At 66.8% G+C, this 57,671-nt stretch carries 48 protein-coding genes, 1 tRNA gene and 1 other RNA gene (2 of these 50 running past the window's edge); 26 read left to right on the forward strand and 24 right to left on the reverse strand.

Annotated features, from left to right (window positions below; genetic code table 11):
* Positions 1-1,465: the 5' portion of a glycerol-3-phosphate dehydrogenase gene (gene glpD / locus RIE31_04300; GenBank protein MEQ8639817.1), read on the reverse strand. It extends 188 nt beyond the left edge of the window; only the first 1,465 of its 1,653 coding nucleotides appear in the window; it begins with the start codon at positions 1,463-1,465; its stop codon lies off the left edge, out of view.
* A gap of 133 nt (positions 1,466-1,598) precedes the next feature.
* On the opposite strand from glpD, the gene glpK reads away from it, so the two are divergent.
* Together glpK and RIE31_04310 are read left to right on the forward strand one after the other, a co-directional pair.
* Positions 1,599-3,089, forward strand: coding sequence for a glycerol kinase GlpK (gene glpK, locus RIE31_04305; GenBank protein ID MEQ8639818.1), 1,491 nt, complete (start codon positions 1,599-1,601; stop codon positions 3,087-3,089).
* Positions 3,090-3,222: 133 nt separating this feature from the next.
* Positions 3,223-4,629, forward strand: coding sequence for a leucyl aminopeptidase family protein (locus RIE31_04310; protein ID MEQ8639819.1), 1,407 nt, complete (start codon positions 3,223-3,225; stop codon positions 4,627-4,629).
* Here the strand turns inward: RIE31_04310 and RIE31_04315 are convergent.
* The 6 genes from RIE31_04315 to RIE31_04340 all read right to left on the reverse strand — a co-directional run bounded on the left by RIE31_04315 (position 4,626) and on the right by RIE31_04340 (position 11,935).
* Positions 4,626-6,260: an ABC transporter ATP-binding protein gene (locus RIE31_04315; protein ID MEQ8639820.1), complete on the reverse strand. Its 1,635-nt coding sequence runs from the start codon at positions 6,258-6,260 to the stop codon at positions 4,626-4,628. The genes RIE31_04310 and RIE31_04315 overlap by 4 nt on opposite strands.
* A gap of 3 nt (positions 6,261-6,263) precedes the next feature.
* Positions 6,264-7,292 carry an ABC transporter permease gene (locus RIE31_04320; protein MEQ8639821.1) on the reverse strand — a complete coding sequence of 343 codons (1,029 nt, stop codon included), beginning with the start codon at positions 7,290-7,292 and terminating at the stop codon, positions 6,264-6,266.
* A gap of 10 nt (positions 7,293-7,302) precedes the next feature.
* Entirely contained in the window at positions 7,303-8,427 is a 1,125-nt protein-coding gene (locus tag RIE31_04325; GenBank protein MEQ8639822.1) for a microcin C ABC transporter permease YejB, read from the reverse strand.
* A 51-nt stretch (positions 8,428-8,478) separates the two neighbouring features.
* Positions 8,479-10,359, reverse strand: coding sequence for an extracellular solute-binding protein (locus RIE31_04330; protein ID MEQ8639823.1), 1,881 nt, complete (start codon positions 10,357-10,359; stop codon positions 8,479-8,481).
* A 100-nt stretch (positions 10,360-10,459) separates the two neighbouring features.
* On the reverse strand, positions 10,460-11,314 hold the full coding sequence (locus RIE31_04335) for an inositol monophosphatase family protein (protein MEQ8639824.1): 855 nt from the start codon (positions 11,312-11,314) through the stop codon (positions 10,460-10,462).
* Between the two features lie 60 nt (positions 11,315-11,374).
* Complete coding sequence (locus RIE31_04340) at positions 11,375-11,935, reverse strand: cytochrome c family protein (GenBank protein MEQ8639825.1); 561 nt, start codon at positions 11,933-11,935, stop codon at positions 11,375-11,377.
* Between the two features lie 270 nt (positions 11,936-12,205).
* Between RIE31_04340 and kdsB the strand changes: the two genes are divergently transcribed.
* A complete protein-coding gene (gene kdsB, locus RIE31_04345; protein MEQ8639826.1) occupies positions 12,206-13,027 on the forward strand; it encodes a 3-deoxy-manno-octulosonate cytidylyltransferase in 822 nt (273 codons plus the stop codon).
* A 48-nt stretch (positions 13,028-13,075) separates the two neighbouring features.
* Positions 13,076-13,945: a prephenate dehydratase gene (locus tag RIE31_04350; GenBank protein ID MEQ8639827.1), complete on the forward strand. Its 870-nt coding sequence runs from the start codon at positions 13,076-13,078 to the stop codon at positions 13,943-13,945.
* A 60-nt stretch (positions 13,946-14,005) separates the two neighbouring features.
* On the opposite strand, the gene nudC is transcribed toward RIE31_04350, so the two are convergent.
* A complete protein-coding gene (nudC, locus tag RIE31_04355; GenBank protein MEQ8639828.1) occupies positions 14,006-14,944 on the reverse strand; it encodes an NAD(+) diphosphatase in 939 nt (312 codons plus the stop codon).
* Positions 14,945-15,056: 112 nt separating this feature from the next.
* On the opposite strand from nudC, the gene RIE31_04360 reads away from it, so the two are divergent.
* The 6 genes from RIE31_04360 to RIE31_04385 all read left to right on the forward strand — a co-directional run bounded on the left by RIE31_04360 (position 15,057) and on the right by RIE31_04385 (position 21,209).
* The gene (locus RIE31_04360; GenBank protein ID MEQ8639829.1) at positions 15,057-16,337 is read left to right on the forward strand and encodes an MFS transporter; all 1,281 of its coding nucleotides are present in this window, start codon (positions 15,057-15,059) and stop codon (positions 16,335-16,337) included.
* A gap of 140 nt (positions 16,338-16,477) precedes the next feature.
* Positions 16,478-16,574, forward strand: an RNA gene (ffs, locus tag RIE31_04365) — signal recognition particle sRNA small type.
* A gap of 63 nt (positions 16,575-16,637) precedes the next feature.
* Positions 16,638-18,518, forward strand: coding sequence for a DNA polymerase III subunit gamma/tau (locus RIE31_04370; GenBank protein MEQ8639830.1), 1,881 nt, complete (start codon positions 16,638-16,640; stop codon positions 18,516-18,518).
* Positions 18,519-18,617: 99 nt separating this feature from the next.
* Positions 18,618-18,941: a YbaB/EbfC family nucleoid-associated protein gene (locus tag RIE31_04375; GenBank protein ID MEQ8639831.1), complete on the forward strand. Its 324-nt coding sequence runs from the start codon at positions 18,618-18,620 to the stop codon at positions 18,939-18,941.
* 16 nt (positions 18,942-18,957) lie between these two features.
* Entirely contained in the window at positions 18,958-19,578 is a 621-nt protein-coding gene (recR, locus tag RIE31_04380; protein ID MEQ8639832.1) for a recombination mediator RecR, read from the forward strand.
* A gap of 191 nt (positions 19,579-19,769) precedes the next feature.
* Positions 19,770-21,209, forward strand: coding sequence for a hypothetical protein (locus tag RIE31_04385; protein MEQ8639833.1), 1,440 nt, complete (start codon positions 19,770-19,772; stop codon positions 21,207-21,209).
* A 70-nt stretch (positions 21,210-21,279) separates the two neighbouring features.
* On the opposite strand, the gene rmuC is transcribed toward RIE31_04385, so the two are convergent.
* Complete coding sequence (gene rmuC, locus RIE31_04390) at positions 21,280-22,428, reverse strand: DNA recombination protein RmuC (protein MEQ8639834.1); 1,149 nt, start codon at positions 22,426-22,428, stop codon at positions 21,280-21,282.
* Positions 22,429-22,588: 160 nt separating this feature from the next.
* Between rmuC and def the strand changes: the two genes are divergently transcribed.
* From def to RIE31_04410, 4 genes are read left to right on the forward strand one after another with little or no spacing between them, the layout of a single operon-like run.
* Complete coding sequence (gene def / locus RIE31_04395; protein ID MEQ8639835.1) at positions 22,589-23,113, forward strand: peptide deformylase; 525 nt, start codon at positions 22,589-22,591, stop codon at positions 23,111-23,113.
* Positions 23,114-23,149: 36 nt separating this feature from the next.
* Positions 23,150-24,121, forward strand: a complete 972-nt coding sequence (gene fmt / locus RIE31_04400; protein MEQ8639836.1) for a methionyl-tRNA formyltransferase — start codon at positions 23,150-23,152, stop codon at positions 24,119-24,121.
* The gene (gene truA / locus RIE31_04405; GenBank protein ID MEQ8639837.1) at positions 24,121-24,909 is read left to right on the forward strand and encodes a tRNA pseudouridine(38-40) synthase TruA; all 789 of its coding nucleotides are present in this window, start codon (positions 24,121-24,123) and stop codon (positions 24,907-24,909) included. The genes fmt and truA overlap by 1 nt, the downstream gene beginning before the upstream one ends.
* A gap of 39 nt (positions 24,910-24,948) precedes the next feature.
* The gene (locus RIE31_04410; GenBank protein MEQ8639838.1) at positions 24,949-26,187 is read left to right on the forward strand and encodes a multidrug effflux MFS transporter; all 1,239 of its coding nucleotides are present in this window, start codon (positions 24,949-24,951) and stop codon (positions 26,185-26,187) included.
* On the opposite strand, the gene RIE31_04415 is transcribed toward RIE31_04410, so the two are convergent.
* The 4 genes from RIE31_04415 to RIE31_04430 form a co-directional block, all read right to left on the reverse strand.
* On the reverse strand, positions 26,169-26,741 hold the full coding sequence (locus RIE31_04415; GenBank protein MEQ8639839.1) for a hypothetical protein: 573 nt from the start codon (positions 26,739-26,741) through the stop codon (positions 26,169-26,171). The genes RIE31_04410 and RIE31_04415 overlap by 19 nt on opposite strands.
* Positions 26,738-27,982: a succinyl-diaminopimelate desuccinylase gene (dapE, locus tag RIE31_04420; protein MEQ8639840.1), complete on the reverse strand. Its 1,245-nt coding sequence runs from the start codon at positions 27,980-27,982 to the stop codon at positions 26,738-26,740. Before dapE ends, RIE31_04415 begins: the two co-directional genes overlap by 4 nt.
* The gene (dapD, locus tag RIE31_04425) at positions 27,982-28,857 is read right to left on the reverse strand and encodes a 2,3,4,5-tetrahydropyridine-2,6-dicarboxylate N-succinyltransferase (protein MEQ8639841.1); all 876 of its coding nucleotides are present in this window, start codon (positions 28,855-28,857) and stop codon (positions 27,982-27,984) included. Before dapD ends, dapE begins: the two co-directional genes overlap by 1 nt.
* Before the next feature lie 93 nt (positions 28,858-28,950).
* On the reverse strand, positions 28,951-29,643 hold the full coding sequence (locus tag RIE31_04430) for a pyrimidine 5'-nucleotidase (protein MEQ8639842.1): 693 nt from the start codon (positions 29,641-29,643) through the stop codon (positions 28,951-28,953).
* Between the two features lie 212 nt (positions 29,644-29,855).
* Here RIE31_04430 and RIE31_04435 point away from each other — a divergent pair, with 212 nt between their 5' ends.
* Genes RIE31_04435 through RIE31_04445 form a run of 3 tightly spaced genes read left to right on the forward strand, consistent with a single transcriptional unit; the run spans position 29,856 to position 34,683 of the window.
* Positions 29,856-31,568, forward strand: coding sequence for an EAL domain-containing protein (locus RIE31_04435; GenBank protein MEQ8639843.1), 1,713 nt, complete (start codon positions 29,856-29,858; stop codon positions 31,566-31,568).
* A 14-nt stretch (positions 31,569-31,582) separates the two neighbouring features.
* The gene (locus tag RIE31_04440; protein ID MEQ8639844.1) at positions 31,583-33,379 is read left to right on the forward strand and encodes a diguanylate cyclase; all 1,797 of its coding nucleotides are present in this window, start codon (positions 31,583-31,585) and stop codon (positions 33,377-33,379) included.
* The gene (locus RIE31_04445; protein MEQ8639845.1) at positions 33,376-34,683 is read left to right on the forward strand and encodes a DUF2336 domain-containing protein; all 1,308 of its coding nucleotides are present in this window, start codon (positions 33,376-33,378) and stop codon (positions 34,681-34,683) included. The genes RIE31_04440 and RIE31_04445 overlap by 4 nt, the downstream gene beginning before the upstream one ends.
* Here the strand turns inward: RIE31_04445 and argB are convergent, their stop codons facing one another.
* The 6 genes from argB to rpmH all read right to left on the reverse strand — a co-directional run bounded on the left by argB (position 34,684) and on the right by rpmH (position 38,976).
* Positions 34,684-35,568 carry an acetylglutamate kinase gene (argB, locus tag RIE31_04450; protein ID MEQ8639846.1) on the reverse strand — a complete coding sequence of 295 codons (885 nt, stop codon included), beginning with the start codon at positions 35,566-35,568 and terminating at the stop codon, positions 34,684-34,686. It abuts the gene before it with no gap.
* A gap of 114 nt (positions 35,569-35,682) precedes the next feature.
* The gene (gene yihA / locus RIE31_04455) at positions 35,683-36,375 is read right to left on the reverse strand and encodes a ribosome biogenesis GTP-binding protein YihA/YsxC (protein MEQ8639847.1); all 693 of its coding nucleotides are present in this window, start codon (positions 36,373-36,375) and stop codon (positions 35,683-35,685) included.
* A gap of 34 nt (positions 36,376-36,409) precedes the next feature.
* Entirely contained in the window at positions 36,410-38,140 is a 1,731-nt protein-coding gene (yidC, locus tag RIE31_04460; GenBank protein ID MEQ8639848.1) for a membrane protein insertase YidC, read from the reverse strand.
* Positions 38,137-38,457 carry a membrane protein insertion efficiency factor YidD gene (gene yidD / locus RIE31_04465; protein MEQ8639849.1) on the reverse strand — a complete coding sequence of 107 codons (321 nt, stop codon included), beginning with the start codon at positions 38,455-38,457 and terminating at the stop codon, positions 38,137-38,139. Before yidD ends, yidC begins: the two co-directional genes overlap by 4 nt.
* A complete protein-coding gene (rnpA, locus tag RIE31_04470; GenBank protein ID MEQ8639850.1) occupies positions 38,454-38,837 on the reverse strand; it encodes a ribonuclease P protein component in 384 nt (127 codons plus the stop codon). The genes yidD and rnpA overlap by 4 nt, the downstream gene beginning before the upstream one ends.
* Before the next feature lie 4 nt (positions 38,838-38,841).
* Positions 38,842-38,976 (reverse strand): 50S ribosomal protein L34, encoded by a 135-nt coding sequence (rpmH, locus tag RIE31_04475; protein ID MEQ8639851.1) that lies wholly within the window; start codon positions 38,974-38,976, stop codon positions 38,842-38,844.
* A 466-nt stretch (positions 38,977-39,442) separates the two neighbouring features.
* Here rpmH and RIE31_04480 point away from each other — a divergent pair, with 466 nt between their 5' ends.
* From RIE31_04480 to RIE31_04495, 4 genes are read left to right on the forward strand one after another with little or no spacing between them, the layout of a single operon-like run.
* Entirely contained in the window at positions 39,443-40,198 is a 756-nt protein-coding gene (locus tag RIE31_04480; GenBank protein ID MEQ8639852.1) for a VTT domain-containing protein, read from the forward strand.
* Positions 40,199-40,237: 39 nt separating this feature from the next.
* A complete protein-coding gene (locus RIE31_04485; GenBank protein ID MEQ8639853.1) occupies positions 40,238-41,665 on the forward strand; it encodes an FAD-dependent oxidoreductase in 1,428 nt (475 codons plus the stop codon).
* Positions 41,666-41,723: 58 nt separating this feature from the next.
* Positions 41,724-43,145, forward strand: a complete 1,422-nt coding sequence (locus RIE31_04490) for a HAMP domain-containing sensor histidine kinase (GenBank protein ID MEQ8639854.1) — start codon at positions 41,724-41,726, stop codon at positions 43,143-43,145.
* A 54-nt stretch (positions 43,146-43,199) separates the two neighbouring features.
* The gene (locus RIE31_04495) at positions 43,200-43,406 is read left to right on the forward strand and encodes a hypothetical protein (GenBank protein MEQ8639855.1); all 207 of its coding nucleotides are present in this window, start codon (positions 43,200-43,202) and stop codon (positions 43,404-43,406) included.
* Positions 43,407-43,433: 27 nt separating this feature from the next.
* Here the strand turns inward: RIE31_04495 and ggt are convergent, their stop codons facing one another.
* Together ggt and RIE31_04505 are read right to left on the reverse strand one after the other, a co-directional pair.
* Entirely contained in the window at positions 43,434-45,170 is a 1,737-nt protein-coding gene (gene ggt, locus RIE31_04500; GenBank protein MEQ8639856.1) for a gamma-glutamyltransferase, read from the reverse strand.
* A gap of 89 nt (positions 45,171-45,259) precedes the next feature.
* Entirely contained in the window at positions 45,260-46,435 is a 1,176-nt protein-coding gene (locus tag RIE31_04505; protein MEQ8639857.1) for a hypothetical protein, read from the reverse strand.
* A 457-nt stretch (positions 46,436-46,892) separates the two neighbouring features.
* On the opposite strand from RIE31_04505, the gene RIE31_04510 reads away from it, so the two are divergent.
* Positions 46,893-46,969: transfer RNA gene (locus tag RIE31_04510), tRNA-Arg, on the forward strand.
* Between the two features lie 114 nt (positions 46,970-47,083).
* Here RIE31_04510 and RIE31_04515 read toward each other — a convergent pair.
* Both RIE31_04515 and RIE31_04520 read right to left on the reverse strand, forming a co-directional pair.
* On the reverse strand, positions 47,084-48,994 hold the full coding sequence (locus tag RIE31_04515) for an ABC transporter ATP-binding protein (protein ID MEQ8639858.1): 1,911 nt from the start codon (positions 48,992-48,994) through the stop codon (positions 47,084-47,086).
* Positions 48,991-50,871: an ABC transporter ATP-binding protein gene (locus RIE31_04520; protein MEQ8639859.1), complete on the reverse strand. Its 1,881-nt coding sequence runs from the start codon at positions 50,869-50,871 to the stop codon at positions 48,991-48,993. The genes RIE31_04515 and RIE31_04520 overlap by 4 nt, the downstream gene beginning before the upstream one ends.
* 377 nt (positions 50,872-51,248) lie before the next feature.
* Between RIE31_04520 and RIE31_04525 the strand changes: the two genes are divergently transcribed.
* Both RIE31_04525 and RIE31_04530 read left to right on the forward strand, forming a co-directional pair.
* A complete protein-coding gene (locus RIE31_04525) occupies positions 51,249-52,073 on the forward strand; it encodes a queuosine precursor transporter (GenBank protein MEQ8639860.1) in 825 nt (274 codons plus the stop codon).
* A gap of 301 nt (positions 52,074-52,374) precedes the next feature.
* Complete coding sequence (locus tag RIE31_04530) at positions 52,375-54,807, forward strand: mechanosensitive ion channel (protein ID MEQ8639861.1); 2,433 nt, start codon at positions 52,375-52,377, stop codon at positions 54,805-54,807.
* 15 nt (positions 54,808-54,822) lie between these two features.
* Here RIE31_04530 and RIE31_04535 read toward each other — a convergent pair whose 3' ends face one another.
* Positions 54,823-55,455, reverse strand: coding sequence for a RecX family transcriptional regulator (locus RIE31_04535; GenBank protein MEQ8639862.1), 633 nt, complete (start codon positions 55,453-55,455; stop codon positions 54,823-54,825).
* Positions 55,456-55,637: 182 nt separating this feature from the next.
* Here RIE31_04535 and RIE31_04540 point away from each other — a divergent pair, with 182 nt between their 5' ends.
* Both RIE31_04540 and argF read left to right on the forward strand, forming a co-directional pair.
* Positions 55,638-56,852, forward strand: a complete 1,215-nt coding sequence (locus RIE31_04540; protein MEQ8639863.1) for an aspartate aminotransferase family protein — start codon at positions 55,638-55,640, stop codon at positions 56,850-56,852.
* A protein-coding gene (gene argF, locus RIE31_04545; protein ID MEQ8639864.1) for an ornithine carbamoyltransferase crosses the window boundary here: on the forward strand, positions 56,849-57,671 show its 5' portion. The gene runs 107 nt beyond the window's last position; 823 of the gene's 930 nt are visible here — the first part of the coding sequence; its start codon is at positions 56,849-56,851; its stop codon lies off the right edge, out of view. Before RIE31_04540 ends, argF begins: the two co-directional genes overlap by 4 nt.

Below are 57,671 nucleotides of genomic sequence, written 5' to 3' on the forward strand. Positions count from 1 at the left end.
AACAGCCGGCCGTCAGATCAAGGGACAGGGTGCCGTAGGTACCGGCCAGGCGGTCGGCGAGAGCCGCCGGCATATCCGCCACACGCGTTCGTAGCGTAGCGGCAATGTCGTCAACGCCGCCGGCCGGCAGGTCGCCGCCGGGCAGAGTGGCCGCGGCGGCGTGGTCAAATTCGAGGGCGTGCACGGTCTGCCTGGCTGGCAGCACGGGCGTGGCGACAGGACGCAGAGCGATAACCGCGTTTGACAACAGGCTGCGCCGCAGAGTGGTCACCGGACCCCGGACCTGGCCGATGCGCGGCGCCATGCGGTCCAGTGCCTGGCGCGCCAGATGGCGGTGGGTGGTGAGCTTGCCGCCGACCACAGACAGCCGCGGCGGCACAGACGGCGCCAGATGCAGGGCATATTCGCGGGTGACGGCGCGGGCCTCGGCCCGGCCGTCATCGGCCAGCGCGCGGATGCCGGCAAAGGTGGCGACGACCTGGTCACGGGTCGGCGGTTGCCGGAACCAGCGGCCCACGACATTCAGCAGATAGGCGATTTCCTCCCCCGACGCTTCGATGGTGTCGGGCAGGCTGGTCAGTGGCGCGTCGGTGGTGCCGATCAGGCTAAAGTCCCGCTCATAGGGCAGGACGAAGACGATGCGGCGGTCCGCCGCCTGCAGGATATAGGCGTGATCGCCGTGGTGAAGCCGCGGCACCACGATATGACTGCCGCGGACCAGGCGCACGGGCAGGGCCTCGCCGCCGGCGATGACCTGCTGCTCCACCTGGCTGACCCATGGTCCGGCCACGTTGATCAGGCCGCGGGCGGCGACCTCGGCGCTGACGCCGCCGGGGCCGTTGGCGGCGAGGGTGATACGCCAGGTGCGCGGGTCGGCCTGGTCGGGACGGGCCGAGACGCAGCGGCTGCGGGTCAGGATGCGGGCGCCCATGCGGGCGGCATCCATGGCGGTGAGCACCGTAAGGCGCGAATCCTCGACCCAGGCATCGGAATAGGTGAAGGCGCGGCGCAACCCGGCTTTGAGGGGCGCGCCTTCCGGCGCTGCACTGAGATCGAGTCCGGCGCTGGCCGGTAGCGGCGGCGGCACCCGGCTGAACGGGCTGAGGGTGGTTGGCGCGCCACTCAGCAGGTCATAGAGCAGCAACCCCAGGCGCAGGCGCCAGGCGGGCCGCAGGTCGGAGTCATGGGGCAGCACAAAGCGCAGGGGCCGCACAATGTGCGGGGCTGCGGCGAGCAGGGCGCTGCGCTCGTTGAGGGACTGACGGACGAGGCCGAACGCGCCCTGTTCCAGATAGCGCAGTCCGCCATGGGCCAGCTTGCTGGAGGCCGACGAGGTGGCGGCGGCCAGGTCATCCTGTTCCACCAGAACGACGGACAGGCCGCGCAGCGCCGCCTCGCGGGCGATTGCCACGCCATTGATGCCGCCGCCAATGACGAGCAGGTCGCAGGATTCAGGGGCGGTCATGGCGCTGCCGGTGAACGGGACGGTAGGGGCCGCACCATAGAGGATGCCGAGGCGGTGGAGAATGGCGGCGGCCACCGTTGGCCGGTTGTGACGGGCTTGGCATCATCCGGCCCTGTCATCGGAAGGAGCCATCATGGCCGCTTTGCCATTGATCCTGGCGATTGATCAGGGAACCACCAGCACCCGCGCCCTGCTGTTTGATGGGGCCGGTGGCGTTCAGGCCACGGCGCAGGTGGCGCTGCCGCAGATATTTCCGCGCGACGGCTGGGTCGAGCATGACCCGGAAATCATCTGGCGGGACACGGTGCAGGTGTGCCGCGACGCTCTGGCGACGGCCAGCGACCGCGCGGTAGCCGCCGTCGGCATCACCAACCAGCGCGAGACCGCCATCGTGTGGGATCGTGCGTCCGGCCGGCCGGTCCACAACGCCATTGTCTGGCAGGACCGGCGCGGCGCCGCATTGTGCCAGCGCATGGTGGCGGATGGCCATGAGGCGATGATTCAGGCGCGCACCGGGCTGCTGGCGGACTCCTATTTCTCGGCCAGCAAGATCGTCTGGCTGCTGGACCATGTGGATGGCGCGCGGGCGGCGGCGCAAGCCGGACGGCTGGCCTTCGGCACGGTGGACAGTTTCCTGCTGTGGCGTCTGACCGACGGCAAGGTGCACGCCACAGACGCCACCAATGCGGCGCGCACGCTTCTGTTTGATGTTCATCGCCAGGACTGGGACGAAGATCTGCTGCGCCTGTTTGGTGTGCCACGGGCGATGCTGCCCGAGGTGGTGGATTGCGCCGGACGGTTCGGCGAAACGACGCCATCGCTGTTCGGCCAGACCATGGCGATTACCGGCATGGCCGGTGATCAACATGCGGCCATGGTGGGCCAGGCCTGCGTTGCGCCGGGCATGATGAAGGCAACTTTCGGTACCGGCGGTTTCATAATGCTGAATACCGGCGACAGGGTGGTCGCCTCCCGCAACCGTCTGCTGACCACCCCGGCGTGGCGGCTGGACGGCCGGGTGACCTGGGCGCTGGAAGGCAGCATCTTCGTGGCTGGTGCGGCGCTGCAGTGGCTGCGCGATGGTCTGGGCGTGATCGGTGCGGCGGCGGAGAGTGAGCCGCTGGCCCGCGCCCTGGACGGCAATGGCGGGGTTTATCTGGTGCCTGCCTTCACCGGCCTCGGCGCACCGCACTGGGATGCGGCGGCGCGCGGCGCGCTGTTCGGTCTGACGCGGGATACGGGGCGGGGCCATCTGGCGCGCGCCGCACTGGAGGCGGTGGCCTACCAGACCTGCGACCTGCTGCAGGCCATGCAGGCGGACGGTGCGCCTCCGCCGGCGACACTGCGGGTCGATGGCGGCATGGCGGTTAATGACTGGTTGATGCAGTTTCTGGCAGACATGGCGGACCTGCCGGTGGAACGGGCGGCGACGGCCGAAGCGACGGCGGCAGGCGCCGCCCTGCTGGCCGGCTATGGCGCGGGGCTCCATGAGTCGGTGGAGCGGGCGAGCCAGGTGTGGCGCGCCGCCGGCCGTTTCGACCCGGGCATGACGCTGGCCAGTCGGCAGGCGCTGGTCCGCGGCTGGCAGACGGCCATCGGCCGGCTGCGCGGTTCGCCGGCCTGACCCGAGAGTTTTTCGCGGCGGGCCCGTCGACCGGCGACGGGCAGCGCCCCTTTGCAGCGGCGCGCACGGCAGGCAAGCTTGCCGCCCCGTCCACCACCGCCCGCCGCCGTCCACCACCGCCAAGGAGAGAATCGTGCTGAACCACCTCGTTGCCCGCGCCAGCCGGGATACTGTGCCGCTGCGTATCATTGCCAAGGATGATCTGGCGGCGTGGCTGAAGACACAGCCCGCAGCGAACCAGGCGTGGGTTGCCGGTCAGGGGTTCACCGCCAAGGCCGGCAGCCATCTGGCGGTGCCTGACGGCAAGGGCGGCGTGACGCGGGTGCTGGTCGGGCAGAGCGCCAGTCGCCAGCCCTGGGACTATGCACGCCTGGCGACGGCACTGCCGGCCGGACGCTATGCCCTGGAGGGCCGGCCAGCGGCGTCGCTGGCCAGTCAGGTGGCGCTGGGCTGGGCGCTCGGCTGCTATGCTTTCACCCGCTACAAGGCCGACAGCAAGCCGAAGGCCAGCCTGGTGTGGCCGGCCCAGGCCGACAAACCGGGCGTCAGCGCGACGGTAGAGGCGATCGGCCTGGTGCGCGACCTGATCAACACCCCGGCCAATGACATGGGCCCGGCCGATCTGGCCGTCGCGGCCCGGACCCTGGCCCGACGCCACAAAGCGCGGATCAGCGTGACCACCGGCCAGCAGCTTCTGGCGCGCAACTACCCGACCATCCACATGGTCGGCCGAGCGGCCGGGCGTGGCGCGGAGCCGCGTCTGATTGATCTGAGCTGGGGGCGGGCGGCGCACCCGCGGGTGACACTGGTAGGCAAGGGCGTGTGCTTCGACACCGGCGGACTCGACTTGAAACCGGCCGCCGGCATGCTGGAGATGAAGAAGGACATGGGCGGTGCGGCCCATGTGCTGGGATTGGCCCACATGATCATGGCGGCGAAACTTCCGGTGCGGCTGCGGGTGCTGGTGCCGGCGGTGGAGAACAGCGTCTCCGGCAACGCCATGCGGCCGCGCGACATCGTTAAGACGCGCAAGGGCCTGACGGTGGAGATCGGCAATACGGACGCGGAAGGCCGTCTTGTGTTGTGCGATGCGCTGGCCGAGGCGGTGCGCGAGAAGCCGGCGATGATCGTTGACTATGCGACGCTGACCGGTGCGGCGCGGGTCGCCCTTGGCACCGACCTGCCGGCGCTGTTCTGCAATGACGACCGGTTGGCGGAGGATATTCTGCAGGCGGGCCAGGCGCTGGAAGACCCGCTGTGGCGGATGCCCCTGCACCAGCCCTATCGCGAGTTGATCCGCAGCCCCATCGCCGACCTTAACAATGTTTCCGATGGCCCCTTTGCCGGCGCCATCACGGCGGCGCTGTTCCTCGAACACTTTGTCGATGAGGCCACGCCGTGGGCGCATATTGATCTGATGGCCGGCAACCGGGCCGACCGGCCTGGCCGGCCGCGTGGCGGCGAGGCGCAAGCCCTGCGGGCGGTCTATCAGGCGATCGCCCGGCGCTTTCCGGCCGATGGCAAAAAGGCCCGGCGCTAATCGCGCAGCAGACCGGCATCGTCGTCCGCCGCCTGCAGATCGAAGGCGGCGCGCATGAGCGCCCGGGTGTAGGGGGCCCGCGGTTGCTCAAACACCTGATCGGCCGGACCGGCCTCCATGACATAGCCGTCCTTGAGCACGACAATATGGTCGGCGATAGCGCGGACCACTTTCAGGTCATGGCTGATGAACAGATAGGCCAGCTTGTGGCGGGCCTGAATGTCGCGCAGCAGGTCAATGACCTGCGCCTGAACGCTGCGATCCAGCGCGCTGGTGGGTTCGTCCAGAACGATGAAACGGGGTTTGAGGATCAGCGCCCGGGCGATGGAGACACGCTGGCGCTGACCGCCGGAGAACTCGTGGGGGTAGCGATGGCGGGTGGCGGGATCGAGCCCCACCTCGCCCATGACCTGGACGATCTGCTCGTCTCGCGCGCCTGCACGCAGGCCGGGCTGATGAACCCGCAACCCTTCCTCGATGATCTGGGCGATGGACATGCGCGGGCTGAGGCTGCCGAAGGGATCCTGAAAGACGATCTGCATGTCGCTGCGCAACCGGCGCAGGGCGCGGCCGCGCAAATCGCGGATGGACGTACCGTCGAAGCGGATATCGCCCTGGCTCGGAATCAGCCGCAGCAGGGCCATGCCCAGCGTCGTCTTGCCGGAGCCGGATTCACCGACCACGCCCAGGGTCTGGCCCTGGCGCACGGCCACCGGCACGTCGTTGACCGCCTTGACGTGGCCGCGGGTAAAGCGCAGGACGCCGCCCTTGATGGGATACCAGACCCGCAGGCTGGGGCTTTCAACGACGATGGGCGCGTCCGGCGCTGGCCCGGTCGGGCGGCCTGACGGCTCAGCCGACAGCAGGTGGCGGGTGTAGGCGTGCGCAGGATTGTCGAAGACGGCGGCGACCGCCCCTTGCTCGACGATTTTCCCCGCCTGCATGACGGCCACCAGGTCGGCGAAACGGCGGACGATCCCCAGATCATGGGTGATGAACAGCATGGCCATGCCAAGGTCCGACTGCAGCTGTTCCAGAAGCTCCAGTATCTGCGCCTGGATGGTGACGTCGAGCGCGGTAGTCGGCTCGTCGGCGATCAGCAGGTCCGGCTGGTTGGCCAGCGCCATGGCGATGACCACTCGCTGAATCTGACCGCCGGACAGTTCGTGGGGAAAGGCGCCGATACGCTGGCGCGCGTTGGACAGGCGGACCATGTCGAGCAGCTCCAGCACACGCGCCCGCGCCGCAGTCCGGCTCAGTCCCTGGTGCAGAATCAGGCTCTCGGCCACCTGGCGGCCGATGGTGTGGACCGGATTGAGGGCGGTCTTGGGCTCCTGGAAGATCATGCCGATCTCCGCCCCGCGCACCGCCCGTAGGCGGGCCTGCGGCGCTGCGATCATTTCTTCGCCCTTGAAGCGGATGGAGCCTCCGGGGTGGCGCGCCGTGGGGTAGGGCAATAGCTGCATGATGGACAGCGCGGTGACCGACTTGCCGCTGCCGCTCTCCCCCACCAAGGCCAGGGTCTCGCCCTTGTCCAGGGTCAGGCTGACGCCGTCCACCGCCGGAATGCGCCGCCCCTGGACGTGAAAGTCCACCGCCAGATCATCAATGCGCAACAGCGATCCGGCCATGGGTCAGGTGATTGCCTTGCGCGGATCAAAGGCGTCGCGCACCGCCTCGCCGATGAAGATGAGCAGGGTCAGCATGACGGCGACCACCATGAAGCCGGAGATGCCGAGCCAGGGTGACTGCGGATTGTTGCGGCCCTGCAGCAGCAGTTCACCAAGCGACGGCGAGCCCGGCGGCAGGCCGAATCCCAGAAAGTCCAGGCTGGTGAGGGTGGTGACCGAGCCGGCGGTGATGAACGGCACGAAAGTGATGGTCGCCACCATGGCATTGGGCAGCATATGACGGAGCATGAGGGTCAGGTTGCCGACGCCCAGACCGCGGGCGGCGCGCACATAGTCCAGATTGCGCGCCCGCAGGAACTCCGCCCTGACCACACCGACCAGCGACATCCAGCCGAACAGCAGCATGATGACGAAAATGGAAGCGACCCCCGGCACGATAAGGCTGGACAGGATGATCAGCAGGAAGAGCACCGGAATGCTGCCCCACATCTCCAGGAAGCGCTGGAACAGCAGGTCCGTCAGGCCGCCGAAATAGCCCTGGACTGCGCCGGCGGCGATTCCGATGACCGAGGTGAAGAAGGTCAGAACCAGGCCGAAGGCCACCGAGATGCGATAGCCGTGGATCATACGGGCCAGCACGTCACGCGCCTGGCTGTCGGTGCCCAGCCAGTTGCGCGCCGACGGCGGCGAGGGGGCGGGCCGGCCCAGATCGCGGATCACCGTGTCATGGCGAAACGGCACCAGCGGCCAGACGATCCAGCCCTTCTGCCGGATCAGATCCTGAACGAAGGGATCGCTGTACTCCGCCTCGGTGGCGAAATCACCACCGAAGGCGGTTTCCGGATAGGCCGTCAGGATCGGCGTGTAGAACGCGCCGTCGTAGCGCACCAGCAAGGGCCGGTCATTGGCGATGAAATCAGCGCCGAGACTGACGACGAAGAGCAGGGCAAAAATCCAGAACGACCAGTAGCCGCGCCGGTTGCGGCGAAAGCCATCGAGCCGCCGGCGGGTGATGGGTGTCAGGCGCAGCATGGCCACGGCGTCAGGTGGTCCTGCTCTCGAAGTCGATTCTGGGATCGACCACCACATACATCAGATCGCTGAGAATGCCGAACAGGAGGCCGATGAGAGAGAAAAACCAGAGCGTACCGAAGACCACCGGATAATCGCGGTTGATGACCGATTCGAAACCCAGCAGGCCAAGGCCATCCAGCGAGAAGATGTTCTCGATCAGCAGCGAACCGGTGAACAGAGCACCGAGGAAAGCGCCGGGAAAGCCGGCAATGACGATCAGCATGGCGTTGCGGAAGACATGGCCATAGAGAACGCGCCGCTCGCTCATGCCCTTGGACCGCGCGGTCATGACGTATTGCTTGTTGATCTCGTCGAGAAACGAGTTCTTGGTCAGCAGGGTCAGAGTGGCGAAACCGCCGATGGCCATGGCGCCGATCGGCAGCACCAGGTGCCACAGATAATCCAGGACCTTGCGCAGGTCATACCAGGGCAGATCGGCGACCTCGGGGCTTATGAGTCCGCGCAGGGGAAAGATCTGCCAGAAACTCCCGCCGGCAAACAGGATCATCAGCAGGATGGCGAAGAGGAAGCTGGGGATTGCCATGCCGATAATGACCGCATAGCTGGTCGCCACATCGAAACGGCTGCCGTCACGCACCGCCTTGGCGATGCCCAGCGGTATGGAAATGAGATAGGCCAGCAAGGTGGTCCACACGCCCAGCGAGATGGAAACCGGCATCTTGTCCACCACCAGTTCGACCACCGTTCGGTTGCTGCGGAAACTTTCGCCGAAATCGAAGCGGGCATAGTTGACGAGCATCTCCACATAACGGGTGAACATCGGCTTGTCGAAGCCGTAGAGCTGCTCGATTTCACGGATCAGATCGGGATCGAGTCCGCGGGCGCCGCGATAGCGGCTGGTGATATCGTTTTCGCTGCCGCGCAGGCCGTCGCCACCGCGTTCACCACCGACGGTATCGGCGCCGGCGCCGGAGAAGCGGGCGGTGGCGTCCACATCAATGCCCTGCAGCTCGGCCAGGGTCTGTTCCACCGGCCCGCCGGGGGCGGCCTGGATGATGAAGAAGTTGATGGTGACGATCCCGAGCAAAGTCGGGACGACAAGGAACAGCCGTCGCAGGATATAGGCGAACACGTGGTCAGGCGCGGTGCGGCAGAGGTCGGGTCATGGCCGTCGGCGCAGATGCTATTGCCCGTCCCCCGCCGTGTCCTGCACGTCGCCCAGGGCCGCCGCCTTGGCCGGATCCACCCACCATGTGTTGAAACCAAGGGCGTAGCGCGGCGGCGTGGCCGGCCGGGAGAACTTGTTCCAGTAGGCGACGCGGAAGGTGGCCAGGTGCCAGTGGGGCACATAGTAGAAGCCCCACTGCAGAACCCGGTCTAGCGCCCGGCTGGCGATGATCAGTGAGTCATAGTCCGGTGCATTGACGATGCGGTCAATCAGGTCGTCCACCACCGGGCTATGAACCCCGGCCAGATTGCCGCTGCCGGGGACGGCGGCGGCTTCCGACCCCCAGGAATCCCGCTGTTCGTTGCCGGGTGTGAAGGTGATAACGGTGCGGTCGATGACAATGTCGAAGTCATTGGAGTCGAGCCGGGACTGGTATTGGGAGGAATCGACGGTGCGGACACTGGCCTCGACGCCCAGGGTCTCCAGCGCCTGGACATAGGCGAGCGTGATCGGCTCGAAGGACGCGCTGACCAGCAGGAACTCGATTTTCAGGGGCTCGCCCGAGTCCTGATTGACTCGCTTGCCGTCGCGGATCGGCCAGCCGGCCGCGTCCAGCAAGGCGGACGCCTCACGCAGATTGGCCCGATTGTTGCCGCTGCCGTCGGTGGCCGGCGGCTGATAGGCGGTAGTGAAGACCTCTGGCGGCAACTGATCGCGCCATGGTTCCAGCAGGGCCAGTTCGTCCGGCCCAGGCAGGCCCTTTGCCTCCATGTCGGTGTTGGTGAAATAGCTGCGCGAGCGGCGGTAGGACTCGAAGAAGAAGGTCTTGTTCATCCACTCGAAGTCCATGGCCAGGGTCAGGGCCTGGCGCACCCGGCGGTCGGCCAGGGCCGGCCGGCGGGTGTTGAGGGCGAAGCCCTGCATGCCCTGGGGAATATCGTTGGCGATTTCCTCCTTGATCAGACGGCCGTCACGCAGGGCCGGCGTGTCATAGGCGGTAGCCCATTCACGCGCCACATTCTCCTGAAAGAAATCAATGGCGCCGGCCTTCAACGCCTCGCGCTCCACGGCGCGGTCGCGATAATAGTCATAGCGGATGGTGGCCAAGTTGTTCTGCCCCACATTCACCGGCACGTTCCGGCCCCAGTAGTCGGCTACCCGCTCATAGGTGATGGAGCGGCCGGGATCGACCGCCTTGATCCGGTAGGGGCCACTACCCAGCGGCACGTCCAGCGTGGTCTCACCAAATTCGCGGGCCAGCCAGTAGTGTTTTGGCAGGATGGTCAGCTGGCCGATGATGGACGGCATCTCGCGGTTGATGGCGGTGCCGAAGTCGAAGCGCACCCGGTGATCGTCCAGTTTCTCAACCCCGGTCACCGCGCTCCAATACTCCCGCAACTGCGGATGGCCCTGAGTGGTCAAAGTCTCAAAACTCCACACCACATCGTCGGCGGTCAGCGGCACGCCGTCATGCCAGCGCGCCTCTGGCCGGAGGTTGTAAATGGCCCAACTGCGGTCTTCGGGATATTCGATCGACTGGGCCAGCAGGCCATAGGAGGAGAAGGCTTCATCCGAACTGCCGACCAGCAGAGTGTCGTAAATCAGGCCGAGCCCGGCGGCCGGATCACCCTTGAGGATAAAACCGTTGAGGGAATCGAACCCGCCATTGGCGCTGAGCACCACATCGCCGCCCTTCGGCGCGTCGGGATTGACATAGTCGAAGTGGGCGAAGTCGGGGCCGTATTTGAGGGTGCCGTGGATGGCGAAGCCATGGCTGACGGTGACGCCGGCGGTCACACCGGTGTCCTGGGCCGCGGTCGGCGGTAGGGGCCAGAACAGCACCAGGCTGAATACGGCGGCAAGAATGCCTACGCCAGATGTCAGGCGAAGCGCCATGGCACGTCCTCCGGGTTGCGGCCTACGGCGTGATTGTGCGCGGGCCGGGGCGGCGCAATCAAGGCTGAGGCCCCGGGACTCACGGCGAGTTGCGTCAGCCTCAGGCGGGATTCCCGACGACCCGCCCGGCGGAAAGCCGGGCAAGGGCGGCGCCATGCAGGGCGGCGGCGGCGGCCACCACATCGCCGCTTGAGGCCAGGGTCAGCGGGTCGCCGGACCAGTCGGTGATGCAGCCGCCGGCGCCGGTGACGACCGGCACCAATGCAGCGAAATCATAGGGTTTGAGCCGGGCGTCAACGCATAAGAGCACATGGCCGCTGGCCAGCAGGCCGTAGTTGTAGCAATCGCCGCCATAGACCACCGCCGACACGGCACCGGCCAGTCGGGCGAAGCCAGCGGCCTGAGCCTCACCGCTAAACATGGCGGGATCACCGGCATGAATGATCGTGCGGGAGAGGTCTTCGTCGCCGGCCGCCACATGCACGGGAATACCGTTGAGCGTGGTCGGACGGCCCAGGGCGCCGAGCCAGCGCTCCCCCATGGCCGGGTGATCGATGACGCCCAGCAGGGGCGTATGGCCCCGCCAGCAGGCAATCAGAGTACCGAACAGCGGCTTGCCGCTGATGAACTGTTTGGTGCCATCAATGGGATCGAGCACCCAGGTCAGATCGCTTGACCCTTCGCTGGCGCCGAACTCTTCACCGATAATGGAATCGTCCGGCCGCTCCTCCGCCAGGATCCGGCGCAAGGCTTGCTCGCACGTCCGGTCGGCAATGGTGACCGGCGATTCGTCGGCCTTGGAGTCGATGGCCAGGGGCTGGCGGAAGTGGCGCCGGCAGATCTCACCTGTGGCATCCGCCATGCGGCCGGCCAGTTGCAGGAGGTCGTCCGGCACATGTCCGGCCTGTATGGGGCCGCCCGATTGGGGTGGGGCCGGATCAGGGGGGCTGGTCATGACAGTTTCCCGCCTGCGGCGATCCTGGGGCGCCTGGGGCGGGGCGGCGCGGGACGAGGCTCAGGGCAGGGCCACCGGGGCGTTGCTGAGGCTGCGCAGATAGAGGATGAGGTCGGCCCGGTCTTCGGCCTTGCGGATGCCGGCGAAATTCATCTTGGTGCCGGGCACATAGGTGCGCGGACTGGCCAGGAACGCGTCCAGATTTTCAAAGGTCCAAGGCTGGTCGTCCGCCTGCATGGCATCGGAATAGCTGTAGCCGTCAGCCATTGCCGGCATGTTGCCAACGATATTCCACAGATTGGGTCCGACACGGTGGCTGCCGCCCTGGTCAAAGGTGTGACAGGCGGCGCACTTGCGGGCCTGGGTCTGGCCAGCGTCGAGGGATGCGGAGGCCAGCAGAACACCGATAGGCTCCGCGACAGTGGCAGGTTCGGCGGTGGCGCCGGCGGTTGCGCCATGGCCGCCAGTGGCGGCCACGGAAATGGCGCCGTCGCCGTGGCCATCGCCGGCCGATGCGCCGGGGTCACCATAGAGCATGTCGCCGGCATGGCCGATGACCACGAAGGCCAGCAGCCCGACCAGGACAGCACCGGCGATCTTGTTCAGTTCGAAAGACGACATAGCTGGCAGACCGCTGTGTAGAGGGAAGGGCGCAGGAAAGGGGAATGGCTGGCACGGGCCGGACGACACCGGCATAGTATCGCGGACAGGGGTATCGCGGACAGAGTGTTCGCGACAAGCGGACCGTAGGTAGCACCGGCCCGGCGCCAGCGTCAAAACACGGGTTTTGCGGCGAAAGGTCGCATGGCGCCACTGTCCGCCATCAGGCTTGCGGCCGCAGGGCGGCGGCCCGCACCACCAGTGTCGTTATTACGCACCGAGGCCCGCATCATGAGCCGTCCCATCATCGTCATTCCGGCCCGTATGCAGTCCAGCCGCCTGCCCGGCAAGCCGCTGGCCCTGATCGCCGGTCTGCCCATGATCGTTCACGTCTGGCAGCGGGCCATGGCGGCCGATCTGGGCCCGGTGGTGGTGGCCTGCGCCGAGGAAGAGATCGCCCAGGCGGTGCGGGCGGCCGGGGGCACGGCGGTGCTGACCGCGGCGGACCTGCCATCAGGCTCCGACCGGGTGCACGCGGCGCTGGCCACGTACGATCCCGACCGGCGGCACGACGTGGTGGTCAATCTGCAGGGCGATCTGCCGACGCTGGAGGCGCATTGCCTGCGCGCGCTGGTGGCGGTTCTGAATGATCCGGCGGTGGATATAGCCACCCTGGCGGCGCGCATCCATGACGCGGCCGAACGGGACAATCCCAATGTGGTCAAGGTCGCGGCGGCGCTGGACCGGCCGGATGCGCCGCCAGGGACGGCGCGTGACACCGCACGGGCGCTCTATTTCAGCCGGCTGCCGATTCCCCATGACCGCGGCGGCGCACCGCCGGATGGTGCACGGAGTGAGATGGGCGGCGCGGCGTCGGGCTCGAGCGGGCCCTGGCACTACCACCACATCGGCGTCTATGGCTGGCGCCGCGCCGCGCTGGATCGCTTCGTAGCCCTGCCGCCGGGAGTGTTGGAGCTGCGCGAGGGTCTGGAACAGCTTCGCGCCCTGGAGGCCGGTATGCGGATCGACGTGCGTCGCGTTGACGCTGTTCCGCTCGGCGTTGATACTCCGGCCGACCTCAGCCGGGCGCGCGACCTTCTGACCCCGCGATGACCACCGGCTTTGGTCTCGCCCCTACAGCTGACACCGGCGGACCGCAGCATGACCAAACCGTCGCCTGAACACCTGATCGCCTTCCAGGGCGAACCCGGGGCCAATTCCGATCTTGCCTGCCGGGCCGCCTTTCCCGATCTGGCGACGCTGCCGTGCGCCTCGTTCGAGGACACGTTTGCCGCCGTGCGCGAGGGCCGCGCCGGTCGCGCCATGATACCGATCGACAATTCGGTGGCAGGCCGGGTGGCGGATATCCACCATCTGTTGCCGGCTTCAGGCCTGCACATTACGGCCGAGCACTTTCACCGCATCAGCCATTGCCTGGTGGCGCCGCCGGGCCGCTCGCTCCGCGACGTGCAGCGGGTCTACAGCCATGTACACGCGCTGGGCCAGTGCCGCCGGTTCATCGCCGAACACGGGCTGCAGCCGGTGGTGCACAGCGATACCGCCGGCGCGGCGCGGATGGTGGCGGCAAGCGGCGAGGCCGGGGCAGCGGCCATCGCCACGGAACTGGCGGCGGAGATCTACGGGCTGGAGGTGCTGGCGCGGGATATCGAGGACGCGGCCCACAACACCACGCGGTTCGTCATCATGCAGGCGGCGGCGGACTGGCCGGCGGCCGGCAGCGGCGACATGGTGACGACCCTGGTGTTTCAGGTGCGCAGCGTTCCGGCGGCGCTGTACAAGGCGCTGGGTGGGTTCGCCACCAACGGCGTCAATATTACAAAGCTTGAGAGCTATATCATCGACGGCGCCTTCACGGTGGCGCAGTTCTATGCGGACCTGGAGGGTCATCCCGACGATCAGGCCATGCAGCACGCCTTTGAGGAGCTGGATTTCTTCACGGCCAGCCGGTCGATCCTGGGGGTTTATCCGGCCAGCCCGTTCCGCCGGCACGGTCATGACGGTCCGGCCTGAGCCGGCGCCGGCCGGGACTTAGACGCCCGGACTCGCGGGCCCGGACTCAACGGCCGGGCGTCAACCGTCCTGCAGCCAGTCGGTAATCAGGCGGCGGGCGATGCTGTCGGCCCGCGGCAGGCGGAAACTGCCATCGGCCGCATCGCGCAAGTCATCGCGATGGAGCCAGAGGGCCGCTTCTATTTCGTCGTGGTCGAGAGTCAGCGCGGTATCCGTGGCCTCCGCATAGAAGCCCAGCATGATGGAGGCGGGAAACGGCCAGGGCTGGGACGAGCTGTAGCGAATGCCGTCAAGCGGCAGGGTCAGGCCCACTTCTTCATGCACCTCCCGCGCCACGGCCATTTCCAGGCTTTCGCCCGGCTCGACGAAACCGGCGAGGGCGGAATAGGTGCCGACCGGCCAGTGTGGCGAGCGGCCGACCAGCGCCTGGTCGCCATGGGTGACGAGGACGATGATCGCCGGATCGGTGCGGGGGAAATGGGTGGCGCCGCAGGAATCGTTGGCGCAGCGGCGCACATGACCGCCATCGGCCGGTCGCGTACGGGCGCCGCACACGCCGCAATAGCCGTGCCGGCCATGCCAGTGGACCAGACCCCGGGCATAGGCCAGCAATGACCCCTCGAAGCGGGGCAGCAGCGGGCCGGCCTGGCGCAGATCGGTGAAGGCGCCGAGCGCCGCCAGCGGCGGCTCCGCCGCCCGTGACAGATCGGCGGCGAAATAGTGGCGGCGATCATAGACGCCGAGATAGATGGGCGTGTCGCCTTCAGCCTCTATGGCCGCCCATTCGTTGGCCGTGAGAAATCGCGGGGCGGGCGGTGCGCCGGTGGCGGCCTGTGGTTCGGCGGCGAACAGATTGTAGTCACGCCAGACCGGCACGATGCGGGCATCGGCGGAGGCCAGCGATTGGCTGAGCCAGGACTCGTCGCGTCGCTGGTGGCTGCGACGGTCGAGTCTGGGTTCGGCGTAGAAATGGGGTCGATAAGAATCGCCGCGCGTCATGGCGGCGAGAGTGGCACACGCCCTGCGCCGCGGCAAAGGGCCGGGGCACGGCACGTATCGGCGCGCGGCGCGCCTGTGCTAAGGAACGGCTTCCCACAGCCAGCCGCCGGATATGAGCCAGATCAGCGCCACACCCGCGCCTTCGCCCCTGCGGCGGGGCATCGCCATCGCCGCCGTCCTGTCGCTGGCCAATATGCTGGGAACTTTCTTTCGCAGCTCCAACGCGGTTATTGCGCCCGAACTCATTCGCGAGCTCGCCTTTACGCCCGAGATGCTCGGCACCATGACCAGTGTGCTGTTCATCACGGTGGCCCTTGTGCAATTGCCTTATGGCATCATTCTTGATCGCTTCGGTCCCCGGCGGATCATCGTCTCGCAGCTCTTTCTGGCCATCGGCGGCGCCGTTCTGTTCTCCGTCGGCCATTCGCTGGCGGTCCTGACCGCCGGCCAGGCGCTGCTGGGGCTCGGCACCACGGGCATCTTCATGGGGGCGGTGGTCCTGGTGTCGCGCTGGTTTCCGGCCGACCGTCTGGCGCTTGGCATGGCGGTTATCATGGGCATGTCGAACTTCGGCAATCTGATGGCGGCGACGCCGCTGGCCTTTGCCGTGGATCTGTTCGGCTGGCGCAACGTGTATCTCTCCATCGCCGTCATCGTCGTGGCGATCATGGGTCTGGTGCTGGCGGTGGTGCGGGATGCGCCGCCCGATCACGCCTGGCACAGCCGCAGCCGCGAGTCGTGGCGGGCGGCGGTACGCGGTCTGGCCGAGGTGCTGACCAACCGGTCTTTCCTGCTGCTGTTGCCCATTCCCTATATTCTCTATTCGTCGGGCATGGCGGTGCGTGGCCTGTGGGGCGGCCCTTTCCTGCAGGATGTGTTCGGGCTGGACACCGTGGCGCGCGGCAATGTGCTGATGATCTTCGCCATCGTCGGCATGTTCGGTCCCATGCTGTTCGGTCCCATGGACCGCTGGTTCAACAGTCGCCGGCTGGTGGCGCTGGGTGGCGGCATAGTCAGTGTTGCGGCGCTGGCCCTGCTGGCGACGGTGGGCGGCTACGCGGTGTGGAGCACCAGCCTGCTGTTCGGTCTGTTTGCGCTGGGCGGATCGTTCTTCACGGTGGTCATGGCCCAGGCGCGCAACCTGCTGCCCGACCGCCTGACCGGCCGCGCCATGACGGCGCTGAACGCCGCGGGATTTCTGGGCTCGGCCATCACCCAGGCGCTGACCGGAGCGCTGGTCGGGGCCTTTACGCCGGCCGGCGAGCCGACCCCGGAAATCGGCTATCTGGTGATGTTCGGCTATCTGGCGGTGGTCTTCGCCATCGGCCTGGCGATCTATGCGCGAGCGCCCGATACCCGGCCGCGCGACGACGGATCCCACGCCAACGATTGAGCGGCGGGCCGGCGGAAAGCGCCGGTCACACCGGGTCGCGAGGGCAATCCGGCGGCGGGTCCGGCCATATGGTCCGTCCACCAGGTGCCGGGCGGTGGTCCCTTGGCGACTCCCGGCCGGAAACTGATATATTGGCGGCGGGAGGTCGGCTGCGGACGGGCCGCTCGCCAACCCGGTCAGGTCCGGAAGGAAGCAGCCGTAACGAGTTTCGCCCGGGTCGCATGTCCGGCCTCCTACCTCGATTGCCGGCGATTATCCGGCCCCGCCGTTGCGCCGCGGCCGCCACCAGAAACGGCCTCTATGTCTGATGCGACTGACAGTCCTGCAGCGAGTGGCGCCTTGAACGGCACCGGCGCCCCGAACGAGGCCGGCGGCGAGGAATCGGCGGCGCGGCGCTATCAGGTGCTGGCCCGCAAGTACCGGCCCCTGACCTTCGCCCACATGGTGGGGCAGGAGGCGCTTGTCCGCACCCTGACCAACGCCATCGACTCCGGCCGTCTGGCCCACGCCTTTCTGTTCACCGGCGTACGTGGCGTCGGCAAGACAACGGCGGCTCGTATTCTGGCGCGGGCCCTCAACTGCACCGGCGATGCGGCGGCCGACGGCGGGCCGACGGCGAACCCCTGCGGTGTGTGCGAGAACTGTCGCGCCATCGCCGAGGACCGGCACGTGGACGTCATCGAGATGGACGCCGCCAGCCGCACCGGCGTTGACGACATCCGCGAGATTATCGAGGGCGTGCGCTACCGGCCGGTGATGGGACGCTACAAGATCTACATCATCGACGAAGTGCACATGCTGAGCCGCAACGCCTTCAACGCCTTGCTGAAGACGCTGGAAGAACCACCGGCCCATGTGAAGTTTATCTTCGCCACCACCGAGGCGCGCCGGTTGCCGGTTACGGTTCTGTCGCGGTGCCAGCGCTTCGATCTGCGCCGTATCGACAGTGACGCGCTGAAAGCCTATCTGGCGCGGCTGGCGACAGCCGAGGGAGTCGTGCTGCAGGCGGACGCCCTGTCGCTGCTGGTGCGCGGCGCCGATGGCTCCGCCCGCGATGGCATCAGCCTGTTGGATCAGGCGATCTCTCATGCGGGCGCCGATGGCGCGGTGGCCGTGGACGATTCAGCCCGCCGCACCGTTTCGGCCGCCACCGTACGGCGCATGATGGGGCTGGCCGACCGCCACCGCATCGTTGACCTGTTTGAGCGTCTGATGGCCGGTGACGCGGCGGCGGTGCTGGACCAGTTCGCAGCGCTCTACGCCGACAGCGCCGATCCCGAACAGGTGTTGCAGGACCTGCTTGACCTGACCCACTGGCTGACCCGGCGCAAGGTGGTGGGCCCGGCGGCGGACGCCGACGCGGTGAGCGAGGATGAGGCGGTGCGCGGCGCCGCTCTGGCCGAGCGGCTGACCATGGGCGAGCTTGGCCGCGCGTGGCAGATCCTGTTCAAGGGCCTGGAGGAAGTGCAGGCCGCCCCGATGGGCGCGCGGGCGACGGAGATGGTCCTGCTGCGCCTGGTCTATGCGGTGGATCTGCCGACACCGGACCGCCTGACGTCAAGCGATGACGCGGGCCGGAGCGGAAGCGGGTCGCCCGACCGTGGCGGCGAGGCCGCGGCAGAGCGCGTGGCGCCAGCGGTCGCCGGGGCGGCCGGCCCGTCGCCACAGGCGCTGCCGGCAGAGCGGGCGCGAGGGCCGGCCATGCGGGCATCTGACGGCGTTGGGTTTGAGGATCGCGGGTTTGAGGGTCAGGCGGCAGATCGCCGCGATGGGAGCGCGTCCGACAGGGCCATGCCACAGACCTTTGAGGCGCTGGTGGCGCTGGTCGCCGACAAACGCGAGCCGGTCCTGCGCAGCCATCTGCTGCATGATGTGCGCCTGGTGTCCTTCGCTCCCGGCGACGTGTCGCTGCACCTGCTGGACGGCGCGCCACGGGACCTGCCGGGACGACTGGTGCGCAAGCTCGATCTGTGGACGGGCCGCAAGTGGACCGTGCAGGCCGTGGCCAGCGACGAAGCGGCGCCGACCATCACCGCCCAGAAGGAAGCCCGGGCGGCGGAAGACCGTGAATCGGCGCTGGAGGACTCCCTCGTCCGGGCCACCCTGGACGCCTTTCCCGGAGCCCGGGTGAAGACAGTGCGGCCGGACCGCGGTGAGAGAACACCGGACGCGGCCGGATAGTGCGGCCTGACCTGGCCGGTCCCTGCTTCTTTGCGACCGCCGCGTTACCTGGACACACAGCGCGACCCAATCCCACGATCACATGACAGGACAACAGTGATGAAGAATCTCGGCAAGCTGATGAAGCAGGCGCAGGAAATGCAGGGCCGCATGGCGGACATGCAGGAGGCGCTGAGCCAGATGGAGGCGACCGGTGAGTCCGGCGGTGGCATGGTCAAGGCAACGGTCAATGGCAAGGGAGAAGCGCTGCGTATGCGGATTGATCCGAGTCTGCTGACGCCGGCGGAGCGCGAGATGGTGGAGGATCTGGTGGTGGCGGCGATCAATGATGCACGGCGCAAGGCGGAAGTCCTGGCGGCGGAGGAGATGAGCAAGCTGACCGGCGGGCTGGAGCTGCCGCCGGGCGTCAAGCTGCCGTTCTGACAGGCCACGTCCGGCCATGGCCCGCCACGCCCCCGAAGACAATGAGATCGGCCGGCTTATCGCCATGCTGGCCCGTATTCCGGGTTTTGGACCACGCTCGGCGCGCCGCGCCGCCCTGCATATGATCGAACACCGGCAGGCGCTGCTGGAGCCGCTGATTGGCGCGCTCGCGGCGGCCCGCGACACGGTAAAAACGTGCAGCGTGTGCGGCAATCTGGATACGAGTGAGCCGTGCGCCATCTGTGTCGCCGGCAACCGCGACGACACCCAGTTGTGCGTGGTGGAGGATGTGGCCGATCTGTGGGCTCTGGAGCGGACCCGCTCATACCGCGGCCGCTACCATGTGCTGGGTGGCGTTCTGTCGGCGCTTGATGGAATCGGCCCTGATGAGCTGCGTATGGAATCCCTGGTCAGACGGGTTCGGCAGGGCGGGGTCGACGAAGTGATTCTGGCACTTGGCGCAACCGTCGACGGTCAGACCACGGCACACTACATCACCGACCGCCTGGCGCCGTATGCCGAGCGCGTCACCCGTCTGGCCCACGGCATGCCGGTAGGCGGCGAACTGGATTATCTGGACGATGGCACCCTGACCGCGGCGCTCAATGCGCGCCGCTCGCTCAAGGCGGACCGTTGAGCCCGCGGGATTCGGAGGGCAATAGATTTTCTAGGGCCAGCCGCTAGTCAGTCTCTGGTTGATCCTGACCGGGGCCGACTTATTCTGAAGGTCCATGCAGGGCGATGGCCCTCTATGGCTGACAGTCCGGCCCCTCCCCTGTCCGGACGGATGGCGGCCATGCGGCAACTGGCACTATTTCAGGTCCCCCAATGAAACACGATGCTCCGGCCACCGGCCGCTCATTGACTCTGACCTTCGAGAGCTGGAATCGGGCGCGGCGCCAGTTGTCCATGGTGTGGCGTGTCGGCGACCTCCGATTCACCACATCGTTCTGGTACGACAGCGTGGACCTGCCGGCGCTGGAAGCGACCTATGGCCGGCAGGCCATGGAGCGCATCTATTTCCACATCATGGCGTATGAGGGGCTGAAACTGTGCAGCCTGCGGCCCGATGCCATTGACCTTGGCGATTTTGCCCGTTTTCACACCCGTTCGTTCGAGGCTGCATGGCGCACCACCATGCAGAATGTGTGGCAGCAATGGCGCTATGAGAACGACGATCCGGATTATGCGGGGCCGACTTTCACCAGCACGCCGGTAGCCGACGATTTCCCGCTGCTGACGGCGCCGGACGGACCGGCCAAGGTGCTCAGCTTCTGTGGCGGCGGCAAGGACAGCATTGTCGCCTTGAAGCTGCTTGAGCGGGCCGGCATCCCCCATGACAGCTTTGTCTATTCAAGCTCCGCCTATGGCATGGCCGAGCCGCAGCACCGGCTGTCCAACAAATTGCTGGACCATGCCACGCCAGAGCGTCGCCACGCCCAGTGGATTTATGACGATTTCATGGATTCGCCGGTGCTACAGCTCAATGATCGCTACCGCACCCTGACCCTGACGGCGGCGGAAACACCCACCAGCCTGATGGCCTGTCTGCCCATTGCCCTGACCCACGGTCACCAGGCCATTTCCCTTGGTCACGAGCGCAGCGCCGATACCGGCCAGGTGGTCTGGCAGAAAACCGGCGAAGACATCAACCATCAGTGGGGCAAGTCCTTCGCGGCCGAACAGGTGTTTAACAGCTATCTGGCGGGGCACCTGGTCTCCAACTACCACTACTTCAGCCTGCTGAAGCCGATCTATGATACGGCCATCTTCAACCTGCTGCGGCGTGACCTGAATGCGGTGCCGGCCACCCATTCGTGCAACATCGACAAGCCGTGGTGCAAGCGCTGCCCCAAGTGCGCCTATGTCTGGCTGAACTACATGGCGTGGCTGCCGGTTGATCTGGTGCGCTCGATCTTCCACGACAATCTGTTCGACCTGGCGGAGAATCAGATTCACTTCCGCCAGTTGCTCGGTCTCGAAGACCAGTTGCCGTTCGAATGCATCGGTCAGCGCGACGAGGTGCGGCTGGCCTTCGAGATGTGCCGCCTGAAAGGTCTGACCGGCAAGGCGATGGATGTGTTCAAGGCCGAGGTCGGACGGGTCGACGTGGACGGACTGCTGGACCGCTATCTGGACGTGGCGCCGGACCTGAGCGCGATTCCGGCGGAGATTCGCCAGCCCATCATCGCCCAGATGCGGGCGGTGGCTGGCGAGGCCCGCGCCTATGTGGCGGACGTGCGCGCCGCCGCGTTGGTTACGGCCTGACGCCGGACCTGGTAGTCAGACCGGGGCCGGCCCGCCACACAGGGGCCGGCTGGCGGCGCGGGCGGGCCTGTCACTCCGGTTTGGCCGGGCCGGCGGCCTGTGGGTCAAGGCCCAGACGGGGCGTGTCGCCATTACCATCGGCGGCCAGTTCGATGTCGAGGATGGTCTCGCCGCGACTGGCCACCTTGCTGGCCGACGTAGCGATCTCTCCCAGATCGTCTTCCGCCTGACGGAAGTGGCGCTGCAGATTGCCAACCCGTTTGTGCAGCCGGTCCACGTCCAGCATCATGGTTTCCACTTCCTTCTGGATGAGTCCGGCTTGTTCGCGCATGCGGACATCCTTCAGAACCGCCCGGATGGTGTTGAGGGTCGCCCAAAGGGTGGTGGGCGAAACCACATAGACGCGGGCGCGATAGGATTCTTCCACCACCTTCTGAAAGTTGGCGTGCAGTTCCGCATAGACCGCTTCGGACGGCACGAACATGAGGGCTGATTCCGCCGTCTCGCCGGTGATGATGTAGCGCCCGGCGATGTCGCGGATATGCTTGATGAATGAGGTTTCGAACAGGCGCGTCGCCTGGCGCCGGGCTTCGTCCGTCTCTGCCGCGCGCAGCGCCTGATAGCCCTCCAGAGGGAACTTGGAATCGATGGCGATGGGCCCCGGCGGGTTGGGCAGGCGGATCAGGCAGTCGGCCCGGTTGCGGTTTGACAGAGTCGCCTGAAACTCATAGGCCGATGGCGGCAGAACACTTTCCACCAGATCCTTGAGCTGGATCTCTCCGAAGGCGCCACGCGCCTGCTTGTTGGACAGAATGTCCTGCAGGCCGACCATCTGGGTGGACAGTTGGGCGATGTTCTTCTGGGCCGCATCGATCACCGCCAGCCGCTCGTGCAGCTTGCCCATGACCTCGCCGGTCCTGGTGTGCTGGGTCTGCAACGACTCGGTCACTCTCTGGCTGACCGCCTCCAGCCGCAGGTTGAGAGTCTGGCTGAGCTGGCGTTCCTGGGTTTGCAGGCTTTCGGCCAGCCGCTGCTGGGCGGCGGCGGTCTGTTCGGCCATCTGCGCCAGGCGGCCCTCAAGAGCTGTCTGGCTGGCCACCAACCGCTCCATAGGGTGGTGCGCCGCGGCGCCACCGCGGCGACCGCGCAGAAGGGCAAAGGCGAGGGCGGCGGCAACCGCCGCCAGCAAAGCGACGAGCAACGTGGTCCAGTCGATCATGCGTGTATCATCTGTCCCGTTTTTGCTTGCGGACCTGCCGCCCGGCGGGCGGCAAATCCTGTCCTTCGGCTTGACCGGCACCGATGGGCCCCATAAGTAAGCCACCCTACACCAAGCCCACGTCCACCGTCGCCACTGGTCAAATCCGTATCCTGGTCCCATGGCTCTGCTGCCCATCATCATCGCCCCGGACCCGCGCCTGAAGCGGGTGGCCCACCCCGTCGCCGGCGTCGGCGCGGACGAACGGCGGCTGATGGATGACATGCTGGAGACCATGTACGCCGCACCGGGAATCGGCCTGGCCGCGCCGCAGGTGGGGGACCCGCGCCGGATCATCGTGGTGGATGTCAGCAAGGATAATTCAGCCCCCCTGCGTATGGCCAATCCGCAGCTTCTGGAGTCCTCTGATGTGCTGGCAGACTATGAGGAGGGCTGCCTCTCGCTGCCCGATCAGTATGCGCCGGTACGCCGGCCCGACCATATTGTGGTGCGCTACCTGGATCATGAAGGCGAGATGCGCGAACTGACGGCCGACGGCGTACTGGCAACGGCAATCCAGCACGAGATGGACCATCTGGATGGTATCCTCTTCGTCGATCATCTGAGCAGCCTGAAGCGGTCGATGGTTCTGCGGCGGCTGCAAAAGTTGAAGAAGCTACAGGACGAGGCCGTGGCGACCGTCTGACGGGATGCCGGGCGCCATCGCCGTCGGAGAGAGCATATGCGTCTGGCTTTCATGGGAACGCCTGAGTTCGCCCTGCCGGCGCTGGACGCGGTGCGTGAGGCCGGCCACCACGTGGTTGCGGTCTACAGCCAGCCGGCCCGTCCGGCCGGCCGCGGCAAACACCTTATGGAATCGCCGGTGGCGCGCCACGCGGCAGAGCTGGGCCTGCCGGTGCACACGCCGGCGACGCTGCATGATGCAGTGGCGCAGCAGGCGTTCGCGGCCTTGCAGGCGGATGCAGCGGTGGTCGTCGCCTATGGGCTGTTGCTGCCGCCGCCCATGCTGCAGGCGCCGCATTTCGGATGTCTCAATATCCATGGGTCATTGCTGCCGCGCTGGCGTGGCGCGGCGCCAATCGAACGCGCCATTCTGGCCGGCGACCGGCAAAGCGGCGTGACCATCATGCAGATGGATGAAGGGCTCGACACGGGTCCGATACTGCTGCAATCGCCGGTGGAGATCGGACCGCAGATGACCGGTGGCGAATTGCGTCAGACGCTTGCCCGGGTCGGCGCGTGGCTGGTGTGCCGGGCGCTGGAAGGCCTGGCAACGGGGAGCTGTGTGCCCCGACCGCAGCCGGAGGAAGGTGGCCTGCCGGCACCGAAGATCCGTCGCCGGGACAGGGCTCTCGACTGGCGGCAGCCGGCGGCGACGCTGGCCCGGGTCGTGCGCGCCTTCGCCCCGACGCCGGGCGCCTGGTGTGTTCTGCCGGAAGGGACGGACGAGCGCGGCGAGCGGCAGCTCAAGGTGCTGCAGGCCCGCGTGGTGGGCGGCATCGCGACCGGCCGCCACATGCCGGGCACGGTGCTGGACGACCGGCTGACCATCGCTTGCGGCGAGGGCGCACTGGGCCTTGATGTGGTGCAGCGCGGCGGCCGGGCGTCGATGGCCGCCGCCGCCTTCCTGCGCGGCTATGACCTGCCGGCGGGAGCGCGGTTGCCGCCGCCGGTTGAAGGCGCAGGCGCCTGATGGGGCGCTGGAAACTGACCGTCGAGTATGACGGACGCGCCTATGTAGGGTGGCAGCGGCAGGACAACGGCCCGTCCGTTCAGGCCGCGCTGGAGGCGGCGGTAGGCGCCTTCTGCGGCGAGAGCGTGACGGTGTGGGGGGCGGGCCGGACCGACGCCGGCGTCCATGCGGCAGGCCAGGTGTGTCATGTGGATCTGGCGCGGTCGTGGCCGGCAAAAACGGTGCGCGACGCCATCAACTATCATCTGGGGGACGCGGCCATTGCGGTGGTCGAGGCCCTGGCGGTGGCCGGTGATTTCGATGCGCGGTTCAGCGCCACAGAGCGGCGGTATTGTTATCGTCTGGTCAACCGCCGGGCGCGACTGGCGCTTGACGCCGGACGGGCCTGGCATGTGCCGCAGCCGCTTGACGCGGTGGCCATGGACCAGGCGGCGCGCGTACTGGAAGGGCGGCACGACTTCACCAGTTTCCGTTCTGTCCATTGTCAGGCGCAATCGCCGGTCCGCACCCTGGACCGACTGCGCGTGACCCGGCGCGGCGCGGTCATTGAGATCGAAGCCCGGGCGCGCAGCTTTCTGCACAACCAGGTACGGATCATGGCCGGATCTCTCAAGCTGGTTGGCGAGGGGAAATGGTCAGCCGGGGATATGGCGGCGGCACTGGCGGCGAAGAGCCGTGCCCGGGCCGGGCCGACCGCGCCGGCGGCGGGCCTGACCCTTGTGGCCGTGGTCTATGGTGCGGTGGGGAATAGCGTCTGCGTGGTTGACCCCTTAGCGGACCACGCCTAAGTCTGGCCAGCGGCGAGTGTGTCGCAGGTGAGAGATGCGATGACCGACGCCGGTAGCGATAAGCCAGACGAACCACCCCGCCCGCCGGCCATCGTGCCGGTCCTGTTGATTATGGTCAGTTCCCTGTCGATCCTGTCGGGCGACCTGTACCTGCCCAGCATGCCGCTGTTGCAGACGGTATTCAGCGCCGATGCCGGGCAGGTGCAGCTCACCATCAGCCTGAACCTGGCCGGGTTTGCCCTGGGCATGCTGGTGTGGGGCCCGGCGTCAGATCGTTTTGGCCGGCGACCGATGTTCGTGGTGGCCCTGGTGTTGTTCGCCCTGGCCAGCCTGGCTTGCGCCGCGGCGCCGTCCATCTCCACCCTGATTGCCGCACGTTTTCTGCAGGGTGCGGCGGCCAGTGCCGAAGTGGCGCTGGGCTTTGCGGTGATCCGTGACCTCTATCGCGATAAGGACGCGGTACGACTGCTGGCGCTGCTGGGCATGGTTATCGCGGTGGTGCCCATGCTGGGACCGGTGGCCGGCGGCTATATCCTGGCCTGGTTCGGGTGGCAGGCGAACTTCATCCTGCTCGCCGCCGGCGGTGGCGTGGCGGCGGTGGCGATCCGTCTGTGGCTGCCGGAATCCAATCCGGATCGCGACCGCCATGCCCTCAGACCCTATGTGTTCCTGTCGACCTATGCACGAATCTGGTGGAACCGACAGTTCGTGGTCATGGCGGGGCTCAGTGGTCTTGGCTTTGCGATGCTGATGACCTTCATCACCGTCGCACCGTTCTATGTCATCGATGTCCATGGCTATGCGCCGGAAACCTATGGCATTTATCAGGGCGCCATTGTGGCTGGCTACATCGTCGGCAGCCTGTTTGCGCACCGGATGGTGGCCCGGCTTGGTCTGGCCGGTCTGCTGACCACCGGGGTTTGGGTCAGCGTAGCCGGCGGCGTTGGTCTGGTGCTTCTGGTGGTCACCGGCCTGGACGGGCCGCTGCCCATTGCCGGCCCCATGAGCCTGGCGGTGTTCGGGCTGGCTCTGATATTTGCCACGGCGCCGCTGCAGGCGCTGACGGCAGTGTCCGGGCGGGCCGGTGCGGCTTCGGCGGCTCTTGGCACGACGGAAAGCGGAATCGCCTCGCTGGCGGCGCTGGCGGTCGGCTTGATGTCGGTTGGAAGTGCCTGGCCGATCGCGCTAGGCGTGGCCATCCCGGCGGCTGGCGCCCTGGCTCTGCTGCTTGTGCTGGGCCGGCGTTATCTGGCCACGCCTCAGGCCGGCGATGCCTGAATCAGAGCCTGGCTAACCGACAGGATGAACAGATCGACGACGACATTGAGCAGGAGAATGCCGATGGCGCCCAAGGCGCTGATATCCAGGGCCTTGCGGATGACAAACCAGGTGAAGACAAGGACATAGGCGGCAACGAGGAAGCCGGGCAGGGCAGCCAGAGGCGCCGTGCCGGCGGTAGCGATGAGCAGCAGCAGCAGAGGCTGTGAAATCACCCGTGACCAGTTATAGGCGATGACGAACCCGATGAACCGGTCATCGCGTCCGATGGCCTGACAGACGGTGGCCATGACCAGGGGGAAGGCGGTCCACTCGACCACATACTGGATAAGCAGAATGGCATAGAAGCGCCCCGCCGGCACGTCTGTGGCGGTGGCCTGCTCCGGGCCTGCGACGGATAACCACAGGACGCCCGGCAGGATCAGCAGGGCGACGACGAACGAGCGCCAGAATCCTCTGGGGGTGTTGTCAAACTGTTCGAGGCCGCGGGCGTCGAAGCGGGCGAGGCGCAGCGCACCACGCAGGCCGGCGGCGAGGTCGCTGGCGCCGATCACGACGCCACGTCATCCGGCCGGTCGAAATAGCCGTCAAGGACGCTTGCGTAGATGGCAGTGAGCCGTTCTATGTCGGTCACGGGCACCTGTTCGTCCACCTGATGCATGGTGCGTCCGGTCAAGCCGAATTCCACCACGGGGCACAGGCGACGGATGAAGCGGGCGTCGGAGGTGCCGCCGGAGGTGCTGAGTTCAGGCTGGCGGCCGGTGTGGCGGGCGACAGCCTGGCTGACCACATCGCTGAGACGGCCGGGCGCGGTGAGGAAGGACTCCCCGCTGACCCGCACCGTCAGGTCATAGCGGGCCTCGGCGCCAGCCGCCTGGTCGAAGGTGCGGCGCAGCCAGTCTTCCAGCGAGCGGCCGCTGTGCAGATCATTGAAACGGATGTTGAGCGTGGCATGGGCCGCGGCTGGAATGACGTTGGTTGCGGCATTGCCCACATCAATGGTGGCGACCTGTAGCGAGGAGGCCTGAAAATGGGCGCTGCCCTCGTCGAGCGGCGACTCCAGCACGGCCTGCAGCATGCACAGCAGCCGGTGAACCGGATTGTCCGCCAGGTGAGGGTAGGCGATATGGCCCTGGCGGCCATGCACCGTGAGCCAGGCGTTGAGACTGCCGCGCCGGCCGATCTTGATCATCTCACCCATGTGGTGCGGGTTGGTCGGCTCACCCACCAGACAGGCATCGGGACTCTGGTCATGGGCGGCCATCCAGTCGAGCACCCGGTCGGTGCCGTTGACGGCCGGTCCCTCCTCGTCGCCGGTGATCAGAAGGCTGACGCTTGCCGGCGGTGCGTCGCTGGCGCGCGCACTGCGCCAGCGATCAAAGCCGGCGACAAAGGCGGCGACGGCCCCCTTCATGTCGGCGGCGCCGCGACCGTGCAGGACATCATCAATGATGGCGCCGGCGAACGGATCGTGGGTCCAGGCGGCGGTGTCGCCTGGCGGCACTACGTCCAGATGACCGGCGAAGCAGAAGTGACGGCCAGGCGCGCCATGCGGAGCGAGACCTGTGTCACCGGCCGGCGCGCTGTCCCAGCGGGCAAAGAGGTTGTCCACATCGGGAGTGCCGGTGGTGGCGAAGGGCAGGCGCGTACAGGCAAAGCCGAGACCGGTAAGGACGTCCTGCAGGGCATCGAGGCATCCGCCGGCGTCTGGCGTGATGCTGGGGTGGCGGATCAGGCGCTGGGCCAGGGCAATCGCGTCTACGCCCTGGGCCGGCCCGTCCGGGCGTGCAGCCATCAGGTGCGCAGCAGCTCGTTGATGCTGGTCTTGGATCGGGTGCGTTCATCCACCCGCTTGACGATGACCGCGCAGTAGAGCGATGGACCGGGCGACCCGTCTGGCAGGGGCCGGCCGGGAAGGTTGCCGGGGACGACCACGGAATAGGCCGGCACCCGGCCCATGAAGGTCTCGCCGGTGGCGCGATCGATGATCCGTGTGGAGGCGCCGATATAGACGCCCATGGACAGGACGGCTCCGTCCTCCACGATGACGCCTTCGGCCACTTCTGAACGCGCGCCGATGAAGCACCCGTCGCCGATGATGACGGGACCGGCCTGCAGTGGCTCCAGCACGCCGCCGATACCGACGCCACCGGACAGGTGGCAGTTGCGGCCGATCTGGGCACAGCTCCCCACCGTGGTCCAGGTGTCCACCATGGTGCCTTCACCCACATGGGCGCCGAGATTGACAAAGCTGGGCATCAGAACGACGCCAGGGGCGATATAGGCGGAACGACGGACGATGGCGCCGGGCACCGCACGGAAGCCGGCCTGGCGGAACTGGTCGCCGCTCCAGCCCTCGAACTTTGACGGCACCTTGTCGTACCATGACGTGTCCTTGCCGGGACCGCCGGCGATGGGCGCCATGTCGGTCAGGCGGAAGGACAGCAGCACCGCCTTTTTCAGCCACTGGTGGACCTGCCAGCCACTATTGGCGTCGGCCGCGCCGTCACGGGTGGCGACCCGGTAGGTACCGGTGTCTAGGCCGGCAAGAGCCGCATCAACGGCCTCCCGCACCTCGCCTTTGGTGGTGGCGGTGAGGCTGGCGCGGTCTTCCCAGGCCTGATCAATGATGGGCTGAATCTGGCGCGCTTGCGCATCGTTCGCGGACATCGGGCGAGTCCTTCGGGCTATCGGAAAAGAGGCTGGCAAGATGTGCTAACCCGCGGGGTCAAGTCAATTGCGGCTGCGTCTGGCCGGTGCCGATCAGGTGGCGGCAGAGAGGTGGTCGGCGGCGAGGGACAGCCAGGCCTTGAGATCGACCGCGGTGTTGTGGATGTAAGGCGCCGGCTGGCGGTCGACATCGGCGGCGCCGATGTCGAGCCACACGGTGGTCATGCCCAGCTCTGCCGCGGGCGGCAGGTTCCTCCGCAAATCGTCGATCATGACCGCGTCCGCCGGCAGCAGGCCATGACGCGCGGCCAGACGGGCATAGCTTGCCGGCGCTGGCTTGGGCACGAAGTCGGCGGCGGCGATATCGAACACCGCCGAGAAGTGGCGCGCGATATCCAGTCGCTCCAGAACCGCCTGGGCATGGGCCACCGACCCGTTGGTGAAAACCAGCTTGTCCCCGGGAAGGCGGGCCAGCAAAGCGTCGAGGGCAACGTCGGCCGCGAGCACACTGTAGTCGAGGTCGTGGACGTAGGTGAGATAGGCGACGGGATCGATCGCCCGTTCGGCCATCAGACCCAGCAGGGTGGTGGGATAGCGCGCCAGCAGGTCCCGCCGGCAGGCTTCGGCCGCCGTCGGGTCGAGCCTCATTTCACGCGCAATATAGTCGCGGATGCGCTGGCGCGTCTGGCCGAACAGGCCGCTGCTGGCGGGGTAGAGCGTGTCGTCCAGATCGAACACCCAGGCACCGGTACGGGCCGGCAGACGCAGATGGCTCCCATCGGGCATGGCGGTTCCTGGCGCTTGTGATGTGGCGGTTCGTTATCGGACGCCGCACCCCTGGAAGCGCTGAAATGCCGGCTTTCCGGGCCTTATGCAAGCCTCTGCCCCGGTGCAGGGGTATCCATGACTAAGCCTTCCTTAACGCCCGCCATGAGAGTCTGGCGGCTGAATCGGATTCGGTCCGGGGCCAGGCCCCGCTGTAGCGCCGGCGGAGACTCATGACTGTCTTAGAAGCAGATCGCAGTCGTATGGGCGCAGAAATCAGTGCGTTGCGCGCCGAGCGGGACCGCTTTGTTGCGCTGGCGTTCTGTGCCGCCGACATGCTGCTGGAGATCAATGCCGAGCGGCAGGTGAGCTTCACATCGGGCGCTACTGTCGCCATTACGGGCCTGTCCGCCGACAAGCTGATGCGCCGTCCCGTCGCCGCCCTGGTGTTCGCCGCCGACCAGCCAAAGCTCGATTCGTTTCTAAAACAGCTTGGCCTTTCCGGCCAGCGTTTGCTGACCCGCTTACGGTTCAACGGACCGTTCGGGCCGACGGCACCGCTGGCGGTGGCCGGATACAGCCTGCCGCAACTGGCGGACCGTCTGTTTTTGACCTTGCGCTGGATTAACGATGCGGCGCCACCGCCCGCCGACAGCCGGCGGGACCCGGCCTCGGGCGTACTGGATACGCTGAGCTTCTCTGAACAGGTCGGCCATCGGGTGGCGCATGACCGCAGCGGCGGTCTGCCGCAGCGCATGACCATTCTGGAAGTGGACAATCTGCCGCCGCTGATCAAGCGGCTGGACGAAGCGCGGCGGGCGGAACTCAGCAAGACAATCGGTGACATTCTCAAGTCCAATTCCACCGGCGGCGACACCGCCGCCCGCTTCGACGATACGCGGTTTGGCCTGATGCATGGCGCCGGGGTCGACATTGCCGGCCTGTCGCGACGAATCGAGTCGGTTGCCAGCAAGCTCGACCCCAGGGGCCCCGGCCTCAGCGTACAGCCAACCACGATTGACCTGGACGACGGTGGCGGCGGGCCGGAGACGGTCCGTCGCGCCCTGCTCTACACCATTTCTGAGTTTTGCCGGCAGGAGGGCCAGTTTGAAATACGCCGGCTGTCCGACAGCCTGCCGCAACTGGCGGTGGAAACCGACCGCCGTCTGGCCGCATTGCACCGGGTCATCGCCAAGCGGGAATTCACCATCGCCTTTCAGCCCATTGTCGACCTGCGCAGTCGCATCCCGCACCATTTTGAGGCGCTGGTCCGGTTTGACGACGCCAGCCTCGCCGGGTCGCCCTATGAGTTCATTGTCTTCGCCGAGGAGGTGGGCCAGATCGCGGAGTTCGACCTGGCCATGTGCGAAATGGTCCTGCAGCGTCTGCAGGACGCCTGTCGCGACGGCTATCGCTATATGATTGCCGCCAATCTATCCGGCCGCTCGCTCGAGTCGGCGGACTTCGTTGCGCGTTTGCACGCCTTGCTTGAGCGCTATGACGATGTGCGCGATTCGATCCTGTTCGAACTGACTGAATCGGCCCACGTCACCGAGATCCAGTCGGTGAATGAGGTGCTGCAATCGTTGCGCGCCCGCGGCCACAACATCTGTCTGGATGACTTTGGCACCGGCTCCGCCGCGTTCCGCTATCTCAGCACGCTGGACGTGGATGTTGTGAAGATTGACGGCGTGTATGTGCGCGAGGCGATGAGCAACGTCAAGAGCGGGGCCATGATTCGCGCCCTGTCCGGATTGTGCCACGAACTGGGCATCGCCGTGGTCGGCGAAATGGTGGAGGACGAACGCTCCGCCTCCTTTCTTGAAGAAAGCGGCGTTCGCCTGGGCCAGGGGTCTCTGTTCGGTATGCCGCAGTCACAGCTTGGCGAATTTGCCGCGCCGCGCCCGGCCCTGTTCAGCCGCGGCCCGCTGCGCGGCCGGCTGTAGGCGAGGCGGCCAGCATGACCCCGCCGCAGGGCTCCGAAACCGTCACGACAGAGACGCCGGCGGAGAGCTGCCCGGCAGGTCCGCCGCCGCAAACACGGTTGCCGGGGACCTCGGCGGCATCGGTTGAGCTGTTTGCACCGGGCGGGGTCCTTCAGCAGTGGCCGGCGCCGGCCTGGCTGATGGACCGCCGGGGGCGGCGCCTGGTAGCTAATGATGCGGCGGGCGGCTGGCTTGAGAGCCTCGGCGACAGCGCCCGCGATGAGCTGGCGAGCCGTGCCATAGAGGTTGCCGCCAGCGGCAATCCGGCGCGGCTCAGCCTGACGATCGGCGAGGGCGAGGCGCGGCGGCACCTGGCCGTCAATCTGGGCCGGCTTGACGGTGGCGATGTGCTGGCGCTGGCCCATGATGTCAGTTTCGAAGGCAATCTGCGCGGCGCGCTGGTGGATTCCCGTGCGCGGTTCAAAGACCTGGTGGAAGTGTCCAGCGACTTTGCATGGGAGTGCGACGGAGCGGGACGGTTTGTCTTCGTCTCCGCCCGCGGTGCGCTGGGCTGGTCGGCGGCGGATCTTACGGATCGCATGGCCCGCGATCTGATTTGCCCGCCACCGGAATGGGCGGCCGGAGATGATACGCTTGCGGTAATCCCGTTCGAGACCCACGTGCCGGTTGGCGAATGTGTGGTGTGGCTGCACACCGCCGAAGGTGGCGCGGCATGCCTTGCCCTGTCGGCCATGCCGTTGCGCGACCGTCATGGCGCCCACAGCGGCGTACGGGGCATGGGCCGGGACATTACGGTTGAGCGCCGACAGAGCCATGCGCTCGACGAGGCGCGCCGCCGGGAGCAGGCGCTTGGCGCCATTGTGCGGGCGATGCATGAAACGGTCGACCGCGGCGAGATGCTGCAGACAGCGGCGCGGGCGCTGACCCACGGCCTGGCCGCCGCCGGTGTCGCCCTTCTGCAGCCGGATGACACGGGCGCCATGGCTCTGGTTGCCGGCTGCGGCGAACCGCCGGTGAGCGATGACGCATGGACCGATATAGCGCGGCAGGCACGCGGCGGACTTGTTGCGCTGGAGTTTGCGGAATGCTGGGCCCTTGCCCAGGAGACTGTTTATCGGGGGTCGGCCAACGGGCTGATTGTGGCCTGGTTTGACAGCGGCACGACGACGGACGGCCATGGCGCCTTTGCCCGTTCGCTGCTACCCGACGCCGCCCACAGCATGGCGCTGGCCTTCGAACAGGCAGCGCACCAGGAGCGTCTGGAGCGACTGTCACAGGTTGATGAGCTGACCGGCCTGGCCAATCGCCGTGCCTTTATGAACGCCATGGTCCGCCGGATCGCCGCGGCGATCCGTAGCGGCCGGCCGGGCGCCCTGGTCTATGTGGATCTGGATAACTTCAAGTCGGTCAATGACCATGCCGGCCATGCGCGAGGCGACGAGGCGCTCCGTGCTGTGGCGCGATTGTTGGAAGGGCGGACGCGGAGCAGCGATATCGTGGCCCGTGTGGGCGGCGATGAATTCGCTCTGTGGCTCGATGAAATCGACACCGATGCGGCGGCTGACCTGTGTCGCGATATACTGCGGGGAGCCTATGAGTTGCGGCGGTTCAGCACCGCCGGCGCGCCGCCGCTTGGCTGTTCCATTGGTCTGGCGAGCTATGACCCGAGCAGCGGCGAAAGCGCCAGCGCCCTGATGGCGCGGGCCGATACGGCGATGTACGCGGCCAAGCGGGCGGGCAAGGGCCAGTTGCGGCAGGCGACTGATGATAGTGTGGCGAATCCCGGCCCGGCCAGTGCGGTGCAGCCATGAGCGCAGCGGCCGATACAGCCATGGCCAGCAGCGGCGGCGAGGCCTATGAGCAGGCCAAGCATGTGGCCCGGCACGGTGCGGAAGGACAGCGCACCCTGTTGGCGGAGCGGCAGGACGCACCGGCGGAAATCCTGTTCTACATGGCCGAAGACGCCGCTCCGGCGGTGCGTCGGCGGGTAGCGGAGAACCGCAGCACGCCACGCCATGCGGATCTGATTCTGGCGACGGACGAAGACGCGGGCGTACGCAGCGGCCTGGCGCGGAAGATCGCCCATCTGCTGCCGGACCTGGACCGGCGGGGCCGCGACCGGTTGCGCCTGATGACCGTCCAGGTGCTGGAGACACTGGCCCGCGATCAACTGGACACCGTGCGCCAGCTCGTGGCCGAAGCGTTGCAGGACGTGGCCGCCGCGCCGCGCCAGATCGTGGTGGACCTGGCGCATGATCCGGTGCTGGCGGTCTCCGCCCCGGTACTGGAGCATTCGCCGGTTCTGACCGACGATGATCTGCTGTCGGTCATCGCCAAGGGGGCGGCGGCGGGCGCTCTCAAGGTCATCGCGCGGCGCGGCGACATCGCCGAGTCTGTTTCGGCGGCGATTGCCGCCGGCCCTGACACAGACGCGATCTCTGCACTGCTGGCCAACCGCAGCGCGCAGGTACGCGAAGACACGCTTGACGATCTGATTGAACGCAGCGAGGCGGTCACGGAACTGCAAGCACCGCTGGTCAGCCGCGAGCGGATGCCCAGCCGGTTCCTGGTCAAGCTGGCGATGTTCGTCGCCGACCATTTGATCGGTGTGCTGCAAAAACGCTCCGATATTGACGAGGCAACCGCCAGTCGCCTTGGCGAGGTGGTGCGCCGGCGCATTGCCGCCGGTGGCGCACCGCTTCCCGTGGCCGAGCGCGATGACGAGGAACCGCCGGCGGTGGAGCCGGCGAAAGCGGGCCATGGGCAGTCCGACACGTTCTACGAAAACGCTCAGAAGCTGCACGAAAAAGGCAAGTTGACCGAGAAGGCGCTGCGCGCCGCCCTGGACAAGGGAGATAACCGGTTCGTCATCGCCGGCCTGGCGGTTCTGGGCGATCTGCCCCTGTCGTCGGTCGGCCAGATCGGACGCTCAAAGAGCGCCAAGGCGGTTGTGGCGTTGGCCTGGAAGGCAGGGCTGAGCGCGGAGTTCTCAGTGGGTCTGCAGGGGCGCCTGGGACCCATACCGCGCCATGAACGGCTGTTCCCCAAAAGCGACGGCGGCTATCCCCTGAGCGACGATGACCTGGCCTGGCAGCTTGAGCTGTTTATCGGTTGATTATTTCCTGCCGATCAGTGTGCCGGCGCCGCGTTCGGTAAAGATCTCCACCAGCAGGGCATGGGGCTGGCGTCCGTCAAGGATGACCGAAGCCTCGACGCCGTGGTCCACCGCATCCAGGCAGGTTTCGATCTTGGGGATCATGCCGCCGGAAATCGTGCCATCGGCGATCAGCGCGCGGGCCTGTGCCGCGGTCATGTCGGTGACCAGCGTACCGTCGCCGTCCAGCACACCCGCCACATCGGTCATCAGGTAGAGCCGCGTCGCCCGCGTCGCCGCCGCCACGGCGCCGGCCACCGTGTCGGCATTGATATTGTAGGTCGCGCCATCGCTGCCGAGGCCGATGGGCGCGATGACCGGAATGATCTCTGACTGGCGCAGTACCTGCAGGATATTGGGATCAACCTGTTCCGGTTCCCCGACAAAGCCCAGATCAAGCACCTTTTCGATGCTCGAATCCGGGTCGCGCCGGGTGCGTGTCAGCTTTTTTGCCCGGATCAGGCCACCATCCTTGCCGGACAGACCGAGCGCCATGCCGCCGGCGGCATTAATAGCGGTGACGATCTGCTTGTTGATGGCACCCGACAGCACCATTTCGACGATTTCCACCGTTGCCGCGTCGGTCACCCGGAGGCCGTCCACATAGCTGCTCTTGATAGCCAGCCGCTCCAGCATGCTGGTGATCTGCGGCCCACCGCCATGAACAACCACCGGGTTGATGCCCACCTGCTTCAACAGCACCACGTCGCGGGCGAACTCCGCCGCCCGCTTTTCATCACCCATGGCGTGGCCGCCATACTTGATGACAAAGGTCTTGCCTGCGTGACGCCGCATGTAGGGCAGCGCCTCGGCCAGGGTCAGGGCCTTTTCAAACCACTGGTCCATACCAGCCCCGCTATTGGCCGAGGGGGCATTGGCTGAGGGGTCGCTGCTCATGCTGTCCGCTTTCATCGTATCGGCAAGGTCCGTTTCCTGCGCCATCACCGGTAAATTTGCAAGTCAGCCGTGGTCGCCGCCCGTGACTCCGGGCATGGCTGCGGCCAGTCCGGCCAGGGCCAGCCGCAACTCCGGAATGCCGTCGCCGGAGACAGCAGAGGTGGCGATAATCTCGGGATGAGCGGCGGGGTGGCGACGGATGGCGTCGGCCACATCCGTCATCACCACGGCCAGCGCGCGCGGCGGCACCTTGTCGCATTTCGTCAAAATCACCTGCCAGGACAGCGCCGCCTCGTCCAGCACGGTCATCACCTCCCGGTCGGAGTCCTTGAGGCCGTGCCGGGCGTCCACCAGCAGGCAGAGACGGCGCAACGCCTGCCGGCCGCGCAGATAGTCCCGGACCAGACGGGTCCAGGCGGCGACTTTCGTGCGCGACACCCGCGCATAGCCATAGCCCGGCAGGTCCACCAGCATCAGCCGGTCCGCCAGATTGAAGAAATTGAGAGTCTGGGTGCGGCCTGGCGTATTGGAGGTGCGGGCCAGGTGGTGGCGGTTGGTCAGGGCGTTGAGCAGGCTCGATTTGCCCACATTGGACCGGCCGGCAAAGGCGACTTCCGGCAAACCGACCTCGGGCAGGTCTTCGTAGCGGGCCACCGAGATGACCAAGTCGCAGGTCTGGGCAAACAGCCGGCGTGCGGCATCGCCGCCGAGCGCCTGGTCCGGTGCGGGGCCGTCATCTTCGCCCTGACTGGTCATGGAAGGCTCCGCCGCTTGCCGGCAGGACGCGACGTCAGGTCTTGCTTCCCTCGCGTGCCACTCGCCGATTGATTGCCCATTGCTGGGCAATGGACAGGATGTTGTTCCATGCCCAGTAGATCACCAGGCCGGCCGGAAAACGCGCCAGAACGAAGGTAAAGACAATCGGCAGCATCATCATGATGCGGGCCTGCATGGGGTCCGGCGGCTGTGGATTGAGCTTCTGCTGCAAATACATGGAGACGCCCATGATCAGCGGCCAGAGGCCCAGGTGCATGAAATCGAACGGCACCCAGTCCGGCAACAAGCCGAACAGGGTGAAGATGTTGGTCGGATCCGCCACGGAAAGGTCATTGATCCAGCCGATGAATGGCTCGTGGCGCATCTCGATGGTGACGAACAGCACTTTGTAGAGAGCAAAAAACACCGGGATCTGCAGCAGGATCGGCAGGCAGCCGGAGACCGGGTTGGCGCCATGCTTTTTGTATAGCGCCATCATCTCCTGCTGCTGGCGGGCGCGATCGTCCTTGTACTGGTCGCGCAGGACTTTCAGCTCCGGCGCCAGCTCCTTCATCTTTGCCATGGACCGATAGGAGCGGCTGGCCAGCGGAAAGAAGGCGAGCTTGATACCGACGGTGAGGACCAGGATGGCGAAACCGAAATTGCCCAGATGTTCCGATATCCACCGCAGTGCCAGGAAAATGGGCTTGGTGAGAAAGAAGAAGAGGCCGAAATCCACCGCCAGTTCAAAGCGATCTATTCCCAGGTCTGCCTGATAGGCATCCAGCAGCCGCAGCACCTTGGCACCGGCGAAGATGCGGCTGGTGGTGGTGGCGCTGTCACCGGGAGCCAAGGCCATGGCTTCGCCGCGCACATCGGTCTGGTAGACGTCGCGGCCGGTCTGGTCTTCATAGGCAAAGCGCGCCTCGACCGGGGCATTCTGGTCGGGCACCAGAGCGGCCATCCAGTATTTGTCGGTGATGCCGATCCAGCCGCCGGTGGTGCGCTCCGCTATGGTCCGATCATCGCGCAGATCGTCATAGTCGAGTTGCTCCAGATTCTCATTGAGAACGCCAATGGGCCCCTCGTGCAGAATGAAGAAGCCCAGAGTGTCGGGCGTGCCGATGCGGCGCACCAGGGAGAACGGAAACAATGTAACGGCGTCCCCGCTCTGATTCGTCACCCGATCAGAAACGGTGAACATGTAGTTGGAGTCGACGGCGATGACGCGCTCGAACCGCAGGCCCTGGCCATTGTCCCAGGTGAGCGTGATCGGCCGATCCTGGGTCAGGACATCCGCATCGGCCTGCCACAGCGACGTTGCGTCCGGCAGGGCGACGTTCGCTTCCGCCGCGAGGAAGCCGGTCTGAGCGAAATAGGGCGCCGCAGTCCCCTCCGGTGACAGCAGCACAATGCGGTCGCTGTCCGGTTCGGTGGTCTGGCCGTAGCGCAGCAGGGTGAGGTCATCGATCCGCGCACCGGTCAGGCGCAGAGTGCCGCTGAGGGCGGGCGTCGCAATGGCGATCCGCGGATCGGCTGCCAGCACGCTGGCCCGGTCGGCCACGTCCGCCACCGACGGGCCGGCCAGTCCCGGGATGACGCCGCCGGGGTCCAGTGGCGCGGTGCCGCCCGCCGTCGCCACCGGGTCGGAGGATTGCTGCGTGTCGCCCCCGCCAGTCAGGCTGCCGGGAAACAGAACCTGCCACAGGACAATGATGGCCACGGATAGAACGATGGCCACCAGCAGGTTTTTCTGATCGGTCACGACAGGCTCCGTTCGCGCGCCGACGCGGGGTCGGCATGGCGGCATGATGGGGAAGGGTGGGCCGGCGGTGCGGGCACCGGATCATAACCGCTGCCGCCCAAAGGATGACAGCGGGCGATGCGTCGCACGGCGAGCCATCCGCCGCTGAGCGCGCCGTGGCGGCGCACGGCCTCCAGGCCATAGGCCGAGCAGGTCGGCAGAAAGCGACAGCGGGCGCCGAGCAGGGGCGACAGGAGCAGGCGGTAGCCGTGAATGAGGCCAATCAAAAGCCGGGCCAGGAGACCCGTGGGCGGCTGGTCAGGCTCAGGGCCGGTCATGACCGGCCATCCACCGCATCGGCCGGACGGCCCGCCGGGTCAAGCTTGAGGCGGGCAAGGGCGCGGACCATGTCGCGCTGCAGTTCGGCAAACGGTCGCGACGGCGTTGTATGGCGGGCGATCACGACATAGTCGTGACCGGGCGCGGCGTGACACGGGAAGACGAGACGAATGGCCTCCCGCAGCCGGCGGCGGGCGCGATTGCGCAGAACCGCATTGCCCACCTTGCGCGAGGCGGTGATGCCGACCCGCAGGCCTGCGGGCCCGGCGCCATCGGCGGCGGCTTGCAGAACGAGGCCGGGCATGGCTGCCTTGCGTCCGGTTTTCGCCACGCGCAGATATTCGGACCGCCGCACCAGACGGCCCAGCGGCACATCCATGGCCTTAGGCAGAGAGCCGCTTGCGCCCCTTGGCACGCCGGCTGGCGAGGACCTTGCGACCACCAACGGATGCCATGCGGGCCCGGAATCCATGCCGGCGCTTACGCACCAGGACACTCGGCTGAAAGGTTCTTTTCACCGCAAAATCCTCTGGCAGATAGGGTCTGAAGGCGGGACAGGCTGTATAGGCGCGGGATGGTGGCCTGTCAATCGCGGGCCGTGCCAAACCGGCGGATTCCGGCTGAAAAACAGGTCAGCCGCGGCGATTTTGCGGGCCAGGCGGGTGTCCGGCGGTGGCGGCCAGCTTATGGTGGGCGCGCGCCGGCGGGGTGGCGAGCCTGGCGGCCCATTCGACGCCGTGCCCGATGCCGACCTGATGCCCGACCTGATGAAAGCGTGAATCGCCACGCACCGGGTGCGATGATACTAGGCGCGCCTGTTCCAGCGGACCCGTCCAGGGAGGGCTGGGGCGGCACCGCCGCCGCCGAACCAGCCGGCCGGGACTTCAGTTGCTGAGCCAGGGGTTTTTTTGACAGGCGCGCCCGGCGACAGGGACACGTTGAGGCAGGGGCGGTTTGCGGCAGGGCGAAACAGGGAGAGTTGCGTTGGAGAACAGGGACAAACGCGCAGAGCCCGCAAAGGCGGAGGGAACGACCCGGCTGACCTGGCGCCGGCTGCTGCCGCTGGTGGTGTTGCTGGCCGGGCTGGCGACGTTTTTTGCGCTTGGCCTGAACCGGTTCTTTTCGCTTGAAACGCTGCAGGCCCATCATGGTGCGTTGCGCGGCTGGGTGCAGGCGCACACCGTCCTGGCGGTGGCGGCCGCGATCGTCGCCTATGCCCTGGCCACCGCCTTCTCTCTGCCGATCGGTGTATTCCTGACGGTGACCCTGGGTTTCGCCTTTGGCACGTGGTGGATCTCGCTGGCTATTGTGAGTGGTGCGACCATAGGCGCCACCGCGCTGTTCCTGGCCGCCCGCAGTGGTCTGGGCGAGCCGTTGCGGGCGCGGGCCGGGCCGGGTGTGCGGCGGATGGAGGCAGGATTTCGCGCCAATGCCTTCAGCTATCTGCTGACCCTGCGGCTGATCCCGTTGTTTCCATTCTGGCTGGTCAACCTGGTGCCGGCCTTTCTCGGCGTATCCGTGCGCACCTATGTCATCGCCACCTTCGTCGGCATTATCCCCGGCACGGTGGTCTACACCCAGTTCGGGGTTGGCCTGGCCAGCGTCATCGCGCAGGGCGACGAGCTGACGGCGACCGGCGTCCTGACCCCGGAAGTGGCGGCGGCGCTGGGCGGTCTTGCCCTGATCGCCCTGGCGCCCGTGGCCTATCGCTGGTTCAGACGGCGCCGGGCCGCGGTCTGAGGCGGTTCTGTCCATCCCTTTCATGATTGCGAGGCCGCTATGAGCGACGAGCGTCAGGCCGATCTGTGTGTCATTGGCGGTGGATCGGCTGGCCTGAGTGTTGCCGCCGGCGCCGCCCAGATGGGGGCGGCGACGGTGCTGATCGAGCGTGGTGTCATGGGCGGCGACTGCCTCAACACCGGCTGCGTACCTTCCAAGAGCCTGATCGCCGCCGCCCGTGCAGTTCACGACATGCGCGGCGCTGATCGCTTTGGCATCATCGTTGGCGAGCCGCAGGTGGATTTTGCCCGTGTGCATGATCATGTGCACGGCGTCATCGCCGCTATCGCGCCGCACGACTCGGTGGAACGCTTTCGCGGCCTGGGTGTGGATGTCATCCAGGCCGAGGCGCGCTTTGTGGACGGGCGCACCGTGGAAGCCGGCGGTCGCCGCATCCGCGCCCGACGTTTTGTCATTGCCACCGGATCACGACCGCTGGTGCCGCCGGTCCCCGGTCTCGACGCGGTGCCCTACCTGACCAACGAGTCGGTGTTCGACCTGATCGACCTGCCACGCCACCTGCTGGTCATCGGCGGCGGCCCCATCGGCCTTGAACTGGCGCAGGCATTTCGCCGCCTCGGCGCCCGGGTCAGCGTCTTCGAGATGGCGAGCATCATGCCGAAGGACGATCCTGAAGCGGTCGATGTGGTGCGCCGGCAACTGATCGCCGAAGGGATCGAGCTGATCGAACAAAGTCGGGTGACGGGTGTCGCCGGCGAAGCCGGGGCGGTGCGTCTGCGGACGGAGCGCGATGGCCAGACCCGCGAAATTGTCGGCAGCCACATACTGGTGGCCGCCGGCCGCCAGCCCGCCTTCGGCAGCCTGAACCTGGAGGCCGCCGGTGTTGCCGCCACAGGGCGCGGCATCACCGTCAACGCCGGCCTGCGAACCAGTAATCGCCGGGTCTATGCCATCGGCGATGCGGCCGGCGGGCTGCAATTCACTCACGTGGCCGGCTACCATGCCGGTCTGGTGCTGCGTAGCGCCCTGTTCCGTCTGCCGGTGCGGGTGTCCACCCATGCCTTGCCGTGGGTCACCTACAGTGATCCTGAACTGGCCCATGTGGGATTGATCGAGGCGGCGGCGCGGCAGGCGCATGGCGACCATGTGCGCGTCCTGCGGTGGGCCTTTGGCGAGAATGACCGGGCGCAGACCGAGCGTGACACCCATGGGCTGGTCAAGGTGGTGGTCGGCCGGCGCGGCCGCATCCTGGGCGCCACCATTGTCGGACCCCATGCCGGAGAGCTGATCCAGCCGTGGACGCTGGCCATGGCCAATGCCCTCAAGATCGGCGCCATGGCCAATGTGGTGGCGCCCTACCCGACCCGCGGCGAAGCCAGCAAGCGGGCGGCCGGCAGCTATTACACCGATGCCCTGTTCAGCCACCGGACACGGCGGCTGGTGCGCTTTCTGTCACGCTTCGGCTGACGCGGCCGGTTATGCTATGGTTGCCCCTGCCTAACACCACCGGCGGGGTCGGGATCACGTGCGGCCGTTCGACAGCCTCTCCGCGAGACTGCTGATCCTCACCATCCTGTTTGTCATGGTGAGTGAGGTGTTCATTTTCGCGCCATCTATCGGCCGCTTCCGACTGGAATACCTGGTCAATCGCCTGGCGTCCGGCCATCTCGCCATCCTTGCGCTGGAGGCGACGCCGGATCGCCTGGTCAACGCGGTGCTGGAGCAGGAACTGCTCGACCAGGTGGGCGCCTATCTGATTGCACTGCGGCCGGACGAGGAGCCCAAACTCATTCTGCGGCGGCCCATCCCCGAAGGGCCGGTGGAGATCGTCGAGCTCGACGATGCGACGCTGCCCGGCCTGATCGGCGATGCGCTGGTGACGATGGTCCACCCGCGGGCGGAGATCGTCCGGGTGCTGGGATCGTCACCGCGTGATCCGGCGGTGCGCATGGAGTTGGTCATGGATCAGGCCGATTTGCGGGCGGCGATGTTCGATTTTGCCGGCCGGGTCTTTGCCCTGTCGATCATCATTTCCCTGTTCACCGGCGCCTTGGTGTTCTTCACGCTGCAGTGGCTTATTGTCCGGCCGCTGCGCCGCATCAGCGATAATATGGTGGCCTTTCGCCAGTCGCCGGACAACGCGTCACTGGTCATTACGCCCGGCCAGCGGCACGACGAAATCGGCGTCGCCGAGCGGGAGCTGGCGGAAATGCAGCATGGTCTGCGCCGCGCCCTGCGCCAGCGCGAACACCTGGCGGCGCTTGGTCAGGCGGTGACCAAGATCAATCACGATCTGCGCAACATGCTGGCGACAGCGCAACTGGTGAGCGACCGACTGGCCCGGATGCAGGATCCTGAGGTGCGGCGCATCACCGCGCCGCTGGTGCGCGCCATCGACCGGGCCATCGATTTGTGCGCGCAGACCCTGCGCTATGCCCGGGCGGACGGGCCGCGCCTGAAGGCCGGCGAGGTTAACCTGCGGCAGGTTATCGAAGAGGTTATGACGGCGCTGCCGCAGTCAGCAGGGGAGCCTGCACAGGAGCCGCCGGTTCTGGAGAATGCTGTGGCCGCGGATCTGGTGGTGCGGGCTGATCGCATGCAGTTGCAGCGGGCGCTGACCAACCTGTGCCGTAACGCCCTGCAGGCCGGCGCCCGCGATATCCGCATCTCGACGGTTCCGGCCAATGATGCGGTGTGGATTGATGTGGCCGACGACGGGTCCGGCCTGCCCGAACGTGCTCGCGAACACCTGTTTGAGCCCTTTGTCAGTACCACCAGCAAGGAAGGCAGCGGTCTTGGCCTGGCTATCGCCCGCGAGATCCTGCGCGACCATGGCGGCGACCTGACACTGGTGGAGACTGGCGCCCGTGGCACGGTCTTCCGGCTTGTCCTGCCGATCCGCGGGCCGCGGGGTGTGGTGATTGAAGAGGCCGCGGCGGCGAAGTAAACAAGGTCCGGGACCCACGCCCGCAGGCGGGCATGGCAAGCGATGGAGGCCCACATGACCCGTGACGCGATGCCGTGGATCGGCGGTTTTCTGCTGGTGATGATCGCGCTGGCGAGCCTGCGCATCGCCGGCCATGCAGCACCGGATTCGGCCCTGCAGATCATCGTCTATGGCGTGGGGCTGGCCGCGCTGGCCGGTGTTTTCGCCCTGATTCGTCAGGCGACGGGCGGCAGCGGCAGTGACGGGCGGCAGCGGCAGTGACGGGCGCAAAGGCGGCGAGAGCGACACCTAATCGCCGGCGGCAACCCCTTCGCGACGGGGATCGGCGCCGCCAGCGAGAGTGCCGTCGGGCAGCAGGACGATGGCGTGCAGCCCGCTGTTCATACTGCGCAGGCTGACCTCATGACCCATGGCCTGCAACGCCTCTGCCAGCGCCGCCGCATCGGTGCCCTCCTCCAGATCGGTGACACCGTTGCGGTTGACCACATGGCCCATGGCGACGGCTGACTGCGCGTCAAGGCCCCAGTCAAGCACGGCGATGATCGCCTGGGTGACATAGGCAATGATGCGTGAGCCGCCAGGCGAGCCGACCACCAGCACCAGACGGCCGCTGTCCTGGTCGAACACCATGGTCGGCGCCATGGAGCTGCGTGGCCGTTTGCCACCCTCCACACGATTGGCCACCGGCTGCCCGTCCTGATCAGGGCGGAAGGAGAAGTCCGTCAACTGGTTGTTGAGCAGAAAGCCGCGCACGAACAGCCTTGATCCGAAGGCGCTTTCAACCGAAGCGGTCAGGCTGACCGCGTTGCCGTGGCCGTCGACGATGGAGAGATGGGTGGTCGCCGGCTGTTCCAGCGATTGGCCGTTCTGCCAGAGCCTGCCCTGGTCGCCGGGTACGCCCGGTTCGACCGGTCCGCTGCTGGCGGTGGGATCTATGGTGGCGGCGCGGCGCGCCAGATAGCCCGGGTCGAGCAGGCCGGCGACCGGCACCGGCACGAAATCGGCGTCGGCCATGTAGAGGCCACGGTCGGCATAGGCCCGGCGCTCGGCCTCGATCAGCAGGTGCATGGCGTCAGCCGAATCGGGCCCGAGGGCGGCCAGGTCGAAGGCCGCCAGCTGGCCCAGGATCATCAGGCTGGTGAGGCCGCCGGAGGAGGGTGGCCCCATGCCGCAGACCCGCCACTGCCGGTAGGGACCGCAGACCGCCGCCCGCTCCTTCGCCTCATAGGCAGTGAAGTCGGCCATGGTCAGATCGCCGGCGAGACCGGTCGGCGGTGCCTGCACCCGCGCGACGATATCGCCGGCAATGGCGCCACCGTAGAAGGCGGCCGGCCCGTCGCTGGCAATCGCGGCCAGCGTGTCGGCGAAGGGCAGGTTGCGTAGGGTGGACCCGACGGCCAGGGGCTGGCCGGCGCTGTCATAGAAATAGGCGCGGGCCGCAGGATCGCGGTGCAGATGGCTGTCGCCGGCGATCAGGCCGTGCAGGCGGGGCGAGACGGCAAAACCGTCGCGGGCGAGGCGGATGGCCGGCTGAAAGAGATCGGCCCAGGGCAGGCGGCCATGGTCCTCATGGGCCAGGGCCAGCATGGCGACGAGGCCGGGTACGCCGACCGAGCGGCCGCCGACAACCGCGTCGAAGAAGCCAAGCGGCTCGCCATCGGCCCCAAGGAACAGGCTCTCCGTGGCCGACAGCGGCGCCGTTTCGCGACCGTCATAGCTGGTCACGGCCCTGCTGGCAGAATCGTAGTGCAGCATGAAGGCACCGCCGCCGATGCCGGCCGACTGTGGCTCCACCAGATTGAGCACCATCATGGCGGCAATGGCGGCGTCGATGGCGCTGCCGCCCTGTTGCAGCATGGCGAGGCCGGCCGCCGTGGCATGAGGATTGGCGGTGACCACCATGTGCTGCCTGGCGGTGACCGGCCCTGCGGCGTCGGCGCCGCGCCCGCTGAATGCGGCGAACACCACCAACACCGCCAGCAGGGGCATGGCGCGCCGGATAATCAGAGCAAGGCGGGAAAGCATGGCGGTCCTCCGGGTGTGCGGAGGACAGGGTAGCGCAGCCGGGTGGTGTCGGGCACCGGCCTCGTCAGGCTATGGCGGGGAGCCGGGGCCTATCGAATGTATACGTGCACTTCGTTGGACTGCACGTTGGGGCTCGACAGGGCCGACAGGGTGACCCGGTCGGCCGGCAGGCCCATGCCGCCGAGCGAGCGCAGGACGGCTTCAGCGTTGCGCCGCGCCGCATTGGCATTGAGGGTGACCTGGGCCGTGGTTCCCTGGGCCGGCGAGACGGCGACCAGATCGAAGATAGCGTCCGGCCGCCGCTCCATAGCGCGCGACATGGCGGTGAAGAGGGCCTGTTCGTATTCCACGTTCGGATTGTCGAAGCGGATCACCACCAGCGGCTGCCGCCCGGTGAGGGAGGCTGCCTGTGCCGGCGCCTGAACCTGCGGCACCGACGAGGTGAAGGCCCGGTTGGACAGGGAGGTGCCGAACAGCTCGCCATTCTTGATGGCCAGGGCCAGGGTGTTGAGATTGCCGCGCTCGCGATTGACATAGATGGACTGGCGGCTGATGTCCTCGCTCAGTTCGTTGAGCAGCCGGTCGATGGTGACCACCGTGCGATTGACCTCGTCCTCAAGGATCGACAACTGACGATGGTCTTCGTCAATGGCGCCCTGCAGCCCGAAGGTGGCGCGGGTGGATTCCAGCAGGAAGGCGGAGAGCGATGCGTCGGCGGCAACGCCGTTGGCCAGCTGGCTCATTTCACCGATGGTGCCGTTGATGGTCTCCAGCTCGACCTGGGCCTGGTTCCACTGGGCCTGGAGGATCGGATTGCCCGGCGTGGTGCCCACCTGCAACCGTGACATGATCGCCGCCATAAGGCCGAAGTAGCGCTGGGCATTGGCGGCAACGCGGCCCCGGGTGTTCTGCAGCGACTGATTGCGCTGAGCCAGATTGGTCTGCAGGCGCTGCAGCTCGCTGCGCAGGGTGACCACTTTCTGGCCGACGAAGGTGTTGGTGGGCACGCCTGGCGTGACGCCGCCGGGCTCGAAGGTGCCGGTGTTCAGCAGCGGTGGCGCCACCGGCGCTACCGTCGGATCACCGGACGCTTCGCCGGCCGACGGCGCAATGGCGACGGTCTGGCCACCCTGTGAGGTCTGGCCCTCGGTCGGGGCCGGCGATGCGCCGGTCAGTGTGGGCCACAACGACTCGCTGGCGAAGGAACAACCGGCGAGCACAAGCGCCGCGACGATGACAAGACCGGGAAGCTTGACTGCCGACATATAGAACCTGCCCCCTGTTGGCGCGGACTGAGCCCGGCACGACCCCTCGGCGGCGAGACTAGCATAGCCGCCGCAGACTGGCCGTGCTTACTGCCGTTAAACAAAAAAAGCAAGCTTGTTCTATAGGTTAGCGAATGGTTAACAGGCAGAGCGTCAAGCGGTCAGGCCTCCGTGCGAGGCGGGCCCGGGATCGGGCGGCTGGCTGCGGGCGACCGGCTGGCTGGCCGGGCGATCCGGTGGGGCGGATGGGGCGGCCTGCGTCTTTGGCGGGCGACGGCGCGCAGACCCGTGGCGGCCGGAACCGTGGTGCAGACGGTCGTGGCGCGGCGCGCGGCGCGTTAGTCGGCGGGAAGGTAATTCGGCGGTGGGCCGCTTGTTCCGTTGTGCCCTATCGCGTAACGTCCCGCCTCCCGCCGCCGGACCGGCGCCTGTACCGGCGCGGTCAGCAGCCGGAATTGCGCCCGTAGCTCAACTGGATAGAGCGTCTGACTACGGATCAGGAGGTTGGGGGTTCGAATCCTCCCGGGCGCGCCATGACCGCATAGCGCCTTTACACAGCGCCACATCGCGCCGTTCTCGCACCGCCTGACGGAGTCAGCGCCAGGCCGGGCCACTGCCAGACGTGGGCCTCTTCAGGTCCGGGCGCCCTCAGGTCTGGGCGCCGGTGCGGCTGGCCTGGTGGATCAATTCGTCGGGGATATCGTCGAAGGAGGCGTAGTTCATCGAATAGAGGCGGGCGTAGAGGCCTTTATTGGCCATGAGCTGGTCATGATTGCCTTCCTCGATGATCTCACCGTCCTGCAGGACGATGATGCGGTCGGCGCCGCGGATGGTCGCCAGGCGGTGGGCGATGACCATGCCGGTGCGGCCTTCCAGGAGGCGTTTGAGGGCGCGCTGGATCAGCATTTCCGTATAGCTGTCGATATTGGCGGTAGCTTCGTCCAGCACCAGAATACGGGCATCGGCGACAATGGCGCGGGCGAAGCTGATGAGCTGGCGCTGGCCGAGCGAAAGGTTGCCGCCGCGCTGTTCCATCACCGTGTCATATCCGGCTGGCATGGCCATGATGAAGTCGTGCGCGCCAACCGCCTTGGCGGCGGCGACCACATCATCCATCGATACTCCGCTTTTGCAGTAGCGGATATTCTCCAGAATCGTACCGGTGAACAGATAAGGCTCCTGAAGAACCATGGCGATTTCGTCGCCCAGGGATTGCTGCGTCACGTCGCGCACGTCCTGACCGCTGATCAGCACCTGGCCGTCCCATACATCGTAGAAGCGGTGGACCAGCGCCATGATGCTGGTCTTGCCCGACCCGGTCGGCCCGACCAGAGCGACGGTCTCACCGGGATTGACCTTGAAGTTGATGTTCTTGAGGACCGGCTGGTCCTTGAGATAGCCGAAGGTGACGTTGCGGAACTCCACGGACCCGTCATTGTCCACCAGCGGCCGCGCGGTTTCCTTATCCATGATGTCCAGCGGGACATCCAGCACTTCGAAGATGCGCTGCCCGGAGGCCATGGCGCGCTGCATGATGGAGTACTGGATGGTGAGCGAGCGGATGGGATCGAAGAAACGCTGAACGTAGAGGACGAAGGCGACCATGACGCCGAGATCGAGCGTGTTGCCAAGCACACGATTGCCGCCCAGCACGATGACAATCGCCATGGCCGCACCGGTCAGCGTGTCGACAATGGGAATCATCACCTGCGAAAACTTGCTGGCAGTCAGGTGGGCCTGCAGATTGTCCTGAGCCTTTTCCTCGTACAGCACATAGTTGACCGGTTCGCGGTTCATCCCCTGGATGGTGCGGACGCCGTTGATTCCCTCGGCCAGGGCGCCATTGGCCACGGAGCTGGTCTCACGCGCGCGGAGAAAGGCGCGCCGCGCCGCCGGCAGCCAGATGATGCGGACAATGAACAGGGTCGGCACAACCGACAGGGTGAAGAGCCCCAGTTGCCAGTCCAGCGCCAGCAGCACAACGACAATGCCGAACAGCAGGACAAAGTCGCCGATGGCATAGACCGACGATTCCAGAAACTCCTGCAGCGCATACACATCGCCCTGCAGACGCGACATGAGGCGCCCCACCTCCGTCTTGTCCATGAACGACAGAGAGACGTACTGCAGATGGGCGAACATGGCGCGACGCAGGTCGAACAGCACTTTTTCCGCCGCCTTGCCGACGACGATCTCCTGGGTCAGGTTGGCCAGGTAGTTCAGCGTCACCACGCCGAGGAAGCCGAGGGCGAAGATACGCAACAGGTCCAGGTTCTCCGCACCTTCCACCAGCGCGCTGTCGATGGCGCTGCGGATGAAGAGCGGAGCGGCAATCTGGGTCAGGGTGAAGATCAGAACAGCCACCAGACCGACCATCAGCGGCCGGCGGTAGGGCCAGACAAAACGCCAGAAGCGTTTCATTACATGGCCGTCGAAGGCGCGGGCGAAAATGACCTCGTCCTGGCTGATCTGCGAGCCGACGACCGCCAGTGGCGGTCGCTTGTCGTCGCGCCCGGTCACGTCGGAAGCAGGATCGACGGTTGTCTGTTCGCTGCTCATGACGGCGTCCCCGATTCGTCGCCATCATCGCTGGCGCCTGCCGGTCCACCCTGATTGTGCGATAGGGCATCAACGGCGCCTTCGTCGGGGCGGATCTGCAGGGTGTAGAGATCGTGGTAGCGACCGCGTCTGGTCAGCAGCTCGTCATGGGTGCCGCGCTCGACGATGTGGCCGTCCTCCAGGAACAGAATCTCGTCGGCGTGCATCAAGGAACTGAGGCGATGCGAGATGATGATGGTTGCGCTGTTCTTTGTGACGTCACGCAGGGCGGCGCGAATGCGCTGCTCGGTGGCCGCGTCAATCGCCGCGGTTGAATCGTCAAAGACGATGATGGACGGGTTCAGCAGGATGGAACGGGCGATGGACAGGCGCTGGCGCTGACCACCGGACAGCGATACCCCCCGCTCGCCCACCAGGGTGCCATAGCGACGCGGCAGGCGGTCCACATAGGCTGCCAACTGGGCCGATTCGGCGGCACGGTTGATTCGCTCGCGGTCCGCCCAGGGGTTGCCGTAGGCGACGTTGTACTCAATCGCCGCAGTGAACATGAAGGTGTCCTGCTGCACCACGTTTACGGCCTTGCGCAGAGAGTCCAGCGTCACGTCGCGGACGTCATGACCATTGATCGTGACCCTGCCCGAGGTCACGTCATAGAAGCGCGGTATGAGGTGGGCGATGGTCGACTTGCCACTGCCCGGTGGTCCGACGATGCCGAGGGTCTGGCCGGGGCGCACTTCAAAATTGATATCGTGCAGGATGTCCTTGCGCCCTTCCGCATCCTCGAAGGCGAAGCCCACATTCTCAAATCGCAGCACGGCGGGACCGCCCTCAAGAGGCCGGGCGCCCGGCCGGTCCTCTATTTCAACCGCCAGGTCCATCACCTCAAACAGGCGCGTACCGGAGGTCGAGGCACGGGCGACGGAATTGACCATCATGCCGAGCTGTCGCACGGGCATCTGCAGAATGGTCATAAAGGCAATGAACTCCGCCAGTTCACCGACGCCGATGGAGCCGTGAATGACCTTGGCGCCGCCGACCCACAGGACCGCCCCCATGGACAGGAAGTACACCCAGGTCATGAGTGACGTGTTGCGCACTCGCAGGCCAATGCGCTGCCGGGTCAGCTCCATGGCCTCGGCCGAGACCATGTCGAACTTGGCGAGTTCGTGCTCCTGTCCGGCGAAAGCGCGGACGACGCGGATGCCGGCCAGGTTCTCGTCCATGACACGGGACAGGACCGACAGCTTGTCCTGCAGCAGGTGCCAACTGTGGCGCAGTTTCAGCCGGGTGACGATGGCCCGCCAGCCGACAATGGGCACGAAGCTGAGGGCGACGCAGGCCAGCCAGAAGTCGATGCCGATGAGAATCCAGGCGCCGCCGCCGATCAGGATCGCCAGGAGAACCACGCGGATGATGCCGGTGTCGGTGAACAGCCGCACGCCCTCGATGTCCAGCATACCGCGGGTCATGAGGTCACCGGTGTGGACCTTGTCGTGATAGCTGAAGCTCAACCGTTGCAGCTTGGCGTAGTACATCATCCGCAGCTCATAGCCGATGCTCTGGCCGATGGCCTCACCCTGGTAGTTGTGCAGGGCGGTGAACAGGCCGCGCAGGACGCTGGCCCCCAGCAGCAGCATGGCGACGTTGAACAGACCGGCGCGTGCCATCGCCGGATCAACCACACGGTCGCTCAGCAGGCTGGTTGCCTCGCGCACCGCATCGCCGATGAACTGAGGAATGGTCAGTTGGAACACAGCGGCACAGATCACCGCCGCCAGCGCAATCGTCATGCGCCAGCGATAGCGGAACGACATGCGGGCGATCCGCTTGAGAGTCAGGAGCCTGTCACTGTCGCCATGGGCCAGAGTGGTGGGCACATCCGGTCCCAGGCCCGAGCGGTGGCGGCGGCTTACGGCGGTGATGGCGTTGGAAATCGTCCCGGCCCCGTGTTTCGTGCCGGACCAGGCCTGTCGCCGGGACCCACCAGGGGCGCCCGTCGCACGTGATCCGGCATCATGATCTGACAGGACGACGATAAATCACGTCCCCCGGCAGGGATACACCTGCTGGCGGTTCATGACAATATAACGGTGTCCGTGCGCTCGTATGGATATGGTGGACAGGGCCACATGAATATGGCGCCTTCGGGTCGCGGGGGCCGTGACAGGAGCGCCGACCAGCCGGCCGGCGGGCCGCGGCATCAGCCTGTCGTCACGCCGTTTCCGCAACCTCCGTTGACACCAAGGTGTTGCCCATGAGCCTCGACCCCAGCCGTCTGATTGCCGTGATGAACGGTCTGCCGCCGGAGGCGATCTGGCTGATCACCCTGTTGGTGTGCTTCGCCAGCATTCTGTTGCTTCTGCGTCTGTTCGGCGCCGCCGGTTTATTCATCTACATCGCTGTCGCGGTAATCGGCGCCAATCTGCAGGTGCTGAAGCTGGTCCAGTTCTCCGCCTTCGCCAACCCGGTGGCGCTGGGCACCATTCTGTTCTCAACCACCTATCTGTGCACCGATATCCTGACGGAATATTACGGCGTCCGCACCGCCCGCCGTGCGGTGGCGCTGGGCTTTTCGGCCTATCTGCTGATGACCGTGCTGATGCTTCTGACCCTCGGCTACCGGCCGCTGACGGCGGTGGAAGCCGGGCCGGACCTGGCCTGGGCGCTGGATACCCATGGGCATCTGGCGGGGCTGTTCATCCCCGCCCCGGCGATCTTCGCGGCCGGTATGACAGCCTATCTGGCAAGTCAGTTTCATGATGTCTGGATGTACCGTTTTATCGGCCGGCTGACAGGCGGGCGATGGCTGTGGTTGCGCAATAATGGATCGACCCTGCTGTCGGGGCTGATCGACAACACTATTTTCAGCGTGTTGGCGTTTGTCGTTCTGGCCCCGCAGCCGGTCGGCCTGCAGGCGCTGGTTTTCACTTTTATCCTGGGAACCTACGCCATTCGTGTGGTGGTGGCGGTGCTCGACACGCCTTTTCTCTATCTGGCGCGGCGGGTCATCCCGCGTCGCCCGGTGGCCGATGAGCCCCTATCGGCGCTGCGGCGCGGGCCGGCGGAAAGCGGCGCCTGATACAGGCGCGCCGGGCCGTCGGCGATGGGCTGGATGGCGGAAAGAAGGTGGCCGGGCCTCCGGCCGGCTTCAGCCTGGGGGAGGTGAGCTGGCACTGCGGCGGGTCCGGGGGAGGACCGCCTGAAGGCCCGGCGCTTGAGGACGAGTATGACCGACTCTGCGAAACGAGTCTGTGACGGCGGTCACAGCCGGACTGGCCGTGCCGAGGCAAGGCGCATAAGGTTGGTCTGAACCCGCCGGGTCTGGCCCTGGTGCCACCCCACGCGTCCCGTTTGCGCCACTACAGAACATCACGGTCATCTTGCCGTTGCTCCCGCTGAAGCCAAAACTGCCGTCCTCTGCTGACCAGGCCTGCACGGCGGCGGTGAGGCCCGCCGGGCTGGCGGTGGTGTCGCTGGCGGTGGCATTGCTGGTGGGCCTGGCTGCGACGCACATGGCGGCGCCGCCGGCCATGGCCCAGGCTGCGGCGGAAGTGGCCCAATCGGCGGGCCCGCCGGCGCAGGAGCCGCCGCCGGCAGCCGGCGAGCAGGAGATCCGCCAGCTTATCGAGACGCTGCAGGATCCGGCGGCCAGGGCCCGGCTGATTGATGACCTGGAGATGCTGTTGCAGGCGGCGGCCGCAATCGGCGGTGGGGTCGGCACGGGCGATGCCGTGGCCGACCGGCCTGAAAACGGGCTGGTCACCCGCCTGGCCTCGGAAGCCGGGCGCCTGGGTGGCGAGTTCGACGGTCTGGTCGGACTGGTGGCGGACATCCCCGCGGCTGGCGCCTGGCTGAGCGACCAGGCTCTTGACCGGGAAAAGCGCCAGGCGTGGCTGGCCCTGGGCTGGCGATTGCTGATCGTGCTGCTGGCGGCGCTGCTGGCGGAAGCCGTATTGCGGATTGTCCTGCGCCCGGCGCGCGCGCGGCTGGAGGCGCGGGACGGCGACGGTAGCGGCGCCAGCCGATTGATTGCGCGCGGCTTCTACCTGCTTCTGCGGACGGTCCTGGATGTGGTGCCGATTGGCGGTTTCGCCGTCGCCGGTCTGGTTGCCTTGTCGGTGGTCAATCCAAGCGCAACGGTAGAAGACGTGCTGATCCTTGTGGTCCAGGCCAATGTGGCGGTGCGCGTGGTCATGGCCGGGTCGCGTATGGTGCTGGCGCCACGGGCGCCGGGCCTGCGTCTGCCGCCGGTGGGTGACAGTGCGGCGGGCTACCTGCATGTCTGGATCTCTCGTTTTTCCACGGTTGGCCTGTACGGTTTTCTGCTGATCGACGCGGCGCAGCGGGCCGGCCTGGCGAGTGTGCCGGCGCGGGCGATGGACAAGATCGTCGGTCTGTTGCTGGCGTCCATGGCGGTGGTCTTTATCCTGCAGAACCGACGGGCCGTAGCCGGGTGGATCGGCGGTGGCCCCAGCGGCACCTGGCACACGCTTCGGCAACGGGTGGGCGACGTCTGGCACCTGCTGGCGATCCTCTATGTGGGCGGTGTTTATGCGGTGGCGCTGGTGGAGGCCGGCGACGGCTTCGCCTTCCTGTTGCATGCCAGCGTCATCACGATTGTCGCCTTTGGCGCGGCCCTTCTGGTGTCGGTTGTGCTGAGCGCCCTGATCCGGCGTGGCTTCCGCCTGAGTAACGATTTGCGGCACCGGTTTCCGGCCCTGGAGGATCGCGCCAATCGTTACCTCCACGTTCTGCATGCCATTGTCCGGGCTGTCCTCCTGATTGTTGCCACCCTGGTGGCGCTCGATGCCTGGGGTGTCGGCGTCTTCGCATGGCTGACCACGGCGGCCGGACAGGCAGTGGTCAGCGGTGCCCTGATCGTCGTCATTGTCGCCCTGCTGACCCTGGCGATCTATGAGGGCGTGAGCATGGTCATCGAGAGCTATCTGGCGCGGGCGGAGAATGAAGAGGATTCGTTCAACCTGACTCAGCGCGCCCTGACCCTCCTGCCGTTGATCCGGCGGATCATGATGGTGGTTCTGGTGACTCTCGCCGCGATGGTGACCTTGAGCGAGATGGGGGTGGATATCGCCCCGCTGCTGGCCGGCGCCGGTGTCCTTGGCCTGGCCGTAGGCTTTGGGTCACAGACACTGGTCAAGGATGTGGTCACCGGACTGTTCATCCTGCTGGAAGACCAGATATCGGTGGGCGACGTGGCGGAGCTGGGCGGCCATACCGGTGTCATCGAGGCCATCAGTATCCGCACGGTGCGTCTGCGCGACCTGCAAGGCATTGTCCATATTGTGCCCTTCGGTGAGGTGACAACCGTAAAGAACTACACCCGTGAATATGCCTATGCCTTCATGGAAGTGGGCGTGGCTTATCGCGAGAACACCGATCACGTGATCGAGGTTCTGAAGGAGGTGGCCGAAGACCTGCGTCAGGACCCCGAGCACGGGCCCAATATTCTGGAGCCATTGGAGGTCATGGGCGTCGACCGCTTCGACGATTCGGCGGTGATTATCCGGGTCCGGTTCAAGGCGGTGGCGATGACCCAGTGGGGAATCCGGCGCGAGTACAATCGACGCATGAAACTGCGATTCGACAGGGACGGGATCGAGATTCCCTTCCCGCACCAGACGCTGTACTTCGGCGAGGATCGGGCCGGGCGCGCGCCGCCAGCGCGGGTGCGCGTGGACACCGGCGACGGTGAGCGGCTGGCCGGCGCGACGGGACCAGAGGCGGACAACCAGTCGGGCACGGGGTCTGGCGGGGAGCGCGGCAAGGGCGTGACGGAGCCGCCGGCCGGCTAGGCGCCGGTGTTGCCGTCAGGCCTGTTGCGAGGCTTCGGCCTCCAGCACTTCGAGGGCTTCGACGGTCGTGGCGGCCAGGACCCGCAGAGCGACGGCGGCGGAAAACCCGGCGCGGGCGAGGGAGGCGAGATCACGCTGGCGGCGCCCTTCCTGGTCGGCCACAGGCCGCAGGGGGCCGAGCCGGCGGCGACGGACCAGCCGGCAGGCGGCGGCCAGATCCGGGTCGCCGGCCTCCGTCGCCAGGTGATCGAGAGCCGCGGCGATGGCATCGGCCTTGACTCCTTTTTGCCGCAACCGGGCGTTGATGGCGCGACGGGACAGCCCCTGACGCATGAGGGTGATTGCCCGGGCCCGGGCAAAGGCCTGATCGTCAAGCAGGCCGGAGCGCTCGAAGCGGCGCACAATGTCGTCGATCCACACGCGCGCCTGATCCGCGTCCACATCGTCACGAACCTTTGCGGCGCGAGCGACCCGCCGCTCCAGAACGCGCTTCAGATTGGCGCTCGACGAGGCGAAACGCTGCAGATAGAAGAGAGCGCCGTTTTCCAGGCTGGAGAGAGTGATTCTGCGGGGCGGCCGCGGCCCCCGCCCGGAGCCGGGCGCGGATGCCGGCGATGGCGCCGAACCGGAGGAGCCGGACCGGGTCATGGCTGGTGGACCGCGCTCACGCAGACCACATGGGCGATGGCGTGAGAGGCCATCGGCGGCCCGGCCCGATGACGTTGACAGAGGCGACGACGGCCCCAATACTCAACGGTTTCCGGTTCATTCCGGCGGTAACAGACGGCTATCCCCCGATCCTCCGTCCGACCGCCCAGCAGGACGCAGCCATGGCTGAGCAGGCCCCTATTCCGGCGATCATGCCGACCTATGGCAATCCCGACCTGGCGCTGGTGCGCGGCGAAGGGGTGTGGGTGTATGACACCGACAACCGTCGCTATCTGGATTTTGCCGGCGGTCTGGCAGTGACGATTCTGGGCCACGCTCATCCCCATCTGGTGAAAGCCCTGAAATCGCAGGCGGACGCCCTGTGGCACACGTCTAACCTCTATCGTATTCCCGAGCAGGAGCGACTGGCCCGGCGGCTGACCGACGCCACCTTCGCCGACACGGTCTTTTTCTGCAACTCGGGCGCAGAGGCGGTGGAGGCCGGTATCAAGTTGATCCGCCGCCACTTCGATGCCAAGGGCGAGCCGGACCGCTATCGCATCATCACGGCGGAAAGCGCCTTTCATGGCCGCACCCTGACCACCATCTCCGCTGCCGGTCAGGACAAGTATCTGGATGGCTTCCGGCCGGAAGTGGACGGCTTTGACCATGTGCCATTCGGCAACATGAACGCGCTGCGCGCGGCCATTGGCCCGGCGACCGCGGCAATTCTGGTGGAGCCGGTGCAGGGCGAAGGCGGCGTGCGGCCGGCGCCGGACGGTTATCTCAGGCAGTTGCGGGAGGTGGCGGACGAGTTTGGCCTGTTGCTTATGTTCGACGAGGTGCAATGCGGTTATGGCCGCTCCGGACGCTTCTTCGCCCATGAGTGGGCCGGCGTTGCACCGGACGTCATGGCGGTTGCCAAAGGCATCGCCAATGGCTTTCCCATGGGCGCATGCCTGGCCACGGCCGATGCCGCGCGGAGCATGACGGCCGGCACCCATGGTTCGACCTTCGGCGGCAACCCCCTGGCCAGCGCCGTCGCCAATGCGGTGCTGGACGTGGTGCTGGCCGATGGCTTTCTGGCCGGTGTGGAAAAGCGCGCGGCGCGCTTTCGCGGTGGCCTGGAACGCCTGGCGGCGGCCCATCCGGCGGTGTGGACGGGGGTGCGGGGCAGCGGCCTGATGCTGGGCCTCACATGCGCGGTGCCTAATGCCGGTCTGGTGGCGGCGAGCCGTGCTCACGGCATGCTGGCGGCAGTGGCCGGGGACAATGTCTTTCGCCTGTTGCCGCCGCTGATTGCCGAAGACGAGCATTTCGATCATGCCCTTGACGTTCTGGCGACGGTGGCAAAGGAGGCCGAGGCGGCCGCCCCCCCGGCGGGGGCGGCGGCATGAGCACCCCGCGGCATTTCCTTGATCTCGACCGGGTGGATGGCCACACCCTGCGGCGCATTCTGGCGGTGGCGACGAAGTTCAAGTCCGGCGCCGCCGGTGCGCCGCCACTGGCCGGCAAGACCCTGGCCATGATCTTTGAGAAGCCATCGACCCGCACCCGCGTATCGTTCGAGGTGGGGATGCGCCAGCTTGGCGGCAATGTGGTGGTGATGTCGCCGCAGGACACGCACCTTGGTCGCGGCGAGACCGTGGCCGACACCGCGCGTGTTCTGTCGCGCTATGTGGACGCCATCATGATCCGCACGGACAACCCCGCCAAAGCGCACGAACTGGCGCAGCACGCCACCGTGCCGGTGATTAACGGGCTGACCGATCGCTCCCACCCCTGTCAGTTGATGGCCGATGTGATGACCTATGAGGAGCATCGCGGGCCGATTCGCGACCGCTGCGTGGCGTGGGTCGGCGATGGCAACAATGTGGCGGCCACCTGGGTGCAGGCGGCGGCACGGTTCGGCTTTGAGATTCGCGTCGCCAGCCCGACGGTGCTGCGGCCGGACGCGGCCATGGTCGACTGGGCGCGCGACCAGGGCGGTCGGGTCATGCTGACCGAAGACCCGCTGGCGGCGGTGACCGGCGCCGACTGTGTCGTGGCCGACACCTGGGTCAGCATGGGAGACGAAGCCAAGGGCCCGGTCAGCGAGCGGCACAATCTTCTGCTGCCCTACCGCGTGACCAGCGACCTCATGCAGCATGCGGCTGATGATGCGCTGTTCATGCATTGTCTGCCGGCGCATCGCGGCGAAGAGGTCACCTCAGAGG

This window comes from Alphaproteobacteria bacterium (assembly GCA_040218575.1).
Taxonomy (GTDB): domain Bacteria; phylum Pseudomonadota; class Alphaproteobacteria; order JAVJRE01; family JAVJRE01; genus JAVJRE01.

Excerpts from the sequence above, each read along its gene's own strand:
- glpK (MEQ8639818.1), top strand. The coding sequence starts at position 1,599 with ATGGCCGCTTTGCCATTGATCCTGGCGATTGATCAGGGAACCACCAGC.
- RIE31_04315 (MEQ8639820.1), bottom strand. The coding sequence starts at position 6,260 with ATGGCCGGATCGCTGTTGCGCATTGATGATCTGGCGGTGGACTTTCAC.
- RIE31_04320 (MEQ8639821.1), bottom strand. The coding sequence starts at position 7,292 with ATGCTGCGCCTGACACCCATCACCCGCCGGCGGCTCGATGGCTTTCGC.
- RIE31_04330 (MEQ8639823.1), bottom strand. The coding sequence starts at position 10,359 with ATGGCGCTTCGCCTGACATCTGGCGTAGGCATTCTTGCCGCCGTATTC.
- RIE31_04335 (MEQ8639824.1), bottom strand. The coding sequence starts at position 11,314 with ATGACCAGCCCCCCTGATCCGGCCCCACCCCAATCGGGCGGCCCCATA.
- RIE31_04340 (MEQ8639825.1), bottom strand. The coding sequence starts at position 11,935 with ATGTCGTCTTTCGAACTGAACAAGATCGCCGGTGCTGTCCTGGTCGGG.
- kdsB (MEQ8639826.1), top strand. The coding sequence starts at position 12,206 with ATGAGCCGTCCCATCATCGTCATTCCGGCCCGTATGCAGTCCAGCCGC.
- RIE31_04350 (MEQ8639827.1), top strand. The coding sequence starts at position 13,076 with ATGACCAAACCGTCGCCTGAACACCTGATCGCCTTCCAGGGCGAACCC.
- nudC (MEQ8639828.1), bottom strand. The coding sequence starts at position 14,944 with ATGACGCGCGGCGATTCTTATCGACCCCATTTCTACGCCGAACCCAGA.
- RIE31_04360 (MEQ8639829.1), top strand. The coding sequence starts at position 15,057 with ATGAGCCAGATCAGCGCCACACCCGCGCCTTCGCCCCTGCGGCGGGGC.
- RIE31_04370 (MEQ8639830.1), top strand. The coding sequence starts at position 16,638 with ATGTCTGATGCGACTGACAGTCCTGCAGCGAGTGGCGCCTTGAACGGC.
- RIE31_04375 (MEQ8639831.1), top strand. The coding sequence starts at position 18,618 with ATGAAGAATCTCGGCAAGCTGATGAAGCAGGCGCAGGAAATGCAGGGC.
- recR (MEQ8639832.1), top strand. The coding sequence starts at position 18,958 with ATGGCCCGCCACGCCCCCGAAGACAATGAGATCGGCCGGCTTATCGCC.
- RIE31_04385 (MEQ8639833.1), top strand. The coding sequence starts at position 19,770 with ATGAAACACGATGCTCCGGCCACCGGCCGCTCATTGACTCTGACCTTC.
- rmuC (MEQ8639834.1), bottom strand. The coding sequence starts at position 22,428 with ATGATCGACTGGACCACGTTGCTCGTCGCTTTGCTGGCGGCGGTTGCC.
- def (MEQ8639835.1), top strand. The coding sequence starts at position 22,589 with ATGGCTCTGCTGCCCATCATCATCGCCCCGGACCCGCGCCTGAAGCGG.
- fmt (MEQ8639836.1), top strand. The coding sequence starts at position 23,150 with ATGCGTCTGGCTTTCATGGGAACGCCTGAGTTCGCCCTGCCGGCGCTG.
- truA (MEQ8639837.1), top strand. The coding sequence starts at position 24,121 with ATGGGGCGCTGGAAACTGACCGTCGAGTATGACGGACGCGCCTATGTA.
- RIE31_04410 (MEQ8639838.1), top strand. The coding sequence starts at position 24,949 with ATGACCGACGCCGGTAGCGATAAGCCAGACGAACCACCCCGCCCGCCG.
- dapE (MEQ8639840.1), bottom strand. The coding sequence starts at position 27,982 with ATGGCTGCACGCCCGGACGGGCCGGCCCAGGGCGTAGACGCGATTGCC.
- dapD (MEQ8639841.1), bottom strand. The coding sequence starts at position 28,857 with ATGTCCGCGAACGATGCGCAAGCGCGCCAGATTCAGCCCATCATTGAT.
- RIE31_04430 (MEQ8639842.1), bottom strand. The coding sequence starts at position 29,643 with ATGCCCGATGGGAGCCATCTGCGTCTGCCGGCCCGTACCGGTGCCTGG.
- RIE31_04435 (MEQ8639843.1), top strand. The coding sequence starts at position 29,856 with ATGACTGTCTTAGAAGCAGATCGCAGTCGTATGGGCGCAGAAATCAGT.
- RIE31_04440 (MEQ8639844.1), top strand. The coding sequence starts at position 31,583 with ATGACCCCGCCGCAGGGCTCCGAAACCGTCACGACAGAGACGCCGGCG.
- RIE31_04445 (MEQ8639845.1), top strand. The coding sequence starts at position 33,376 with ATGAGCGCAGCGGCCGATACAGCCATGGCCAGCAGCGGCGGCGAGGCC.
- argB (MEQ8639846.1), bottom strand. The coding sequence starts at position 35,568 with ATGGACCAGTGGTTTGAAAAGGCCCTGACCCTGGCCGAGGCGCTGCCC.
- yihA (MEQ8639847.1), bottom strand. The coding sequence starts at position 36,375 with ATGACCAGTCAGGGCGAAGATGACGGCCCCGCACCGGACCAGGCGCTC.
- yidD (MEQ8639849.1), bottom strand. The coding sequence starts at position 38,457 with ATGACCGGCCCTGAGCCTGACCAGCCGCCCACGGGTCTCCTGGCCCGG.
- rnpA (MEQ8639850.1), bottom strand. The coding sequence starts at position 38,837 with ATGGATGTGCCGCTGGGCCGTCTGGTGCGGCGGTCCGAATATCTGCGC.
- RIE31_04485 (MEQ8639853.1), top strand. The coding sequence starts at position 40,238 with ATGAGCGACGAGCGTCAGGCCGATCTGTGTGTCATTGGCGGTGGATCG.
- RIE31_04495 (MEQ8639855.1), top strand. The coding sequence starts at position 43,200 with ATGACCCGTGACGCGATGCCGTGGATCGGCGGTTTTCTGCTGGTGATG.
- ggt (MEQ8639856.1), bottom strand. The coding sequence starts at position 45,170 with ATGCTTTCCCGCCTTGCTCTGATTATCCGGCGCGCCATGCCCCTGCTG.
- RIE31_04505 (MEQ8639857.1), bottom strand. The coding sequence starts at position 46,435 with ATGTCGGCAGTCAAGCTTCCCGGTCTTGTCATCGTCGCGGCGCTTGTG.
- RIE31_04515 (MEQ8639858.1), bottom strand. The coding sequence starts at position 48,994 with ATGAGCAGCGAACAGACAACCGTCGATCCTGCTTCCGACGTGACCGGG.
- RIE31_04525 (MEQ8639860.1), top strand. The coding sequence starts at position 51,249 with ATGAGCCTCGACCCCAGCCGTCTGATTGCCGTGATGAACGGTCTGCCG.
- RIE31_04535 (MEQ8639862.1), bottom strand. The coding sequence starts at position 55,455 with ATGACCCGGTCCGGCTCCTCCGGTTCGGCGCCATCGCCGGCATCCGCG.
- RIE31_04540 (MEQ8639863.1), top strand. The coding sequence starts at position 55,638 with ATGGCTGAGCAGGCCCCTATTCCGGCGATCATGCCGACCTATGGCAAT.